The following is a 56,364-nucleotide window of genomic DNA, read 5'->3' as shown; positions in this document are numbered from 1 at the left end:
GCAGGATAACAAACCACGGATGGCCTATCTGATCCAACTCATCCTGCCATATCCTCATATGATCCGGCGTATGCAAATCAGGCGCCGAAAAGTAGAACGCAAAACTGGCTTTCTTGAATTCGGGGCGCGCCAAAACCATTGCAAGCCGCGCCCGCTGAGAGAGCGTAGCAGCCCGAGAAATCTGCGCGGATACGGTGAGACGCGCTATAATGAAGCCAATCGCTAATATCAGAACAAGTCCCACAAGACCGATGTGCAGAATAGACCACCATGTCAGGATCGCAACATTTGCGAGCAACAAAACCACAACAGCTGCACCAAAGCGAATGAACTGAGCCATATCGCCGGGCAGTTGAAAAGCGCTCTCTGGAAGATTGGAAATTGCTGTATTTACACGCACTTTTTGTTCAGCTCTGCGCGTCAGAACTTCAACGATCACAACCGATAGAATTGCCAAGGCACACAATAAAATCATGACATACCCGCAACAACTTGATTGGTGAGGCGTTCGGGAACCTGCTCCAATAGTTCCAAGATAGTTTCAAATTTTGCTACATCAGGCTCTTCGGCAATCGGTTGCGTAGATACGCCCTTTTCAATCATGCGTTCTGCTTGGGCAATTTTTTCTGCAAAATCATGCATATCCGGCCGCACTGACAACACGGTCGATGCGATATCAGACATGCCGTCACCCAACCACAAAACAGGCTTTGCGGTCTGGCATAGCTTTGGCAGATCAGAGTGTTCCAAACAAACCAGCACCTGAGCTAAATTATATGCCAAGGTTTCATCGCCAGTTACGATGTCAATGAAATCCTCCGTTTCGATCGCCTTCACCCGCTCTGCATATGCCCTGAGCGCCCGGATCACCGAGGCAACTTGACCTGACGGCTTTGCGGCGAAAGACAGGATCAATCTTACCTGCTGCGCACCCAAGGCACGCATAGCATCAATAAGCCGTGGCACTATGATCTGATATCTCGCATTAATATGCTTATCGTCCAAAGGTGGTGCAACGTGTAAGGCAAGCGTCAACGGCTCTTCCCCCAGACGGGATGGCGGATCCGGCAATAACGCTATGGCAGACTTATCCGCCCCCCCTGTAGAGAATGCGTTTTGCCAGGCTATCCTCTGCAAACTCCATCCAGTCTTCCCTGCGTTTCACAGAAGGCGCGACAATCAGATTATACATAGAGACACTCTGCGGCAGCCTGCCGGAAGCAGCAAAACCCGGCTGCGCAAATAGAATATGGGTCAGCTCATTGAACCGCACTATATGACCGTTCTTTTCGGCGTCATTGACGTACAAAACGGCCTTTAGAGATGGCAGAACAAAACTTTCCAAAGTTGCAAGGGTCGGGGCCAGATAGACATGCGGCGTAACCTTCAAAAGCGCTGTTCTCGCCGCATTTTCCCGTGCCAGAACAAAAAGGAAATCCCTTCAGACTTCAAAGACGCCACAAGCTTTTCAACCGCTCGGTGGGTCTTGGCTGTCGGTGCGCTGTAATGGATCATCACAGTCGGAGCCAACCCAGCCAGAGATGCCTGAACCATTACAGGCCCGGCAGCGGCAAGCTGGCGCCCCAAGGCACGCTCAGTGATGTATGTCAGCCACCCGATCAATGCGACAAGCGCCAACATGAAAAGACTGACAATCAAAAGACTTAGGAAAATTTCGCCACGCCAAGACGGCGCGAATATCAACTGTATACAGAATATTAGCCCTGTCAGGACAGTGGCTATACGAAACCAATAAATTGATCTCTTGCCCAGTTGCGTAATCCGGGTCAGAGGTACCCGCTCGATCCGCGGATAGGTATTTCCAATTTTCGAGGCCGCGAAATCCAAACCACGAATAGCTGCATATGTGGACAGAATCGCAAGCGCAAATATCAGGCCAAGCCCGAAGCCGGCCAATGGTGTACCCGTCCAGGTACCAGCCCCCCCACGTCATAAACGCTAGGGCAGCCACAAGAATTTCAGGATATTTGATAATGGCAGCTGGCGCATTCGTCATATACTTGCGCAAAAGCTTGACCGACAGAAGACCCGGCGTAAGGGCAAGTGCCACGGCGACAGCAACCAGAACATCCCGCGCATCGGTCGCTTTTTCGACCAGCAATATCAGGACAATTGCGGCCAGCAAGCCAACATAGATATTCAGCTTCATGCCGCTGCCCCAGTTGACTCAGATCGGCGGCACCAGAACGGATCACGCCGCACGAAATCTTTCAGCCAAGCATGACGCGCTGCATTGTCCATTGCGGCAAGTTCAGGTGTATGCCAGCCAAAGACATGCCCATGATGCGTTTCATCAATGCCCTTATGATCACGCAAATAGTTTGACGTCTTTTCACCAAGAGGATCGCTCGGCAGCAATGCCTTATGCGCATATATGTCTTGCAGTTCAGGCATCCCGTCCATTGAGCGCATCATGACCATATGAGCAATGCCCTGTTTGAGAAACACCGCCTCCATCCCTGACACATCACAAAGACCCAGACGAATGGGAACAGGCGTGCTTTCATCCAAAATCTCGCATTTCTTCAACCAAGTGCACGCCATAAGCCGCATAGGCCCGTTGGCATCTGACAAAGCCAAGCGTACTTGCAAACCTTTGCTTAGAAGACGCCTTACACCAAGACCAAAATTACGCAAAAGTCTCGGATTAAGCAGGCCCAGATAAGGATGCGGCTTTACGATGATCTCGGCAATGCCCAGATGACGCGCAATCGTTTCCAGCTTTTCAAAGCCATCTCGATCTTTCAAAGACGTATAGTCGTCGGCACCATTGCCATAGCCTTCCCATGTTGGGCAAAAAAGCAACGCGCCTGTGTCACCGTCTTTTGGTGCTGACAGCCATGGGATGGTCTGAACAAAGCTGTCCCCCATCATCACAAGGCGCCCACGTTCGGCCTCTTCAGGGGTGAAAATGCGCGCCTGCAAATAACGGTTCCTGCCTAACGGCCCAGCCACACAAACATAGTCATAAAGACGCGCTGCCGGGCGCATGGACGACAACTTGTTGCTTTCTCCATGCAATGTCAGCACATGGGCAGCCTGCCTGTTGGTGACGGCATTCATATTGGATTGCGAGTTATAGGGATAGAATAGAAGCGCGCCGTTATTTAGCGGCAGGTGTGATATTTCCCGGGCTCGCACAGCGCGCACATCAAGCCCGGGCGGAATAGCGGACATTGCAAGCTGCGCCTTTATCATCGGCTTTGTTCTTAACAAAACCGGCGTTTGTTCTGAATCGAATATCCCATCTTCAAAGAAGGGACGAATCTGGTGCAATGCGCTCAGGACAGGGCTATCTAGATACACAGCTTCGGAGACATACCCCAAATCCTTTGCAAGTCTCACACCACGCATTGCACTGTCAGGTCCGTACAACCAGATTTTGAGAATGCAACAATTCACCCGTAGCCGACGTCATCAGATCTATCACATTCGCAACCTCTTCAGGTTGCATGATTGTGGTCGGATCTTCATCGGGGGCTAATGTCTTGCGTAAATCTGTTGCGCATCGCCCTGGCGACAAACAGACCACATCAATCCCGTAAGGTCGGAGTTCTTCGCGCAATACTTCAGACATATTTATGATAGCTGCTTTTGACGAAGAATATGTGAGCCAGCCAGCCCTTCCATTGATCCCGGCGGTAGAGGCAATATTAACGATCTTGCGCAGCGGATGGCCCCGGACAATTGCGTTCTGAACCAGTTTGAAGGGGCTGAACAGATTGACGCGAATTGTTGTCTCGAAATCGTTCAACTTGATCTCATTGATCGACGCTGGCTTCGTGAAACCTGCATTATTGATCAGCGTCGTAAGCTGCAGTCCTTTTTCATCCAACTCATCGAAAATCGCATCGCAAGCTTTCGGGTCAGACAGATCAGCGCATATCTTTATTATTGTGGCACCATCGTTGATGACGCGTAATTCTTCGACGAGCTCATCAAAATCATCTGACGCCCTTGCAACAAGGACAATAATAGCTTCACGTTTTGCCAAAAGCTGCGCTGTTGCCCGCCCAATTCCGCGTGAAGCACCAGTAAGTAATATCGTATCAGTCATGATTTCTTTCACCCATCAATTGTTCTGCAATTATAAAATCCTCTTTACTAGTCACTTTTATATTCTTGCTTTCCCCTCGTAGTGACATAACTGCAGCATTGGCATGTTTTACGCACAATACCGCATCCTCATTGAACTTCGCCTTTTTCTTTTTGGCACTTTCATGTGCCGCAAGAAGCGTTTCACGCTTGAATTTCTGCGGAAGCTGAATATCGAGCACTTTTTCCCGCGATACACCCTTAAGGATTAAGCCGGATTTGGGATCAGCTCGGCACATGGAAAAGTTTATCGGGAAACAATAGCTTGCGTTCTCGTGCTCACACTCAATTAGCGTCTTGAACATCTTCGGCCCAACAAATGGCCGCGCCGCTTCATGTAACACGACGACATCATAGCTCGCCGCTTCGACCAGTTTTCGCACACTGGATTGCCGGGTTTTGCCGCCTTCAACCACCTTGAACGGCAGAGTACCGCAATAAGATTTGAGAATTTCGCGCGTGCGATCTTCATAGCCTTTAGGGAAGTTCACAATGATCTCCGCAAACTTCTTGGAGCGCACTGCCGCAATGAGCGAATACGCAATCATCGGATGACCAGAAAGCTCGTAGAATTGTTTGGGTTCATGATGCATTGAGCGCGCACCAACACCTGCCGACAACAGCAACAATGAAACCAATTGATCTTCGTTTGACCCCATATTTTTCTTTCCTAATTTTGGAGAAAGAGCGCGTTTCACACCTAGAATACCAAAAGGTTTGGCAGAAGGTGGTTAATGAATGATTACAAAAGGCCACGAATTAATATCGCAGATGAAAATGCGTTTCAAAGCGCCAATAATCCAAGTTGATCTGTTCTATCTACGCCCACCAAGACTTTCATCTGAACTAACGTGCATATCTATGTAATTGTAACATCAATGTAAAATGATTTCTGAAGGTGATCAATGCAAAGCGCTCGAAGACACTGTTTCCTTGAGCGCTACAAAGTGCCATTTTCTCAATAAGCTATTGAAGCTAATTCATATTTTATGAAATACCACTCTTCAGAGCATCGCCATAAGGCGTGCTTTCTCTCCCATATCGTCGCGTTGACCAAGGGCATCAACCAAGGCTTCCAAAGATACGATATTATGCCCAGACCGGAAACTGTCCACATGGGGCAACATAGCAGCTATACCCTTGGCCTTTGGCGCAAACTCATCCCAGCGTAACAGCGGATTCAACCATATGATGCGTTTGGCACTCAGATGCAGGCGGCGCATTTCATGTGACAACATATCCGGATCGTCACGGTCGAGCCCATCCGTAATCAAAAGCACGACGGCACCTTGCCCCAGTACTCTACGCGACCAGTCACGATTAAATGCGTGTAGACATGCCCCAATCCTGGTGCCGCCCTCCCAATCCTGCGCCTCATGACCTGCCGCAGCCAGTGCTGCATCCACATCACGCTGCTTCAGATGGCGCGTAATATTGGTAAGCCTTGTTCCAAAGGTAAACGCGTAGACCTGCGCCCAGCCTGCGCCCTTTTCATTGCTGACCGCATGCAGAAAATGCAAAACCGCGCGTGAATACTGGCTCATGGAACCCGAAATATCGCAAATCGCCACTAGATTGGGCCACCGAACCCCATGATTTTTAGCAGAAAAATCGCGCATCTCCCCACCGTAACGCATGGATTTACGAAGCGTGTTCCGCCAATCAACCAGCTTACCAACCGAGCTTGGCTGTGCCCGACGGGACCGCAACGGCTTGATCGGCAATCGTAACTTAGCAAGCATTCGCTTTGCTTCAGCCATCTCGGCATTGCTCATCTGCTCAAAATCCAGTGACCGGAGCCGCTCTTCCGCAGACATCGTTCGAGACGCATCAATCTCGATCTGAGTCGTATCCTCTGCGCTTTCCTCTTGAGAAAGTTCTCGGTCAACACCCTCCAGCAACGCCTCCGCCGCACGTTTCTCGGCCGGCTTGGCTTTTTGGTCTTCCTGAACGCCCCGGATCGCCGGAGTTAGCATCGAAATCATATGCTCCAGATACCGAGGATCGCGCCAATAAAGCCGAAAGATCTGAGCAAACACTGCCCGATGTTCCGGTCGTGAGACGAAACACGCCTGAAGCGTATGGTAAAAATCTTCCCGATGCGAAAATCCGGCGACCTCTACCGCCCGTATCGCGTCAATCACCCGGCCAGGTCCTACTGGTAATCCAGCCGTGCGCAAAGCCCGTGCGAACCATGTGATATTGGTCGCAAGCTTGCCGTCTTCCGGGATATCCAAAGTAAGGTATTCAGCCATCAGTCTTTGGGAGCTCAGCCGCCAAACCTCCGGAGTTTTTATGGAGAGACGATAGGATCACGGCTCCGCCAGTTCCGCCCGGACTTCGTCCAGAAGCTTCTTGGCTTCTGAGCCCTGGATCTTCTGAATATCATCCTGATACTTCAAAATTGCCCCCAGCGTATCAGCAATCACTTCGGGGCTCATCGTCATAACATCCAGCGCCAGCAGACATTTCGCCCAATCAATCGTTTCGGCCACGCCGGGTTTCTTGAACAAATCTTCTGTCCGCAGCTTCTGTACAAAAGCAACAATCTCACGTGACAGAACCTCTTGCGCCTCAGGCACACGGGCCTGCAAGATTTCCATCTCCCGCTCGAAATTGGGGTAATCTACCCAATGATAGAGGCAGCGCCGCTTTAATGCATCGTGTACTTCCCGTGTCCTGTTTGAGGTCAGGATTACGATCGGCGGCTCTGCCGCCTTAATCGTCCCCAACTCTGGAATTGTCACCTGAAAATCGCTCAACGCCTCCAGCAAAAACGCTTCAAACGGCTCATCGGTTCGATCTAGCTCGTCTATCAACAACACTGGTGGACCGCCGTTCTGTGGCTGCATCGCTTCTAACAGCGGACGTGCAATCAGATAATCATCCGAGAACAGCTCGCGCTGCAACACTTCCTTATCCGCAGAACCATCCGCCTCTGCAGTTCTAATAGCTACCATTTGTGCTGCGAAATTCCACTCATAGACTGCGCTTGATGCATCCAAGCCCTCATAGCATTGCAATCGGATCAATCGCCTACCCAAAGCCGCTGCGATAGCTTTGGCAATCTCAGTCTTTCCAACCCCTGCCTCACCTTCAAGAAACACCGGCCGGCCCAGTTTTAAAGACAGGAACACCACCGTTGCCAACGCCCGCGAGCAAACGTAATTCTGCGCCTCCAGCAGCGCAACAGTTTCGTCAATGGATGTGGGCAGGGTGGTCATGTGAATTCCTCCAACGCCTATAGCTGCACCTACGCGCAGGCGCGTCAAGGCATCTATCCGGATTGCCACCGCCCAAGCCCCAATATAGATTAGTGCTCAAGGAGGATCCCACATGAACGTAACCGCGCCAATCAAATCCAAAGACGCACCCGATATGGCTCGTTTCGATTGGGAAGATCCCTTCCGAATGGAGACTCAGCTTAGCGAGGATGAACGCATGCTGCGCGATGCAGCACGTAGTTTCGCCGAGACCACGTTAGCACCCAAGGTCATCGCCGCCTATCGTGACGAGACCGCTGATCCGGGTCTCTTCAAGGCAATGGGCAATGCAGGTCTTTTGGGTGTTACAATTCCTGAAGAATACGGCGGATTGGGGGCCTCTTACATCACTTACGGCCTGATCGCGCGCGAAATTGAGCGGGTAGATAGTGGCTACCGCTCGATGATGTCCGTTCAGTCGAGCCTCGTGATCTACCCGATCTACGCTTACGGCTCTGAAGACCAACGTCAGAAATACCTGCCGGGATTGTGCTCGGGTGATCTGATCGGCTGCTTTGGGTTGACCGAACCTGATGCGGGCTCTGATCCCGCCGGAATGAAGACAATAGCGAAGAAGACCGATGCAGGTTATGTGTTGAACGGGTCGAAAACATGGATATCCAACGCGCCTTTCGCCGACGTATTCGTCATCTGGGCTAAGTCCGAAGCGCATAACGGCAAGATACGTGGATTTGTTCTTGATAAGGGCATGGATGGACTGTCTGCGCCGAAAATTGATGGCAAGCTCAGCCTGCGCGCCTCCACCACGGGTGAGGTTGTCATAAAAGACGTGGCAGTTTCCGAAGACGCGCTTTTGCCTGGTGTCGAGGGTCTCAAAGGTCCCTTTGGCTGTCTCAACCGCGCCCGATATGGCATCTCTTGGGGTGTTATGGGTGCCGCAGAATTCTGTATGGAGGCCGCTAGGCAATACGGCCTCGACCGCAAGCAGTTCAACAAGCCGCTGGCCCAAACACAGCTTTACCAAAAGAAGCTTGCAGATATGCTGACCGAAACGTCGCTTGGGCTTCAGGCGAGCCTGCGCGTCGGTCGCCTTATGGATCAAGGACACGCTGCGCCAGAAATGATTTCCATCGTTAAGCGCAACAATTGCGGCAAAGCCTTGGATATTGCGCGCGCGTCACGCGACATGCATGGGGGCAACGGTATACAGGAAGATTACCAGATCATGCGCCACATGCTGAATCTGGAGACCGTAAATACCTATGAAGGCACCCATGACATTCATGCCCTGATCATTGGCCGTTCGATCACTGGTTTGCAGGCATTTTTCTAAAGATGCAGTAGAAGATCATATCCTAAGCCCGGGCGGGCTTATAGATTGCAACAACGAAAGCGCGATGGACCCGCTTGAAGTCGTATTGCTTACAGATAACTCTGCGCGCAGCAGGAATTGTCTTGTCAGATCTTCACGGGCCTCGGCAGAGGCGAACTGATTGAAATCATCGCTTCCAAAAGCCGATCTGGCCCGCGTTTTCATTGTCTCAAGCTGCTTGTCGATTGGCAAAGTTGCAAAAGATGAGGGTAAACCAAATGCTCCTTCAAAGACGCTACGCAACGGTGGGGTTCCCAAAATGCTAAACCATTTCGTGTCGTTTGTTGCACTACGATCTGCAAGCTCAGTAAGGTCTCTTTCAAGACCGAGCGCGAGCCTTAGATTTGTATCCTGCTCTCCGACAGCGACTTCAAAGCTACGATCCTGATAGGCTATGATGATATTATCGGCAAAGCTGCCCAGTTTTGTCTGTGTTACCTCCCCTTCGCCAAACCCAAATGCCCGAGAAAATTCCAGATAGCGCTTATCGGCTAGGCGGTTGGCCAATGCATCCTGACTGGTTGAGCCATCTTCCAAAATTTTCTGAATGAAAAATTTGTTGTTGATGTCAGCTTCCAGCCCAAAAGCACCAAGGGCAACCTCAAGCATGGCACGATCAGACACCAGCGCTTCAGCAGATTCAATAGATCCGATCTTTTCCCTGAATTGGTCTGTGTTGCGTTTGATGAGCGCAGAATTCGACAAAGCCTCTTTCTGCGCCTCGGCGGTCCGTTCCAAAAAACGCCAACCAAGCAAGTCCGAGAATGGAAGGACGGGTTGGAAATTCATGGTTTTGCTGCCATCAACCTTTCTTCTCGCGCAAGCAAGCTACGCAAGGATTTCAAAGCAGGATAAAACCGCTCTGCCACAATATGAGATGTCGTCGTCTCAATAATCCCGCGGCTGTCCACGTCCTTAAAGACCTGACTAAGTTGTTCGAGACCGCGCAAGACCTGAAGGCGCGCTTCATCCGGGTCGGCATCACCAGACAGGATAAGCTGCATAATATAGCAAACGCGTCGAACCGGCGTCTGTACGTCCTCTGGGTGGATCGCGTCACGAAGGCGCAATATATTGGCATTTCGTGTCAGAATGTTCAGCTTGCTACGCTTGTCGCCGTTTTCAATGACAGCGCCATTGATCAACACACGTTCCTTCGGGCTTAATTTCAGAACCAGACCGCTCATGATGCTGTTCCTTTGGGTTGCAAACCACGCATCATAGACAGGTTCAAATCAACAAGCGCATCGACGGTCTCGGTTTCTGAGAGAACTTTGCTTGTATGCTGATCGCTGAATTCTGCGAGATAAAATATTTGGGCCCTCAGCATTTGCGGCAGCTTGTTTTCCGGGTCCGCAACTGAAGTTGCAAGCAAGATCCAGAGTTTACGATTGTCGTGTAAGGCCTGCACAAGCTGAGAAAAATTTCTGTTTTCACCTTGGCCAAAAGCTTTCAGTCGGCGCGTGATATCTGCAAAAGCTTCATATTCAAGACCGCGATCAGTCCGGATACTGGTGTTATGCTTGGCGTAGGCAGTCTGTGCCTGGTACGATACGTTCAAGGGTCTGCCTTTCAAATGGATGCGAGTCATATCTTCTGGTGTAAGGGCACCCCATTCAGGGTGCCCTCATTGATTTTACTACCGGAAGAGCGAAAGGATACTCTGCGGCGCCTGGTTGGCGATGGACAGGGCCTGAACGCCAAGCTGCTGCTGAACCTGAAGAGCCTGCAAACGCGCTGAGGCTTCTTCCATATCCGCGTCGACCAAAGTACCGATACCCGACTTCAGAGAGTCCGACAGTTTGCCAACAAACTCTGACTGGATTTCGATGCGACCCTGAACAGACCCAAAGGATGATGCGGCATCAATTGAATTCTGGATCAGACCTTCAACCGCGCCAAGTGCAGTTGCAGCCCCATCAGCAGTTGTCACATCAATTGTTGAAAGCCCTGCAAGGCCGCCGGAGCCACGTGTTGCACTAAGTGAGAACGCCACATCTTCATTCGTTTCATTTACAATTCGAAGTTGAGCGGCATTGGTATCAATATCGATTGTAAAGTTGGTATCAGAAATACCTGCAGATTGAAGCGCACCTTTCAGGCCGGCCACAACCGCTTCGGCAGTATCACCTTCACGTACCGTATAAGCGCCTTTAGCATTCCCCACGGCCAATGTCAGTTGATCACCAACGACAAGGCCTGTATCTACACTCGTGTCCAGACCTGCCGTGCTGGCTTTCGCTGCTGCTGTGCCAGTCGCGCCACCTGCAGCATCTAGGAATGCAAAGGTATCGACAACAATCTCGTCCGTTGTACCACCGTTACTTGCATCAATAACACCTGCTGTACCGGTGTCAGTCCCAACATTTGCAGCCCCCGCAGCAAGTGTCGTACCAGCTGTCAGAGACAGGTTCTTCGACTCTACCCCGATAGATCCTGCAGAAACACCGCCATCCGCAGATCGGTCAAGCGAGGCAAGAACATCGACGCCGACATCACCATTGCTGTTAAAGCCAGCTTGAGATCCATCCAGCAAGTTTAATCCGTTGAATTGGGCTGCGCCAACAACAGATGTGATTTGAGCCGTCAATGCTTCGATGTCTGTCTGGATCTTCGAGCGGTCGACATTGTCTTCTTGCGACGCCACAATCTTGCTTTTGATATCAGTCAGCAAATCAGTGACGGTTTCCGCACCTTGACGAGCCACTGCAACAGTTGACTGCCCCAAAGACAAGCTTTCCGAAATCGCCTGAAAACCCTGCACATCAGATTCCATTACTTTGGAGATCGCCCATAGCGCCGAATTATCCTTGGCTGACCCAACCGATTTACCAGTTGCGATTTCCGCCTGTGTTTTCGATAGATCAGAATTGATGCTTTTAAGAGTTTGCAACGCAACCATTGCGCTGTTGTTAGTCAGAATACTGGACATATTTTGATTCCTTTAAGACAAACGTCTTTGACGTTGTTTTCAGTTTTGCCCGAAAGCATATGGTCGGTCATTCTGACACTTGCGCGATCCGCTTCATCTTGGATCTTGCGCCACGCCGGTCTGCGGTGTGCCCTGTTAAAAGACCTCGTAACCCTTAAAAGAAGCCTAATCGTGCAAGGCAAAAACAGAACAAGTTTAATCAAATTCACCGTAGTCAGGCCTTGCGTTCTAAAGCACCGGTAACGGGAACTGTTTTGTATCTCTGGTAATTATTTTCATATGTTGACAGCCCGGCCTGCGCATCGGACAAAGATTTTATACGTGCCGATACTGATTTCAAACCTGCAAGAGCGGCCTCATAAATTGCCTGATTTTGTTGTGCCGTTCGCCTGATCTCAGCCAAATCCTTGGGCGCGAATAAATCTGGTCTGTGCGTGATCCGTTGAAACAGCTCTTCTTTACGCGGTAAAAGCTTATGAAGATCACCCAAAGACCCGCTCAGCAATATCTGGCGCTCTTCGGCCAATATTTTGGCAATGGCCCGATCCAGCCTTTGATAACGGCCAAACATCTCAGCGCGCCTTCAATGAATTAAAAAGCTGTTCTGCTAGACCAATACCGCCACTTTTGACAATTGCTTTCGCATGGTTTTGCAACAAAAAGGAAGAGAACTGTTCTTCTCCGACCCCGCCACCGAAGCTTTCGCGCGCTTTACCAAAACCTGCGGATTTCAGCATCTCAGCCAAAAACGTGGCCTCCAAATCTTCCGCAATATGACGTAGCTCCTGATCGTGTGTAGTATTGACCGTTGGGCCAGGGGATGAAGTGGATACCGTTTGGATCATGTTCAAACTCCTTCAAAATATATCGATTTTTTTCCGTTGGATCATGTTCGGGTAAAGAAGTGGTAACTAGTGGCCCGCATAGTCACAGTTGATGAAGGATTTATCAGACATAATTCAGCGGATTTTTCCGCAAGCGCAGGCAGCACAACATGCTATTTCGGGCGCAAGGGTTTCGGACCTTCCAATTGTCGGGCAAAAAAACTTTGACCTAATTTTTGAGGGGCAAGAGGCGGTTGCGCAACTCACAGAACCGGCAGAGGTTTCTGTAAAACCAGTAATTGTACGAAATCCCGCTACTGTAAGTGCAGTGGCGTCCACTATTTCAGATATTCTGACGCAGGCTACAGAAGCGCAGCCCCTTCAGGCGTCTCCAGATGAGACCGCGACGCTTGAGCCTGAGAAAGATCAAGAAGATCGGCCCACACCAGACACCTCTGATACTTCTGACACCATTGTATCGACTATTGATCACAGGCAGGAGCCCGTCATTCCGGTTAAAGAACTTCATATCAAGTTTGACGCGCAGGAAAATTCCCAGAAAGGCTATATCAATACTGATAGCAATCAGGCTGAAGATGTAACACCAATTGTAAAATCCCCGGTCGGACCAATTGCGCCCGAACCAATTAGGTTCATACCTGATGTCGAGGGTGTGAATGTTGATGTATTTACCCCAACCAAACCTGCTTCACCGGTAGGGAGTGTTCAGCCAGCAGACTTGCAAACGGGCTTTCAAGCAGAAGCAGCAGTTCCAACAGTTCAGCCGCCCAGCGAGCAAAGCACAACAGAAAATTTAAAAACACCACCGGTGGTCATCGCGGATAAACCCGGTCTACCTGATGTCAAATTATTGCCCGAGAAACCAACACATACCGCCGCAATCCTTCCCCCACCAACTGCACTACATACAAAACCGGAGTTGAAAGTGACTCGGTCCTTCACTCAGCCAGTAGAAGAAGCAAACACACCGCATTTTACAGAACAGACCGCGCCAAGGACGACAGACAACCAACTGGTCCTTCAGAAGCCGTCAACTCAATCCCTGCCTGAAACGCCTGATTTCAATTTGCGCGAACTAGCGCAACTAAAACGCATACCAAACCTTACTGATCAATCTCAGGCAGCGCCCAGTCATACAGTTATAGAAAAACAAACGGCGCCCAAAATCGCTCAAAATACAAATCCCGCGCCTATGATGGTGATGCCGGAGCTGCCAGTTGCACAAACTCCTGACCCGCTCATCAATACGCAGATTAACGAACCAGACCTTTTTCCCGTGATGGAGTTAGGGCGTAGTAACGTGCTGCAATCCAGTGGATCCGTAGCAACTGCAGCACCTTCGGTGCCACAGCAGGTTGCCTATCAGATTTCGCAGATGGTCCATACGTCACAAACAGGCGAGATCGATATTCGCCTAGACCCTGAGGAATTGGGAAGTGTGCGTCTGGTTCTGGCCACCCGAGATACAGGCATGATGGTCACAATTTATGCCGAGAGACCAGAAACGCTGGAACTGCTGCGCCGTAACTCGGATCAATTATCGCAGCAATTGGGCGAGTTGGGATATTCCGGCACTGATTTTGAATTCCATGATCAGAAGAAGAATTCGAACACGTGGCGTATGACGGCGTTGGATGATGGTAATTTCGAACAAATGATCGAACCACTTGAAGCCAAAACACCGGCCCGAATCACAACGGATCAAGGCATGGACCTTAGATTATGAACAGAGCGAGACCAGAATGGAAATTGCAAACAGTTTAAACACAACACCCCAGACAAGCGTCGAGTCAAAATCCGTTATTAATTCGGATTTTGAGACGTTCTTGAAAATGCTGACGGCACAAATGGAAAATCAGGACCCGTTGAACCCGTTGGATGCACAGGATTTTGCAACACAGCTTGCAACATTTTCCGGCGTCGAGCAGCAGGTTAAAACCAATGACCTTCTGGGTGCGCTCAGCAGTCAGCTTGTCACATCCAACCTTGGTGATATGGCTGCGTGGGTTGGCATGGATGCACGCCTTGCAGTGCCTGCCAATTTTGACGGAAAACCTGTAGAAATCATTCCAAATCCGCCGACATTTTCTGAAACCGTGCAACTTGTGGTGCAAGATTCGACCGGAACAGAAGTGCAGCGCTTAAATATTCCTGTCTCTGATGATCCAATACAATGGGCCGGTGTTGACGATAACGGCGACCCATTTCCAACGGGCAGTTACACGTTCTCGGTGGAAGCCTTCTCGAATGAAGAACTGATCGACGTTCACACACCAGACATCATCGCAACCGTTTCCGAGGTTCGGAATGTCAACGGAACAGCGGTTGTCGTGTTGGAAGGTGGTGCGATTTACCCATCAAATATGGTGACTGGTCTGAGGTAGGTAACTACTTCACCCTGCCTCAGTCTTTCCACGCCTGTCCCCGCGCAGGTTCGCGTAAAGGACATGATTGCGCCAGCGACCGTTGATTTGCAGATAACTTTGCGCAACGCCTTCATATTTGAAACCGGACTTCTCCAGCACACCGCGAGATGCAGCGTTTTCCGGCAGACACGCAGCCTCGATACGGCTTAAATCCAACGTGGTGAACGCGTAATGGACAATAGCCAGAATAGCCTCGCGCATATAGCCTTGGCGCGTATGCGCTTGCCCGATCCAATAGCCAAGCGTGCCAGCTTGCGACGGGCCGCGGCGGATATTGTCCAAGGTTATGGCCCCCAAAAGCCCCCCATCCGCACGACGTTCCAGAAAAACTGGTACAGCATTGCCATTGTTGAGCGACCGCTGCGCCCAATAGACCCGGTTGGTGAAACTTTTACGGGTCAAGTGGTCCGAAGCCCAGCTCGGTTCCCACGGGGTCAGAAACTCGATGCTGTCGGCACGTAACGCAGCCCATTCCCGATAATCGCTGTGCTGCGGTAGGCGCAGGGTCATCCGTTCCGTCTCGATCCGGACCTTTCGTTTGCGGGTCAGCATCAGGCGGCGAGTCTCCGTGTAACCTGATCCAGATCGCGCGCCTTGGCCACGGGTCCATAAAGCGCCATTGCAGCCTGACCATTGCTTGCCAAAGCCTGTGCATAGGCACGCACCTGCGCTACATCGACCGTATCAATCTTTTCAATCGTCTCAGACAATGCCGGAACACGGCCCCAGATACCCAATAGCCGTGCCAGACGTTCTGCACGGTTCGAGGGGCTTTCCAGCCCGATCAGCAAACCCGCCTTCATCTGTGCCCGCGCACGGGACACTTCAGCGTCACTCATATCATCAGCGGCACGCCTAAGCTCATCCACCGTAATATCTGCCAGTCCGGCAATGTCATCACCCGAAGTGCCAGCATAGATCGTCAACATGCCGGTATCTGAATAAGCGCCGATCTGCGCGAAAATCGAATAGCAGAGACCTCGCTTTTCACGCACTTCTTGGAACAGCCGCGAAGACATGCCACCGCCAAAGGCTGTGGCAAAAATTTGCGCTGTGTAAAAATCATCGTGCAAATATCCGGGGGCTTCCAGTGCCAGAGTAAAATGGGCCTGCTCAAGTTTTTTGATCTCGCGTCGCTCACCACTGGCAAACTGCGCTGCATCAGCGTGGCGCGACGTAGATGATGCCATATCCCCAAACAGATCTTCGGCCATACGAACCAATGCGTCATGATCGACAGCACCGGCAGCAGACAGGATCAACTGATCAGCGCCATAATGCTCAGAGACAAACCCTGCCAGATCATCACGCGAGAAACTGGAAACCCGCTCAGACGGACCAAGGATCGTTCGCCCAATAGGTTGACTTGGATAAGCGGCCTCTTGCAGCCAGTCGAAAACCACGTCGTCAGGGGTATCCAAGGATTGACCAATTTCCTGCAAGATCACGCCACGCTCCACCTCAATCTCGCGCGGATCAAAAACCGGATTGCGCAAAATATCGGCAATGACATCCAAACCAAGCGCGACATCATCTTTTAGCACGCGGGTGTAATAGGCCGTAACCTCGCGCGAGGTGTAGGCATTGATATAGCCGCCAACATCTTCAATCTCTTCGGCGATTTGCAAGGCGCTGCGCCGCTTTGTACCCTTAAAAGCCATATGCTCAAGGAAATGGGCGATCCCATTTTGCTCCAGCCGTTCGTGCCGACCACCCGCACTGACCCATATCCCGATGGACGCGCTTTCCAGCCCCGGCATATTTTCAGTCACAATACGAAAGCCATTTGGCAGAGTGTGCAGACGTTCAGTCAAGCGGTGATCCTTTCACGGATGATATTTTGAATGGCAGCGACATCGCCCGCCACATGGGTCATGCGTTCAGGTCGGTCGAACAGATCAGCCATTCGGGTTGGTAATGCAGGGTGTTGACCAGAGGCTTTTTCTACCGCTGCGGGGAATTTTGCAGGATGTGCCGTGGCCAGCGTAATCATGGGTGTGATGCCCTGATAATCAAGGGCAACCTTCACACCAACAGCAGAATGAGGGCAGAGAAGTTCGCCCATTTCAGCCTGCGCTCGCGTGATCATAGCAGAGGTTTCTGCCTCACTCACGCGGCCAGAGGTGTAGGTTTCGCGCAAGGATTGAATGGCCCCCTGCGATATATCAAAGCTGCCCTTGGTCTTGAGATCATACATTTGTGTTGCCACCGCAGCACCGTCGCCATCATAAGCCATGAACAAGGCACGCTCGAAGTTCGAGCTGACCTGAATGTCCATCGACGGGCTGATCGATGGGAGCACGCCGTCCTTGGTATAGGCCCCGGTTTGTAATGTCCGGTGCAGGATGTCGTTTTGGTTGGTTGCGATCACCAGCTTTTCAATGGGTAAGCCCATGCTCTTGGCAATATAGCCTGCAAAGATATCGCCGAAATTCCCTGTTGGTACAGTGAAGCTGACCTTGCGATCCGGCGCACCCAACGACACGGCGGAAGAGAAGTAATACACGACCTGCGCCAAGACCCGTGCCCAGTTGATTGAATTCACACCTGCCAACCGCACACCGTCGCGGAAGTCAAAATCGTTGAACATATCCTTGAGGGTCGCCTGACAGGTGTCGAAATCCCCCTCAACCGCCAGCGCATGGACATTGCTTTCTATAGGCGTTGTCATCTGGCGCCGTTGCACATCAGATACCCGGCCGTCAGGAAACAAGATGAATACATCAACCGAGTCCAGCCCGCGGAACGCTTCGATTGCGGCAGATCCTGTATCACCGGACGTTGCGCCCACGATCGTCACCCGTTTGCCCGATCGCGCCAGCGCTTTCTGGAACAACTGACCGATCAACTGCATTGCAAAATCCTTGAAAGCGAGCGTGGGACCGTGAAACAGTTCCAGCAGAAAATGGTTTCTTCCAATTTGCACCAATGGCGCACGGGCGGCGTGACCGAAAACTGAATAGGCGTCCTCAATAATCTGGCGAAATTCTTTATCCGTGAACGTATCGCCGATAAAGGGGCGCATCACTGTGAAGGCAATATCTTCATAGGTTTTCCCCCGCATAGCGCGGATATCGTCCGGGCTGAGCGTCAGAATCGTCTCGGGTAAATACAGCCCACCATCACGGGCAAGGCCGCTTAGCATAGCCTCTTCAAAGCTCAGGGTCGGAGCTTTACCACGGGTAGAAATATAACGCATGCAAGTGTCTTCCTTCAGACGGTTCGTTGCCTGATACGCCAAAGCAAATAGACTGTCATCCCCAACCATATCGCAGCAAGCGAGAACCAGGTAATTGCGTATTGCAAATGGTCATTTGGAATACCTTCACGACCAACAGGTACGGGGCGGATAGGGGCGTCATCAAAAGATGGCTCACGCATCACCAATAATACAGGCTCAGTTTTCAGATGTGCCGCCATTCTATCGATATCGCGGGCAAACCATATGTTCTTCTCAAGATCGGGTTCCGGGGTGAAACTGTCGATCTCTTCCGGCCAATGCAGATTACCGATGACACTGACCTTTTCGGATATATCGTTCCGAGGTTGGCCATCAATCGCAACAATACCGCGATCAACCATAATAACGCGACCGCCAACATCAAACGGGCTGATGATACGGTATCCTGCGCCGATGCGTTTTTGGCTGACGAGGACTCTGATCATTTGAGGGCCCAAGAAGCCTTCGACAACAATCGGCAGGTATTTGTCACGCTGCTGATCAATTTCCGCAGGTAATGAGCCTGGAGGCGCAGAGATTTTGGCGTCTATATCGGCAAGTATCCTTTGTTTCCAGTCAAGCCGCTGCACCTGCCATGTTCCAAGAGCAATCAGAATCCCACACCCGATCACGCCAAAAAGCAAAGGCAGGATCATTCGTTGCGACATCACTTTCTCCAAGTAAAATGCGCGAGGCTCTGACCCCCCGCGCATAGTAATTCTTTGGCTCAAATACCCCGGTTAGAGGCATAGGGTCTTCAGAAAAATCTAGCCACCCCAGATATAAATAGCTGCGAAAAGGAACAACCAGACCACATCAACAAAGTGCCAGTACCAAGCGGCGGCCTCAAACCCTACATGCTTTTCAGGGGTAAAGTGACCTTTATAAACACGGATCAAACAGACAGCGAGAAAGATTGTCCCGATAATAACATGGAAACCATGGAAGCCAGTCGCCATGAAAAAGTTGGCCCCGTAGATATTGCCCGAGAAACCAAAGGCTGCATGGCTATACTCATAGGCTTGGAAAGCCGTGAAAATCACACCCAAAACGATTGCCAAGATAAGCCCGTTTTTCAGGTCTTTACGGTTGTTTTCATGAACCAGAGCATGGTGTGCCCAAGTTGCCGCCGCACCAGAGCATAGCAGGATCAAGGTGTTAATCAGTGGCAAATGCCATGGATCGAAGGTCTCGATCCCTGCGGGCGGCCACTGCCCGTCAATACCGGGGCTATCGGGGCCCATTGGGTACATGGCATGTTTGAAGAAAGACCAGAACCAGGCGACGAAGAACATCACCTCAGACATGATAAAGAAGATGAAACCATAGCGCAGGCCGATCCGCACGACAGGGGTGTGGTCGCCGACCTGGCTTTCTTCGACCATCTCGGACCACCAGCTGAACATGACATAAAGCACAAGGGCCAAGCCAATCAGAAAGCCCCATGGTCCGTTGTCATGGAACCACAAAACTGCACCGGAGAGCATGATGAAACCGCCCAGCGCGCCAAGAAGTGGGTTAATGGATGGGGGCAGAATATGGTAATCGTGGTTTTTTGCGTGCGCCATTGCGGTCCCTCGTTCGGACTTAGTTGATATCTGTATCGGACTTTACGTCCAACGCGGCCTGCGCTTCCGGCAGGTCAATTTCATAAAACGTATAGCTGAGTGTGATATTCTCAGCAAACTTCCCGTCAGGGTCATTCACAATATCGGGGTCGACATAGAAAGTCACCGGCATCTGAACCCGCTCACCCGGTTGCAGCACCTGTTCTTCGAAGCAGAAACAGGCAATTTTGACGAAGAAACCACCAGCCGTAAATGGAAAGACGTTATAACTGGCAGAACCAGCAATAGGCCGGTCGGTGGGGTTATAGGCCTCATAAAAGGCCAATCCGGTCTCACCAATACGCACTTCCATTTCGCGCTGCATTGGTTTGAATTGCCACGCCATCCCGCTGTCAAGAGAGCCATCAAAGCGGATTTTTATGGTCTGGTCGAGGATCACATCTGACTCGGCCTCGGCTTCCAGAGTCGTGCCGCCATATCCTGTCACGCGGCAGAACCAGTCATAAAGAGGAACAGAAGCAAAGGCCAATGCACCCATCGTTGTGACCATAGCAACTAACATGGCAAGCGTGCGATGCTTCGGGTCAAGATGTTTGAACATCAGTTACCCTCCCCGCTCGTCGTGATGGAAGGACGAACGCTATGATCATAGGCTTCCAAAGACGCACCGTTTGAAATTTTAACGATCGTCAAGCCGAAGACGATGGCGACAAACCCTAACAACACCAAACCAATGCCAATGTTACGGCCAAAGCGGCGTGTATGTAGTTCGTGCTCCACCTTCAAAACCATCTCTACCAAGCCCCCATGCCGGATTTGATCCAGATCGCTTGCGCCAATAGCGCACCGAAATGCAGGAACAGATAACTTAGCGACAGGCGAAAGAATTTACGCTCCGCTGCATACGTATCTCCGTCTGCGGCATCTTCATCGCGCTGCCAAAGCTGCCATGCCCCAATCAGGAATCGGGCATTCAACACAAGTGCTGCGGCCAGATAGATCCAGCCACCAATGGTGGTGAAAGCCAGTCCAATGGCGACCGGAGCAAGAAGCATTGTGTAAATCAGAATTTGTTTGCGGGTCTCTCGCCGGCCATGGGTAACAGTCAGCATTGGCACACCCGCTTTGGAGTAATCCTCGTTCATGAACAGCGCCAATGCCCAGAAATGAGGGGGGTCCACATAAAGATTAGGGCGAACATCAGCACGCTTTCAACGGACATCCCACCTGTCGCAACAGCCCAACCGATCATCGGGGAAAAGCCCCGGCAGCGCCACCAATAACGATGTTCTGCGGTGTCCAGCGTTTCAACCAGATCGTATAGATGACGGCGTAGAAGAAGATCGTGAAGGCTAAAAGCCCCGCTGCAACCCAATTTGATGCCAATCCCAGCATCATGACCGAGATGAAGGACAGCCATATCCCAATACTCAGCGCCTCGCCCGGTTGCACCTTGCCAGATGGAACAGGGCGGTTGCGCGTACGCCGCATGATCACATCAATATCGCGATCATACCACATATTCAGAGCCCCAGAGGCCCCGCCGCCAAGTGCAATGAACAAAATCGCCACGAACGCGATAAAGGGATGAACCGACACAGGTGCTACAAACACACCGACAGCCGCAGTGAACACAACCAACGACATGACACGCGGCTTTAGCAGCGCTACATAATCGCCGAACTGCGCTTCACCCGTTTCTATCTGTTGTGTTGCGTCCGTCATGATCCCCTCTCGGCAGCCGTAGCAGGCCTAAACACCCTGTCTTAGTCAGCCGAGGCCACTTTGGTTTCAAGCGGTGTGCCTGCATATTCCTCAATCGCACCTTCAAGCCAAGCGTCATATTCCGCTTGCGTGACCACTTTCACGGTAATCGGCATATAGGCATGGGCTTGACCGCAGAGCTCAGAACACTGACCGAAATATATGCCTTCTTTGCCTTCTTCAACGTTGAACCAAAGTGCCGCCAGACGACCGGGAACTGCATCCTGTTTTACACCAAAGGCAGGGATCGTCCATGAATGGATCACATCCGCACCTGTTACCTGCATAACGATATCTTTGCCGGACGGAACAACCACCGCAGTATCTGTCGCCAGTAGGAATTCATCGTCAGAATACCCAGCTTCCTGCAATTCCGCACTTACGTCAGGTGTCAGGCGGTTTTCACCTGCCCCGATCATGAAGCTGTCAAAGCCAAATTCGTGATCGACATACTCATAGCCCCAGTACCATTGATACCCTGTGACTTTGATCACGATATCCCCTTCGGGAATACGTTGCTGTTTGAACAGAATTGGCAAAGAGAACGCCGCGATGAACACAAGGATCAGGACGGGAACAATCGTCCACGCAACTTCAAGTGGAGAGTTATGGGTAAACGTCGCAGGCGTTGGGTTTGCGCGTCGGTTAAATCGCACAATCGCAGCAGCCATCAAAGCCACAACAAATAGCGTTATAACAGTGATGATAATCAGAATAAAAGCATCCAACCAATGGATATCCGCTGCCAGTTCCGTCACTGCCGGTTGAAAACCTGTCAGCTTGTCAACGGGCTTGCCTATAATTTCAAGATCACTCAAAGCGTCTTGTGCCTTGGCACCGGTCGCAGCCAGCGCCACACTTAGCCCAGCAAAAAGCGTTGAAAATCGCATGTATGTCTTCCCGTTTCTCAGGGGGTCACGGCAATTTGCGCGGAATCCCCCGTTGCGTCCTCTGCTGGAGAAACCATATTAACCTGCAAGGAGCAAGCATCAGACGCTTCTACGCGCTAGGATGCCGCAGGTTTTTTGCCAAAATGGAAGGTGCCGACCCATGATCAGAACTATATCCGATGATTTTCGCCCGTTTGACACCAAACTGGACAGGGACCAAGCACTGAAAATTTTGCAAAACGCTACAAATGGCGCCGATGATGGTGAGCTATTTTTGGAACGCAAGCGCGGTGAAATCTTCGTCTTTGATGATAGCCGCCTGAAAACCGCAAGCTACGATGCTTCGGAAGGGTTTGGGCTGCGCGCCGTCAAAGGCGAAACTGCGGGTTATGCCCATGCGACCGAGATCAGCGAGCAGGCCTTGCTGCGCGCCTCAGAAACCGCGCGGCTTGCGATTGGGGCGGGCGGTGGCACACTTGCGGCAGCTCCACAGGCCACCAACCAGAAGCTTTATTCCGATGCAGATCCGATGCAGGGCTTTACGTTCCCGGCGAAGGTTGAACTGCTGCGCGAGATTGATGCCTTTGCGCGCGATTTGGACACACGCGTTGTTCAGGTTTCGGCAACGCTGGCAGCGTCTCATCAGGAGGTTGCGATTCTGCGTCCCGATGGCACGCTGGTAACGGATGACCGCCCCATGACGCGTCTGAATGTCAGCGTGATTATTGAACAGAACGGCAAACGTGAAAGCGGCAGTGTTGGCGGTGGTGGACGGTATATGCTCGACGGTCTGATGGCCCATGAGCATTGGCAAGGACTGGTGCGCGAGGCATTGCGGATTGCTGTCGTAAACCTTGATGCCGAACCTGCACCTGCTGGCGTGATGGATGTGGTGCTTGGCCCCGGATGGCCCGGCATTTTGCTGCACGAAGCTATCGGCCACGGATTGGAAGGTGACTTTAACCGTAAGAAAACTTCGGCCTTTGCCGGGCTTATGGATCAACAGATCGCAGCTAAGGGCGTGACGGTGCTGGATGACGGGACCATCCCGGATCGCCGAGGCTCGATCACTGTCGATGATGAAGGTACGCCCAGCGCAAAAAATGTGCTGATAGAAGACGGAGTATTGGTCGGCTACATGCAGGACCGGCAAAATGCCCGGTTGATGGGTGTGAAACCAACCGGCAATGGACGGCGTCAAAGCTATGCCCACACGCCGATGCCGCGCATGACCAACACCTATATGCTTGGCGGCAACGCTGAACCCGAGGCTATTGTGAATGACCTCAAAGACGGCATTTATGCCGTTGGCTTTGGTGGCGGTCAGGTGGACATCACGAATGGCAAATTCGTGTTTTCCTGTACCGAAGCCTACCGGGTCAAAGACGGTGTGGTTGGCGCTCCGGTCAAGGGGGCCACGCTGATTGGCGACGGCGCCACGGCGCTGAAACAAATCCGCGCGATCGGCAATGACATGGCACTGGATCCTGGCATGGGCAATTGCGGCAAACAGGGTCAATGGGTGCCAGTGGGTGTGGGCCAACCCACCCTAATGATCGGTGGCCTGACCGTAGGGGGATCAGCCGCATGACCACTATTCGGCAAGCCTCGCCCGAGGAACTGCCTGCATTGACTGATCTTTGGTATCAGGGCTGGACTGAAGCGCATGCGGCCCATGTTCCAAAGGAATTACTGGCCTTACGCTCCCGCGACAGCTTTCTGCCGCGCCTTCAGAAAATGGAGGATCGCTTGCGGGTCTCAGGTCCGGCAGGCCAGCCAGTTGGCTTATGCGCTATCAAAGAAGGTGAGTTGGATCAGCTTTTCGTCGACCCAGCCGCGCGCGGTACAGGCCTTGCCCAAAAGCTATTAGCGGATGGCGAAGCGCGACTGGCGGCCTCTGGCATATCAAAAGCGCGCTTACTTTGCTTGCCGCAGAATCAACGCGCCGCGCAGTTCTATGAGAAATGCGGCTGGGTTGCCAAAGGTGTAGAGGTGGACAAGGTTGATACTGTGGATGGCCCATTTCCACTGGAAGTAATCATTTTCGAAAAAATTTTGTAAGACGCTGTATTTTCAGCTGCTCTTCACCTTCCCTTAACCCCTGATAGGCCAATGTCGCTCTCAATGATTGGACGGAGCAACGATGGCCAGCGACCTGCTGTCTACCCCACCCCCCTCGCACCCCCAAAGACTCAGGGCGAGATGGCGTCGTGGCTTCGTCTGATCAGATCACGCCGGGTCGGTGTATCCACATTCTTTCGCCTGATGACAGAATACGGGTCTGCCGATAAGGCCCTTGAAGCTTTGCCAGAAATCGCCTCGGCCGCAGGTGTCAGCAAATACACGTGCTGCCCGCTGCATATCGCAGAACAGGAAATCACGACAGGCCAACGCGCAGATGCGCGGATGCTGTTTTATGGTGCGCCAGATTATCCAAAAGCGTTGTATGACCTGCACGATCCGCCACCGATTCTTTGGGCTTTGGGGGATGCCGACCTGCTTACCCGCCCCGCTGTCGCGCTTGTCGGTGCACGTAATGCGTCATCGCTTGGAACACGTATGTCCAAGGCCTTGGCTTCCGGATTGGGGGAGGCCGGGTTTGTCACAGTGTCAGGTCTGGCCCGCGGCATTGATACTGCGGCTCATATCGCCGCTTTGCCCCACGGCACCATCGCTGTTCAGGCTGGCGGTGTGGATGTGATCTATCCGACAGAGAACCTGCAACTTCACGACAATATAAAGGCAAGTGGTTTGCGCCTGTCGGAACAACCGATCGGCTTGCAACCCCAGGCGCGCGACTTTCCGCGACGCAATCGGATCATCTCGGGGCTTGCCCGTGCGGTTGTTGTGATCGAAGCGGCGGCAAAATCCGGCAGTCTGATCACCGCCCGCAATGCACTGGATCAAGGCCGCGACGTTCTGGTCGTACCGGGGCACCCGCTGGATGGACGCTCTGCGGGGTGCAACATGTTGATCCGCGACGGGGCCAGTCTGATCCGATCTGTCGACGATATTCGTGAAGCCATTGAGGCCCCTGATCTCACCACACAACCCACTATGTCAAAGCCTGAACCGCCCCAACAAGCTCAACCTGTGCCTGCGGGACAAGTCGATACGAAAATCCTGAATTTGCTTGGTCCAACACCCGTTGCCGAGGATCAACTGATCCGCGATCTGGCCCTGCCGACACATATGGTTGTGCCGCAACTGACCACGCTTGAGCTGCAAGGCAAGATCACAAGGCAGCCGGGCGGGCTGCTGAGCCTCGCCCGCTGATTGCGCAGATCTAGCGGCGCAAGGACAACCCCACACCGCCCAGAACCAACACGCTTGCAATAACGAAACGAAGTGACAGTGCTTCTTCCAGAAACACGATGCCGCCCAGCAAAGCGATCACCGGCACGGCTAGCTGAGCCGTTGCGGCCACTGTTGTCTCTAGCTTTGGTAGAATGTTGTACCACAGCGCGTAACCCAGCGCTGACGTAATTGCCCCGGATACAATCGCAGCGAACAGACCAATCCAGCTCGCCTCTGGCATCCCAAGAAACACCTGCACACCGGCCAAAACGACAGCGGCGGCTACAAAATTTGCAGCTGTCACAGCCAGCGGATCTTCTGCCCCACGCCCGGCAAGTGTATAAACACCCCATCCAATACCAGCAGCAGCCATTAACGCGCCACCAATCAGGTCAGGCGCAACGTCACCCGCAGGCCAAAGTAGATAGATCAGCCCGCCAAAAGCCGTTGCCGCACCTGCCCAACGCATGAAAGGTATTGCATCGCCGCCGCGCAGTGCGGTGCCGAACATTGTCATCTGCACGACGCCGAACAAGATCAGCGCCCCGACACCTGCATCAAGCGTAATGTAGGCCATTGAGAACCCGATCAGATACACAACCAACGATCCGGTTCCGACCAGATTGAACTTCAAGCGCGTTAAACGCCCCCAGTCCCGCGCAACGACCAAAATAGCCAGCATTGCCGCGCCTGCACAGACCCTTATCACCGCAAAGCCGAAGGGCTGCATCCCTCCGTCGGACACTCCAAGCTTGTTCAGTACCGAATTGGCCGCGAAGGCCACCATAGTCAGAGCTGTGAGTAAGAAAATACGCATAGGTCTTTAGACAAGCCCTTTTTCAGACTTGCAAGACAGCACTGGCAAGCGGGCTCTCACCTTATAGCGAGGTGAAGTTTATCAAACCTCATCAAAAGCCGCTGGATAAATCAGCGTCTTCTCGGGCGCATCATCGCCGGCGCCTGCCAGCAATGTATTTTCAATTGGATAAGGCGATATCAGCTTGGATGCCCGTTCGCATGAAAATCCGCATTCTTCATAAAAATCGACGTCTCCCAAAACGACCAATACCCTGTCCTGATCCAAAGCATGCTGCACCATGGCTGAAACCAGCTCATGACCGACGCCCTGTCCTTGCCAATGCGGGCTTACGGCAACCGGGGCCAGACATAACCATCCGTCGGGGGCGTCCAGTTCGCTGACAGCAGCATAGGCAATCAGTTGACCGCCTGCCACGGTGACACATTCTGATACCACACGGTTTGCATGACGCAGCTCTTTGACAAGCCGTATCTCATCCAATCCTTTGAAGGCATGGAACAACAAAGTGTCCACATCCACCATCTCTTCTGGCTTCAGATCGCGCATTTCCCGTGTGAAATCATTCATAATGTGCCTTTCAGAAGAAAAAGGGCCCGACCAATGGCCAAGCCCCTTCCCGATAACCATAAAGCAGTGTGATGACTGCGTTTCCGAAGCTTTGCAAGCCTCGGAAATCGCTTACATCATGCCGCCCATACCGCCCATGTCAGGCATTCCGCCACCAGGTGCGGCACCTTCTTTAGAAGGCTTGTCAGCAACCATGGCTTCTGTTGTGATCAACAGGCCAGCAATGGAAGCGGCATCCTGCAGAGCTGTGCGAACAACTTTGGCTGGGTCAATCACACCGAATTTGAACATGTCGCCATATTCTTCGGTTTGCGCGTTGAAGCCGAATGTTGCGTCGTCGCTCTCGCGAATTTTGCCAGCAACAACCGAGCCGTCAACGCCGGAGTTTTCAGCAATCTGACGCAGCGGGGATTCCAGCGCTTTACGCACGATGGTAATACCGATGTTCTGGTCAGAATTCGCGCCTTCCAGTTTGGCCAGCGCTTTCGCCGCCTGAACCAGAGCAACACCGCCGCCCACAACGATACCTTCCTGCACGGCCGCACGGGTCGCGTTCAGGGCATCGTCAACGCGGTCTTTGCGTTCTTTGACTTCAACTTCGGTCATGCCGCCAACGCGGATAACAGCAACACCGCCTGCCAGTTTGGCAACACGCTCTTGCAGCTTTTCACGGTCGTAGTCAGACGTGGTTTCTTCGATTTGCTGACGGATCTGCGAAACGCGAGCTTCGATTTCCGCCTTCTCGCCTGCACCGTCGATCACGGTCGTCTCGTCTTTGGTGATTGTGACGCGCTTGGCTGTGCCCAGCATGTCCATCGTCACCGACTCAAGCTTCATGCCCAGATCGTCCGAGATCACCTGACCGCCGGTCAGAATGGCTATGTCCTGCAACATGGCTTTGCGGCGATCGCCAAAACCAGGTGCTTTGACAGCTGCGATTTTCAGGCCGCCGCGCAGTTTGTTGACAACCAGCGTTGCCAGGGCTTCACCCTCGACATCTTCAGCAATGATCATCAACGGTTTGCCAGACTGAATAACGGCTTCAAGAAGCGGAACCATTGGTTGCAGCGAAGACAGTTTCTTCTCGTGCAGAAGGATCAGCGCATCGTCCAGCTCAGTCGTCATCTTGTCAGGGTTGGTGACAAAGTAAGGCGACAGGTAGCCACGGTCGAACTGCATGCCTTCAACAACATCGGTTTCTGTTTCCAGACCTTTGTTCTCTTCAACAGTGATGACGCCTTCGTTGCCAACCTTCTGCATGGCACCAGCGATTTGCGCGCCGATTTCGTCTTCGCCATTGGCAGAGATCGTACCAACCTGCGCGACTTCGTCGCTGTCTTTGACTTCACGAGCAGCAGCTTTGATAGATTCGACAACGGTGTTTGTTGCCAGATCGATGCCGCGCTTCAGGTCCATCGGGTTCATGCCAGCAGCAACCGATTTCATACCTTCGCGAACGATGGCCTGGGCCAGAACGGTCGCAGTCGTGGTGCCGTCACCAGCTTCGTCATTGGTACGCGAGGCCACTTCTTTGACCATTTGTGCGCCCATGTTTTCGAACTTGTCTTCAAGTTCGATCTCTTTAGCAACCGATACACCGTCTTTGGTGATGCGTGGTGCGCCGAAAGATTTGTCCAGAACCACGTTGCGGCCTTTTGGGCCTAGCGTGACTTTGACGGCGTCAGCCAGAATGTTGACACCGCGCAGCATTTTGTTGCGGGCGTCGGTATCGAATTTGACGTCTTTAGCAGCCATTTTCATGTGCTCCTTAGAATTTGGTTATGTCGTTGAGAACAATCTGTAGAGCGGGTCAGACCCACGCTTCTATCAGGAAAGAATACCCAGAATGTCGCTCTCTTTCATCATCAACAGCTCTTCGCCATCAACCGTGACTTCTGTGCCGGACCATTTACCAAACAGAATTTTGTCACCGTCTTTGACAGCCATCTCGATCAGCTCACCACTGTCTTTACGTGCGCCGTCGCCACATGCAACAACAACGCCTTCGGCGGGTTTTTCTTTTGCTGTATCGGGTATAATCAACCCGCCAGCGGTTTTCTCATCGCTTTCCGTGCGGCGAACCAGCACGCGGTCATGAAGCGGTTTCAATGCCATCCTTAAAGCTCCTTGGCTTAAAGTTACTCCCAAGCCTGACCTGAACTGATCCGATCAGACTGTTAGCACTCAGCTTAGTTGAGTGCTAACGCGGTTTAGCTAAGGAGTCCCCTACTGACTGTCAACAGCTTGACCGGCAGAAAAGTGACTATTCCTGAGGTCAGGTTTCCATTGCTTGAGACAGTGACAGGAATCGGTTACGTGACGTCCAATCGTCACGGCCTTGGAGGGCTGATTATGAAACAATTCATGCGAGCGGAAGCGCTACTTTCAAAAGGCTGAATAGCCCCTGACAGCACTTTGGCTGACACGTCAGCCATTCCTCCACCATAGACGAGTATCATGACATGTTTTCCCAGATACGGGCGATTGCTGTCTTATTGTGCAGCAAACTGTCCTTTGAAATTATCAAGGCATCTGACAGGCCACCTTTGTCCCACGGCTACCCGCCCATCACATTTGGGCCGCGTCCACCCCCGTTGCATGCCCTTCCCAAAGTGCAACAGGGCGCGGGCGAATGATCCACGTCTTTTATGTCTTTTCCAACGCACCCTGATAGGCACAAAGCGCGTCATGGCCTTTGGGTGTCAGAGTGTAGATGCCTGTCTCGACCCGCTCGAACCAGCCGTAGTGGTCTGCGGCCATGATCCGTGTCGCAACGACAACTTCTGTTGCTTTGGCGACAACAGCACCTTTGCTGGCCCCATGCGCCGACAAATATTGCGCACAGCGCAGTGCATCTTGGCGATACGCTGTAATCAACCCGACACGTGTCGCGCCACCTGTATTCGGATCACCAACCCGCCGCGCGAATTCCCGCAACAGACGACCTTTTCGCTGCTTTGATTGACGCGGCTTGTACGGTGCCGGGTCCAGATGCACTTCAACAAGACTATCCCGCAATCTTACCGTGATCAGACCAAGGCCCAGGCGTCGACACAATGCCTTGTTGTCTTTCAATGCTTTCAAAAAGCGCTTCCCGGGGATCCGTGGCACAGCGATATAGACGTCATCCGAAATGCTTTGCCGGGCGATGCCTTGATGAAACAAGCTTAGCGAAAAGCTTGTTTTAAGCTCCACAATTACAGGATCTTCGTCGCCTCGGCAGGCGAGCACATCACAGGCCACGATCTCAGCCTTTACCTCATATCCTTGACCCTCAAGGAAGGATTTGACGGGTGCGTATAGCTCCGTTTCACGCATAGGCTTGCCTGTCTTTTCCCCCAAGCATGAGCAATACCGCGCGATGATCAAGTCCCCGCTGCACAAATATGCGCAGCGGGGTGCGCTGTCACCGTCCTCCGGTTCGGCCAGGGAACAGCTTGGGCCTGCCACCTTTACACGCTAGATTGGCGCGCGAACCCTGTGGCAGGCGACTGGATTGCGGATCAAAGCCCGGTTTGGCGGCTTTGCCCGTTAGGGTGGGTTTGGGCAAAGCGCTATTGGTCCCGCTCTTGCGGGGTGTTTTCTTGTTCTTGGGCATGGGGTGCCCTTTCATCTTGAAGAATGGATAGAGCCGTGCCAACAGGCACGGCACGTGCGGACCCCGAGTAGGGGGTTAGCCGAGATAGTCCATTGTCAGGATGCTCCTGTGAAAAAGGGATGCGCTTATGCGCAAATGCTGGCGACTGTGGTTAGACTGTCTTGTCCATTGTCAGGGCGCTCCTTTTTCAGATTATGCATCTATATAACGGATGGCTGGCAAGATCAAACCCAACCGCACCTGTAGGTGGGTGACAAGGTCAGACACCCTGCCTATAAGGACGGCAAAATCTGACCCATTAGGATAGACAACATGACCACGCTGATCTTTGGCCATAAATCCCCTGACACTGACAGCACCGGCTCTCCGCTGATCTGGGAATGGTTTGTGAACCATCAAGGAGGTGACGCCAAAGCGGTGCTTCTGGGCACACCTAACACCGAGGCTGCTTTCATGTTGAAGCGCTGGAACCTCACCCAGCCCGAGATCATCTCGGATGTGACGGTTGGACAACCCTGCATTGTCGTTGACACCAACAATCCGGCCGAGCTTCCCGATGCGATCAACAGCGCTGATATCCGTGCCATCATCGACCATCACAAGCTGGTAGGTGGTCTGGAAACGGCTGGTCCGATTGACATCACGATCCGCCCGCTCGCCTGTACGGCCACAATCATGCATGATCTGATGGGCGATCATGCAGACCATATGCCGGACCAGATCAAAGGTGCGATGCTGTCCTGCATTCTGTCCGATACGCTGGAATTCCGGTCGCCAACCACAACACCAGTCGACAAAGCGCTGGCTGAAAGTCTTGCAAAAGATCTGGGGATCAACATCCCCGACTATGCAGCCGAGATGTTTGCCGCGAAATCCGATGTCTCCGCCTTTTCTGACGCCGAACTGCTGCGTATGGACAGCAAAGAATATGCCGTAGGCGACACCAAGTTCCGCGTCTCGGTGCTGGAGACCACTGCCCCCAAAACCGTGCTGGACCGCAAGGAAAGCCTGATGGCATCCATGGCTCAGGTGGCGCAGGAAGATGGTGTGGATCAGGTCCTGTTGTTCATCGTTGATATCCTGAATGAAGAAGCCACGATGCTGATCCCGAATGACCTTAGCAAAACCGTCGCCGAAAAGTCCTTTGATACGGCAGTCTCAGGCAATAGCGTGGTTCTGCCCGGTATCATGAGCCGCAAGAAACAGATCATCCCAAACCTGAAAGTCTGATATGCTTCTTGACACACCCCTATGCGATTTCGGTTGGCAAGCGCCCGATTTCACTTTGCAAGACCCGGATGGCCAATCCTTTACAATGTCCGAACATCTGGGGCAGCATGGCCTGCTGGTGGCATTTCTGTGCAACCACTGCCCTTATGTGCAGGCCATCGCAGAGCGTTTTGCGCAAGACACTGATACGCTTATGGCCGAAGGCGTCAATGTGCTGGGCGTGATGTCCAATGACTACCACTTAGTGGCGTCTGACAGCCCACCTGAGATGAAGCGGTTTGCTCAAAGATCAGGTTGGCAGTTTCCCTATCTGGTGGACGAGGATCAATCGGTCGGCAAGGCTTATGGTGCCGTGTGCACCCCGGACTTCTTTGGCTTCAACAAGGATGGCGCTTTACAATATCGCGGCCGTCTTGATGATGCGCGCATGGGTGACGCCGCAGGGCGCACGCCCGAGCTTCTGAATGCCATGCGCCAGATCGCTCAAACTGGTGAAGGCCCGCGCCAGCAAAACCCGTCTATGGGCTGCTCAATCAAATGGAATTAATCGAATAATCCTGTGCAAACAGGAAAATATCTACCGATACCGTCAACGGGTGCAAAAGGCTAACAGCACCACATTCACGCCCAGCCACACTCACCTCTTGCGGAGCCAAAATGACCCAGATCATCACCCATCTATCCGAGATCTCTGAACGTTACGACGCGCTGTTCGTCGATCTCTGGGGCTGCATACATAATGGGCTGGACCCTTTCCCCAGCGCCGTGAAAGCTATGCAGGATTATCGCGCCAAGGGGGGTGCGGTCATTTTCGTTACGAATGCGCCGCGGCATCGGGCAAGTGTCGAGGTGCAACTTGGTAAGATCGGCGTGGCCAAAGATAGCTGGGACGACATCGCAACCTCTGGCGATAGTGCGCGATTTGCCATGTATCAGGGTGTTGCCGGCGAAAAAGTCTATTTCATTGGCCAGCCCCATGACCAGAACTTCTTTGACCCGCTGCATATCGTTGAAAACCCTGCACCGATTCAGCAAGTCCCGCTTGATCAAGCCGAAGGTATTGTGTGCTGCGGCCCATTTGACCCGCTGGCTGATCCCGAGATCAATCGTGCCGATTTCTTGTATGCCAAGCAAAAGGGTTTGAAGCTGCTCTGTGCAAATCCCGACATTGTCGTCGACCGCGGCGAAAGCCGCGAATGGTGCGCGGGCGCGCTGGCGAAGCTTTATACTGAAATGGGCGGTGAGAGCCTCTATTTCGGCAAGCCTCATCCTCCTATTTATGATCTTGCCCGCCGTAGATTGGCAGCTTTGGGTAAAGATATATCGGACGCGCGGATTCTGGCGATAGGGGACGGCGTGCTGACTGATATTCGTGGCGCAATGGGTGAGGATATCGATTCTCTGTTCATCTCGGGTGGCCTTGCAGCGCAAGAGACGAAAACAATCGATCAGCCGGACCCTGCGCTACTAAGCGCTTATTTGGAAAAGGAAATGGTTAATCCAACCTATACGATTGGCAGGCTGCGATAGGCTGTATTGCTCTTGATTTTTCTGCGCATGCAAAGTAATTAAGTTACAAATACACGGCCAATCAGGTCCGAAAGTTACTTAATGGGTGATCATATGCTCGATAATTTACCACGTGGTACGATCTGTATCGAGGATATTGAGATCGGTATGAAACGGCATTTGCGCAAGCAGGTCACTGATCGCGACATCGAGCTGTTTGCCGAAGTCTCAACCGACCATAACCCAGTACATCTGGACGACAGCTATGCACAGGATACGATCTTTGAGGGTCGTATTGCCCATGGCATGCTGACAGCCGGGCTGATCTCGGCCGTGATCGGTGAGCAGCTTCCAGGCCATGGCACCGTTTACCTTGGGCAATCCCTTAAATTTCTGGCCCCTGTGCGCCCTGGGGATATGGTTATGGCAGAGGTTGAGGTGACTGAAATCGACCACGCCAAACGCCGCGTCACCATGCACACCCGCTGCGAAGTGGACGGCAAGAACGTGCTAAAAGGTGAGGCTGTGGTCCTGGCGCCAAGCCGCAAATTCGACTGAGACTTGCACCCGCTTGACCGGACGGTTACGCAATCCCCATGCGGATCATTCGGGATTACCAATTCGTAAGGCCAGAAGATCGCGGCGCTACTGCCGCGATTGGTAATTTTGACGGGCTACATATCGGCCATCAAGCCGTGATCAACATTGCCCGCGATGCCGCCCCAGACGCCCCCCTTGGGGTCGTTACGTTTGAGCCGCACCCGCGCGAATTCTTCACCTCTGACGCCCCGCCCTTTCGCCTGATGAATGCCGAAACCAAAGCCAACCGTTTAGAAAAACTGGGGGTTGAACGCCTTTATGAGCTGAATTTCAATGCCAGTCTGGCCAGTCTGACCGCTGAAGAATTCGCCCGCGATATAATTGCCAAGGGGCTCGGCCTGACGCATGTCGTCGTGGGCGCGGATTTCTGCTTTGGCAAGGGCCGCGCAGGGAATGCCAAACTGCTGCAAGAGTTCGGTGAAACCTATGGCTTTGGCGTCACGATAGCTCAACTTGTAGCTGGGGATCGTGGGCAAGTGTCTTCAACCAATATCCGTCAGGCGCTTAGCGATGGTCGCCCCGAGGATGCGTTTCGTATGCTGGGCCATTGGCACCGCATTGATGGCGAGGTTATCCGCGGCGAACAACGCGGTCGTGAGCTGGGCTATCCAACTGCAAACATGTCAATCGAAGGTCTACACCCGGCCAAATTCGGGGTCTATGCTGTGCTTGTCGATGTGCTGACCGGCCCACACAAGGGCAGCTATCATGGCGCGGCTTCCATTGGCGTGCGTCCGATGTTTGGTGAAAATCGTCCCAATTGCGAAACCTTCCTGTTTGATTTCAAAGGCGATCTTTATGGCGAACATCTCTCGGTTGCTTTGGTCGAATACCTGCGCGGGGAAGAGAAATTCGACGCCCTCAATGCACTGATTGCCCAGATGCAAGCAGATTGCACCCGCGCCCGCGATATACTGGCCCGCACATGACCGATCCGATCAATCGCAAGGGCTTACGCCCGAAATTCTGGGAAAACATCTCGCTCAGGAATCTGACGAGCGATGAATGGGAAGCACTATGCGATGGATGCGGCAAGTGCTGCCTGAACAAGCTGGAAGATGAAGACACGCAGGATGTTGCCTTCACCAGCATCGCGTGCCGCTTGCTGAACTGTGACACCTGTCGCTGCGCGCAATATGATATCCGCAAGCAATTCGTACCGGAATGCGTTGTCCTGACACCGGAAACCATCGGCGATGTCGCCTATTGGATGCCCGAAACTTGCGCATATCGGCTGCTTTATGAGGGCAAATCGCTTTATGACTGGCACCCGCTGATCTCGGGCACGGCGGAAACCGTGCATCAGGCCGGGGTGTCAGTCAAAGGCTGGACTACCCCCGAATTTGAGATCCCCGAAGATGAATGGGAAAATTACGTTATTGAGGAACCCGGCACATGAATTTCGCCTCTGACAATGCTGGCCCCATGCACCCGAAAGTGCTGGAGGCCCTGATTGCCGCAAATGACGGCACCCAGATGCCGTATGGAAATGATACGATCATGCAGGACGCGCGAGCGCACTTGCGCGATGTGTTCGAAGCGCCAGAGGCCGGGGTTTACATGGTCTCTACCGGCACAGCCGCCAACGCGCTTGCCCTCGCCACCTATGCCAAGCCTTGGGATGCCATTTTTTGCCACCGCACCGCGCATATTGAAGAAGATGAATGCGGCGCGCCTGAATTCTTTACCAATGGCGCGAAGCTTACCCTTGTGGACGGCGCAGATGGCAAAATGTCACCCGAAGCGCTGCGTGATAGCATCCTTGCAACGGGCGATAAGGGCGTTCATGGGGTGCAGCGTGGCCCGATCTCGCTGACGCAGGCGACCGAGCTTGGTACGGTTTATACGCTCAATGAATTGAAAGCGCTGACAGACATCGCAAAAGAATTCGGTCTCGCCACCCATCTGGACGGCGCACGTTTCGCCAATGCGCAAGTGGCGTTGGGTTGCTCAGCCGCAGATATGACGTGGAAAGCCGGTATAGACGTGGTCAGCTTTGGCGGCACAAAGAACGGCTGTATGATGACCGAAGCGGTCGTGATTTTTGATCCTGAAAAAGCGTGGGAGTTTGAGTTGCGCCGAAAACGAGGCGCGCATCTTTTGTCAAAACATCGCTACCTGTCCACGCAATTGCAGGCTTATTTGGCGGATGATCTATGGCTGACACTGGCAGAGCAGTCCAACACCGCCTGCGCCAAACTCGCCCGAGGCCTGCGCCAAATTGAAGGCGCAAAATTGCTTCATGAACCTGACGTCAACATGATCTTCGCCGAGCTGCCCCGTGGTGCGCACAAACGCGCGATGCAGGCTGGCGCGAAATACTACCTCTCGCCTTTTGATACACCTCTGGACGGCCCGGAGGACGATCTGATCGCGTGCCGTCTGGTTTGTGATTGGTCAAAAAAGGACGAAGACATTGATCAGCTGTTAGCGCTGCTCCGTTAAGGAATGACCAAAAGCATATGGCTGGCTTTTGGTTACAGTCTTACGTCGGAGAGTGTCATCAGAGCACCAATTTCTGCATCAATGGCACGATGCCAGCTATGCGGGGGCCGCCATTCAGAAAACTTTCGCGATCAATACATCGTCTGGCGGTAGCTATTCTCCAGATCAGCATCGAGCTTTTTGATGTCTTCCGGGCTGTCCGGAACGCCCGTAGTTTGATCGAGTACAATATTTATCAATGACGGCATTTTGCTGCGGTCCTGATGCTGACTTGGATCCCACAGCTTTGAGCGTCGAAACGCCTTTGCGCAATGAATGAACACTTCCTCAATGCTCACAACGATGGCGGTCGCTGGCAATCTGCCATTTACAGCCATTGTTGCAAGCAATTCCGGGTCACGGGTTATCTTTGCTGTCCCATTCACCCGCATCGTATCGTCAAATCCGGGAACCATGAACAACAAGCCAACGGAAGGGTTGGCTAAGATATTTGCTTGCGTATCCAGCCGATTATTCCCGGGACGGTCCGGAATAATGAGCGTTTTGTCATCAAGGATCTGAACAAAACCACATGGATCACCTCTGGGGCTGACATCCGCCAGCCCTTCTGGCGATTGTGTGCCGATGCACAAGAACGGTGATCGCGCCACAAACTCCTTCGAATGTTCGTCCAGGTGATCCAGACATTTTGCAATAGCAATGGCATGGGTTTCTGGAAACAACGCTCTCAGATCTTCTTCTGTCTCGACCAGATATTCCGGCTTCAAGTGCGTTTGTGGTGCCAAATGTTGTTCCTTTCAAAGCTTCGACCGCAAGCGCGACGACATGTACGCCGCCGCGGTCTCGTGACGAATTTGTCCCTTAATGCTTCCCGCCCTTCCAGCGAAAGGGTCACACCATCAAAGATCAAAATTTTTACAGCTTGCCAGACAGATGCAGCTCGACGTCCTCAATCCGGTCCTGACCCCAGAACCGTTCATCACCGATGATATATGTTGGCGCGCCAAACACCCCGGCATTTACCGCCTCTTCCAGATTGGCAGCATATTCTTCGGCCCCGGCCAGAAGGCCGCTCTCGGCCAGTGCCGGGTCAAATCCGGCCCCCTCAAGAACATCGCGCACGACGTCATCCTCGGCAATATCGCGGTCTTCGGCCCATACCGCGCGGGTAAAGCCATGGACCAGCGCACCAAGATTGCCACCACCGGTCTGTTGCGCCGCAATTATTGCGTAAGAACTTGGCGCGGGATTCGTAGGCCAATGGGCAGGTTTCAGATTCAGCGGCAATCCCGTCTTGACCGAACTGCGACGCAGTTCTTGCAAGCGCCATTCCTGACGCGAGACGTGCCGATCTTTCGGCGGCGTCCCGCCAGTCCGCGCGAACAATCCCATAATATCGAGCGGTTTGTAGGTGATCGTCGCACTGTGCTTGGCTGCTACCTCTTCCAGACGTGTTCCAGCGAGGTACGTATAAGGGGACAACGTGGCAAAATAGTAGTCGATATGCGCCATGAACGGGCTTCCTTCAGTAATGGGTTTGCAGGACCGTAGCTGGGTGATAAGCGATGTTCAACGCTGCGGCGCGGGAGGCTGTAGTGAATTGCTGCACCTTGGGGACGACCACATGCCATCTAATTCTGAACCGAAGCTTATTTCGGGCAATGCCAACAAAGCACTCGCCACATCCATAGCCAAACGCATGTCTATGCATCGAGGCCTAACCGTTGATCTGGTCGACGCCCGTGTCGAGCGCTTCAATGATGCCGAAATCTTCGTGGAAGTTTTCGAAAACGTCCGGGGTGAGGATATGTTCATCATCCAGCCGACGTCGAATCCGGCCAATGACAATCTGATGGAACTGCTGATCATGACGGATGCGCTGCGTCGATCCTCTGCTGCGCGCATCACCGCCGTGATCCCCTATTTCGGGTACGCCCGTCAGGATCGTCGGACCAAGGCCCGAACTCCTATTTCCGCCAAGCTGGTGGCCAACCTGATCGCTGAGGCCGGGGTTGAGCGGGTTCTGACCATGGATTTGCACGCCGCCCAGATCCAGGGCTTTTTCGACCTACCCGTGGACAACTTATACGCCTCGCCGGTTTTTGCACTGGATATCAAGCATCAGTTCAAGGACATGAGCGACGTGATGGTTGTTTCCCCTGACGTAGGTGGCGTGGCCCGCGCCCGCGAACTTGCGCAACGCGTCGGTGCGCCGCTGTCCATTGTCGACAAGAGACGGGAAAAAGCAGGTGAAGTGGCCGAGATGACTGTCATCGGCGATGTCTCAAACAAACGCTGCATCATTGTGGATGACATGGTCGATACCGCAGGAACATTGTGTAAGGCTGCTGAAGTCTTAACCGCAGCCGGGGCGACCGAGGTACATTCCTACATCACCCATGGTGTTCTGAGCGGACCTGCCGTTGAGCGTATTAGCAAATCTGTGATGAAACAGCTTGTGATTACAGACTCTATCGAACCAACCGAGGCAGTAAAAACCGCCAAGAACATCCGCATTGTTCCCACAGCACCGTTATTTGCCCAAGCCATCTTGAACATATGGGGTGGCACCAGTGTGTCATCGCTGTTTGAATCGGACACGCTAAGTCCGATCTATGAGGGATGGTATCCGGGTAGCTAATAGAGTTCCCAGGTATCTTCGTGTTTCAGTTGACCAATCGCCATCCAGTTGGCGCGCACGCGGGCGATGCGCGTATCGCCCCAAGTCCTGAAGACGATGTCGAAACCTGACTCCGAGATGTCTTCGGCCTGAATGTCCGCACGTAGGTTGGTCTTCTGGTCCATATCCCACATGCTCAGCGTCACATGAACGACAGGCGGCGCTATGAAGTTATCTGAAAACGTGGCGCGGCTCCGATGTTCTCGTGGGCCAGTACCAGCCCACATCGGGCCGTCATCTTTAAAATCGGAAAATAGAATAGACGATCCTTGATCGACGCCAATCAAATGATTGCTTAACCGTTGCATTCTTTACCCTTCCGAACTGCAAAATACGCGCAGGACATAAATAAATTAACCTTAACAAATGGAAAAAGCCCCACGAAAAGTGAGGCTTTCACCCAAAAATTACCTGACAAGCAAAAAAAAAGCCAGTCGGTTTACTTTGTGCTCAACCCAATATGATCGCCCATCGCCACCATATCCGCTAACAATTTGGCAGCATCATCAACGGGCCCAGGTTCGTTCTTGGCATCTTCCTGAGCTTTTGCATGGGCTTCGCGAGCTTTAGAAACCATCTGGTCATAGATTTCCTGCGTCACATCACCTTTGTGGATCGTGTGTTCCGCAAGAACCGACACGCTGCCACCGGTGATCTCGGCAAAGCCGCCTGAGATCAGATATTCATCCGTACCCCCGTCATGCACAACACGGAGCAGGCCGGGCCTCAGAGACGTGATTGTCGGCGCGTGATTGGCCATCGCCGTCAGATCGCCCTCTGCACCGGGTATCTGAACCTCGCTCACCTGAACGGACGCTAGCCTGCGTTCAGGTGAGACCAGATCGAATTGCATCATATCAGCCATTCGGCCCCCTTATGCCGCGTCGGCGGCCATTTTCTCGGCTTTGGCAACCACTTCAGAAATACCACCAACCATGTAGAAAGCGCCTTCTGGCAAATGATCATATTCACCAGCCACAACAGCTTTGAACGATGCGATTGTATCTTCAAGCGGCACCTGAACACCGTCAGAACCAGTGAACACTTTCGCCACATCGAAAGGTTGCGACAGGAAGCGCTGAATTTTCCGGGCGCGGGCCACGGTCAATTTATCCTCTTCGCTCAATTCATCCATGCCAAGGATGGCAATGATGTCTTGCAGCGACTTATAGCGTTGCAGAATACCCTGAACATCGCGGGCGACCTGATAGTGCTCTTCGCCCACAACCTGCGGATCAAGGATCCGGGAAGTACTGTCCAGCGGGTCCACAGCAGGGTAAATCCCCAGCTCTGAAATGGCACGGGACAAAACAGTCGTCGCATCAAGGTGCGCAAACGATGTCGCAGGTGCCGGGTCAGTCAAGTCATCCGCAGGCACGTAAATCGCCTGAACGGATGTAATGGACCCGGCTTTGGTTGACGTAATCCGTTCCTGCATTTGTCCCATGTCAGTCGCCAGCGTTGGCTGATAACCAACAGCAGACGGGATACGACCCAAAAGCGCCGACACCTCAGACCCAGCCTGAGTAAAGCGGAAAATGTTATCGACAAAGAACAAAACATCTGTGCCGGACTGATCGCGGAACTGTTCGGCCATGGTCAGGCCAGACAGCGCAACCCGCATCCGCGCGCCGGGCGGTTCATTCATCTGGCCATACACCAGCGCCACTTTGGATTTGGTCAGGTCTTCCGCGTCGATAACACCTGAATCAATAAATTCATAATACAGGTCGTTCCCTTCACGGGTCCGCTCACCAACACCGGCAAAGACCGAAAACCCTGAGTGCACTTTGGCGATGTTATTGATCAGCTCCTGAATCAGAACTGTTTTACCCACACCGGCACCGCCAAACAGACCAATCTTGCCGCCCTTCGAGTACGGGGCCAGCAGATCAATCACTTTGATACCCGTCACCAGAATATCGGATGAAGTCGCTTGTGCTTCAAAAGCAGGGGCTTCGGCATGGATCGACCGGCGTTCAGAAGCCTCAACAGGCCCCTTTTCGTCCACAGGTGCACCCACAACATTCATGATCCGCCCAAGGGTCGCCTCACCCACTGGAACTGTGATCGGGCCACCTGTATCTGTCACAACCTGACCGCGAACCAAACCTTCGGTGGCGTCCATCGCAATCGCACGTACCGTATTTTCACCAAGGTGCTGAGCGACTTCCAACACCAGCTCTTTGCCATTGTTGTCGGTTGTCAGCGCGTTCAGAATTTCGGGCAGATGATCTTCGAACTTCACATCGACGACCGCGCCAATGATCTGTTCGATTTTGCCAACAGCGGCTTTCGCTTTTGCCATTTTGTTTCTCCGTTGTCTCAGAGCGCCTCAGCGCCCGAAATGATTTCGATAAGCTCGTTGGTAATGACAGCCTGACGCGAGCGGTTGAATTGAATGGTCAATTTGTCGATCATGTCGCCCGCATTTCGCGTGGCGTTATCCATTGCCGACATCCGCGCACCTTGCTCAGATGCGCCGTTTTCCAGAAGCGCACTAAAGATTTGCGTAGCCACAGCGCGCGGTAGAAGATCAGCAAGAATGCCTTCTTCGCTTGGCTCGTAGTCGTATAGTGTGGATTCTTCAGCGCTCTCTTCAAACGAAGCAGGAATAATCTGCTGCTCGGTCGGGGTCTGAGAAATCACTGACTGAAACTTGGAGTAGTAAATCTTCGCTACATCAAACTCACCAGCGTCGAACCTTGCCAGAATATCCTTGGCAATATCGGCCGCATTCTCATAACCGACGCGTTTAACATGACTCAGATCGACATGACCGATAAGGTGGTCGCCCAGATCCCGTTTAAGGGATTCACGCCCTTTCTTACCGACAGTCAGAATTTTGACGGTCTTGCCAGCCTCAAGCAGCTTTGCGGCCTCCTGTTTCGCAAGTTTCGCGATGTTGGAGTTGAAGCCGCCACACAAGCCACGTTCTGCTGTCATGACAACAAGCAAATGAACCTTATCCGCGCCCGTGCCCGACAAAAGCTTCGGCGCAGAGTCCGATCCTCCCACCGATTGCGCAAGCCCGGCCATCACCGCATTGAAGCGTTCTGAATAGGGCCGCCCAGCCTCCGCCGCCTCTTGCGCGCGGCGCAGTTTTGCAGCGGCGACCATTTGCATCGCTTTGGTGATCTTGCGGGTCGATTTGACCGACTCGATCCTGTTTTTAAGGTCCTTAAGACTTGGCATCTGCCCGGCCCCTTATGCGAAGTCTGCGGCGAATGCGTCCAGTGCGGCTTTGATCTTATCTTCAGCCTCGCCCTTGATCTTAGGATCTTCCGTTGTGAGATATGTCAGCAAGTCAGCGTGTTTGCTGCGCAGATGCGCCAGCAAGCCAGCCTCGAAGCGACCCACATCTTTCACGTCAATCTTGTCGAGATATCCGTTCGTACCCGCATAGATCACACAAACGATCTCGGCATTGGTCAGCGGCGAATATTGCGGCTGCTTCATCAGCTCGGTCAGACGGGCACCACGGTTCAGCAATTGCTGAGTCGCCGCATCCAGATCAGAGCCGAATTGAGCAAACGCAGCCATCTCGCGGTACTGCGCCAATTCCAGCTTCACTGGGCCGGCAACGGATTTCATCGCGTTGGTTTGCGCAGATGACCCAACACGTGACACAGACAGACCTGTATTCACCGCAGGACGGATACCCTGATAGAAAAGCTCTGTCTCAAGGAAAATCTGACCGTCCGTGATCGAGATCACATTGGTTGGAATAAAGGCCGACACATCGCCGCCTTGGGTTTCAATGATCGGCAGGGCGGTCAACGACCCGGCCCCGAAATCTTCGTTCAGCTTGGCCGAACGTTCCAGCAGGCGTGAGTGCAGATAGAAAACGTCACCGGGGTATGCTTCGCGGCCGGGTGGACGGCGCAGAAGCAACGACATCTGACGATACGCCACAGCTTGTTTGGAAAGGTCATCGTAAACGATCAAGGCGTGCTTGCCATTGTCACGGAAATATTCCGCCATGGCCGTTGCCGCATATGGTGCAAGAAACTGCATCGGGGCAGGTTCTGACGCTGTTGCGGCTACGATGATCGAATATTCAATCGCACCAGTCTCTTCCAGCTTTTTCACCAGCTGCGCCACGGTCGAGCGTTTCTGCCCAACAGCGACATAGACACAATACAGCTTTTTCGATTCGTCATCGCCGGCTGCATCATTATAGGATTTCTGGTTCAGGATCGTATCCAGCGCCACAGCGGTTTTACCGGTTTGGCGGTCGCCAATGATCAGCTCGCGCTGACCACGACCAATCGGGATCATGGCATCTACCGATTTCAGACCCGTTGCCATCGGCTCGTGAACCGACTTACGTGGAATGATACCCGGTGCCTTAACATCCGCAACCGAGCGGGTCTTGGTCTTGATAGGGCCCTTGCCATCCAGCGGATTGCCAAGCGCATCAACAACACGGCCAAGCAGCGCTTCGCCAGTCGGTACATCCACGATGGAATTCGTGCGCTTTACCGTGTCGCCTTCTTTGATGTCCCGGTCAGAGCCGAAAATAACGACGCCGACATTGTCGCTTTCCAGGTTCAGCGCCATTCCCATGATGCCGCCCGGAAATTCGACCATCTCACCGGCTTGTACATTGTCCAGACCGTAAACGCGGGCAATACCATCACCAACACTCAGCACGCGACCAACCTCGGCCACTTCAGTCTCTTTGCCAAAGTTCTTGATCTGGTCCTTCAGGATCGCAGAGATTTCTGCAGCTTCGATCGCCATTATCCGACCTCTTTCATGGAATTCTGGAGGGATTCGAGTTTCGAACGGATCGATGTGTCGATCATCTTCGAACCCACTTTTACAACAAGACCGCCAATGAGGCTCTCATCGACGGCCATATTAATTTTCACATCTTTGCCGACAGTCGCTTTTAGCGTCTCAGCAAGTTTTGTTTGTTGTGCTTTCGTCAGGGCCGTCGCGGCAGTCACTTCGGCAGTGACTTCACCCTTCTCGTCGGCAATCAGCTTACGAAGCTCCGACACAAGTTGCGGCAAAACGAAAAGACGTCGTTTGGCGGCCATCAGGCTTAACGTGTTTGTCACGATGGGCGATAGCTTCATCTTGGCAGCAATTGCCGAAACTGCTTTCGCCTGATCATCCCCGGAATAAATCGGAGACGAAATCAAAGATTTGAAATCAGCACTGTTGGAAAGGGTCACATCAAGCGCATCAACATCTGTTTCAAGCGCTTTCAGCTTTTTGCCTTCCTTGGCCAATTCGAAGACAGCAGTCGCATAGCGAGATGCGATGCCAGTGGAGATCGAGATTGGTTCGGACACGTCCACCCTTCCGATGACTTGAGACCTGTGCCCTGACATAGCAGAGTTTCGGCCAATACAAAGGGGCACGCGAAAACGCATCCCCCGAAATCAGCGGTGATGTATCAAAGCCCTGCCGATGTCGCAACAAGGAATACGGTTCAAATCAATTGTTTTGCTTTTGATGCCGGATTTAAAATCTCAGCAGGAATAGTTTCCAAAATGGAACCATTTAGTCGACCCGATACAAACTTTGTCACAACAAGCTTTCGCGCCCCGCCGCTGGGGCCGGGTTGCCTTCAAGTGCACGCAGCGGCACGTGAACCGGAGCCCTCAAGCCCTTTTTCTTAGGGGCATAAACCTGTTTACTTGCCTCTACCAACAAGATCCCCCCTGCATATCGGGACGAAAGCTTTTGGCCAATCCGCTCCCACATTTGCGCCGAGCGTAACCAGAATCGTTTCTCGCTTGGCGGGACAAATAACGCGGCACGATGTGCTTCCGGTACAAAAGAATGCGCCGCCAATTGCGCTTCAAGCTGGCTTAAAGAGTAAGGACGACCAGAATCCAAAGGGCGTGGCATCACGCCGCGACCACAATCCCGCACGGTTTGGCACAATGAACAAAGCCCGCCCCCCCGGTGCCAGAACACGCCAGCATTCTTCCAGCAGCGACGATGGATTCTCACTTGTTTCAAGCCCATGCATCACAATCAGCTTGTCCGCCTGCCCCGATTGCATTGGCCATAGTGTCTCTTCGCACAAAACCGACACATTATCCTGACCCGCAGGCCAATGCATCACACCTTGCGGACCCGGCATAAGCGCAATAACCCGCCGCGCATTGACCATATAGGGCCGCAGAAGCGGCACGGCAAAACCGAATCCTGCCAGCGTTTGCCCATCCGCGTCATTCCAGAACATTTTCACCTGATCCAGAATCGCCCGCTGCGCAACACGCCCAAGCTGGGTGCGATAGTAAAAACTCTTTAGATCAAGTACATCAAGATACATGCGGACACTGCCTTGGGCTTTCAAACATCATAGAGAAGTGACGGGAATTATCTACGCTTTCCCGGCACTTGAACCACTCAAGTACAGCATTAAATATGACTTGAAAGAAACATTAGTGGTAGTTTTCTGAACAATGCCTAATTTTCACCAGAAATCGCTCATAAGGTGAAAATATCTGCCGATCACGGTCAATGTGATCAAAAATAACTTGAAGATTTGTTTTTTAAACCGAACTGTAAGACTCAGAGGCAATGGTTGTGACCGGGTCCTCGACCCGGAAGCTGCCCTCACAAATAAGGAGCACTTGGGTGCCATCATTTTCGGACACTCTTGAACGAGCCATTCATTCAGCGCTTGCGCAAGCAAATTCGCATCGCCACGAATTGGCCACACTGGAACACCTTCTGTTCGCGTTGACGGATGAACCCGACGCGGCAAGGGTCATGAAGGCGTGCGGCGTCGATCTGGACGTTTTGCGCAACGCACTGGCAGAATTTATCGAGGAAGAGCTTTCAACGCTCGTCACAGACGTTGACGGGTCCGAGGCAGTGCCTACAGCAGCTTTCCAGCGCGTCATACAGCGCGCAGCAATTCATGTGCAATCTTCAGGTCGAACCGAAGTTACTGGCGCAAATGTGCTGGTCGCCATCTTTGCAGAACGCGAATCAAACGCTGCTTTCTTCCTGCAGGAACAGGACATGACCCGTTACGACGCGGTCAATTTCATCGCCCATGGCGTGGCAAAAGACCCCAATTTCGGTGAAGCCCGTCCGATCACAGGCGCTACAGATTTCGAAGATGACCCCTCCATCGAGACAGGCGGGGAAGACAGTGACGCCAAAGAAACTGCACTGGCGAAATACTGCGTCGATCTGAACGAGAAATCCCGTAAAGGCGACGTGGACCCGCTGATTGGCCGCGATCACGAGGTAGAGCGGTGTATTCAGGTTCTCTGCCGCCGCCGCAAGAATAACCCGCTTCTTGTGGGGGATCCGGGCGTGGGCAAAACCGCTATTGCAGAAGGCCTGGCCCATAAGATTGTTCAGGGCGAAACGCCCGAGGTTCTTGCCTCGGCCACTATCTATTCGCTTGATATGGGCGCATTGCTGGCTGGCACCCGTTACCGTGGTGATTTTGAGGAACGGCTGAAAGCAGTGATGTCGGAACTTGAAGATCACCCTGATGCGGTTCTGTTCATTGACGAAATCCACACGGTCATCGGTGCGGGCGCCACATCTGGCGGCGCAATGGATGCATCCAACCTGCTCAAGCCTGCCCTGCAAGGCGGCAAGCTGCGCTGCATGGGCTCAACCACCTATAAGGAATTCCGTCAGCATTTTGAGAAAGACCGCGCGCTGTCCCGCCGGTTCCAGAAAATCGATGTGACCGAACCATCGGTCGATGATGCTGTGAAAATCCTGAAAGGGCTGAAGCCGTATTTTGAGGACCACCACGCGATAAAATATACATCCGATGCGATCAAATCCGCAGTGGAGCTGTCTGCGCGCTATATTCACGACCGCAAATTGCCAGATAAGGCAATCGATGTGATTGATGAAGCCGGAGCGGCGCAACATCTGGTTGTCGAATCGAAGCGTCGTAAAACGATTGGCATCAAGGAAATCGAGTCGGTCGTGGCCAAGATTGCCCGCATCCCACCGAAGACTGTGTCAAAGGATGATGCTGAAACACTTAAAGATCTTGAGAAAGCCCTGAAGCGTCAGGTCTTTGGTCAGGACAAAGCGATTGAAGCTCTGGCATCTTCTATCAAACTTGCCCGTGCGGGTCTGCGTGAACCAGAAAAGCCTATCGGCAATTACCTTTTTGCGGGGCCAACCGGTGTTGGTAAAACCGAAGTTGCGAAACAGCTTGCCGATACGCTGGGTGTCGAGCTGATGCGCTTCGATATGTCCGAATATATGGAAAAACACGCCGTTTCCCGCCTCATTGGCGCACCTCCGGGCTATGTAGGCTTTGATCAAGGGGGGATGCTGACCGACGGCGTGGACCAGAACCCTCATTGCGTGCTGCTGCTGGACGAAATCGAGAAAGCGCATCCGGATGTCTACAACATCTTGTTGCAAGTGATGGACCACGGCAAGTTGACCGATCACAACGGACGGACAACGGATTTCCGCAACGTGATCCTGATCATGACATCCAATGCAGGGGCGTCAGATATGGCGAAAGCCGCCATCGGGTTTGGCCGCGACCGGCGCGAGGGCGAGGATACCGCTGCGATTGAGCGAATCTTCACGCCCGAATTCCGGAACCGTCTGGATGCTGTGATCAGCTTTGCCCCATTGTCAAAAGATGTCATCAACCGCGTGGTCGAGAAGTTTGTGCTCCAGCTTGAAGCGCAATTGATGGACCGCAACGTCACAATCGAACTGACACCAAAAGCAGCAGAATGGCTTGGTGAGAAAGGCTATGACGAACGTATGGGTGCACGCCCTCTGGGCCGGGTCATTCAGGAAGAGATCAAGAAGCCGCTGGCCGAAGAACTACTGTTTGGCAAACTCGCCAAAGGCGGCGTCGTGAAGGTCGGCATCAAGGATGGCAAGATTGATCTGAAAATTCTCGAACCCGAGAATGCGCGCATCTCATCACGCAAGAAACCACCTCTGCTAACCGCAGAGTAAAAGTATCAAAGCTGAAAAAGCCCTCGTAACTGACAGTTACGGGGGCTTTCTTATTTCTCGGTCAGTTTCAGCTCGATCCGGCGATTCTGGGCACGCGCCTCGGGCGTGTCTTCGCCATTGATAGGTTGGAATTCCCCGAACCCGTTCGCAGCTAACCGGTCCGCCGGAATACCCAGTTCTTCGGACATATAGCGCACCACTGACAAAGCGCGTGCCTGACTGAGTTCCCAATTGTCGCGGTAGCGACCGCGCCCGGTCAGAGGCAGATTATCCGTATGCCCGTCTACGCGGATCACCCAATCCAGCTCGTCCGGTATATCATTGGCCACGCTCTGCAGAATGCTGGCAACTTTGGCAATCTCGCTCTGACCGGCTGGCGACAACTCGGCGCGGGCCGTGTCGAAAAGCACCTCGGATGAAAATACAAAGCGGTCGCCTTCTATACGCACCCCTTCCTGATCCCCCAGCAACCCCCGCAAGCGACCAAAGAACTCGGAACGATAATTCTCCAACTCTCTCGCTTCTTCTTCCAGACGCTTGCGTTCGGCCTCTTCCAACGCAGCACGGCGCCTTTGTTCAGAAGCTGCCTGCGCTAATGCAGCATTCAACTGAGAGCCCAGCGCCTGTATCTCGACATCCGCCTCTTCATCGCGCGACTGCGCCGCATCCAAAAGCCCCTGCAAAGACCCAAGCTGAGAGCGCAAGGTTGCAACCTGCTGGTTCAACACTTCAACCTGACGCAGGCTGTCAGCACTTAGCGCCTTTTCCTGCGATAGTTGACTTTGCGCTGTCGCAAGAAGGGCATCGCGTTTCTGCGCTTCGGTCAGGCTGGTGATTTTCAGCTCATTCAGCTCTTCATCCAACTGACCCTTCGCCGCATTCGCGGCTGCCAGCAATGTTAGCGTATCCTCGGCATCCTGCCGTTGTTTTTCCAGCGCGAGCGTCATCGCAGTTAGTTCTGCGCCTGCATCCTTCAACTTCTCGCGCAAAGCCTCTGCCGCTGCTGCATCAGCCAGCTTGGCGGTTTCTGCATCGGATAACGCTTTGTCCTGTGCATCGCTCTTGGCCTCTAAATCCGCCACAAGCGCCTGCAAGGCATCCCGGCGCGCCGCAGCAAGCCGAGCGGTTTCTGTTGTGATGTCGATCTCGTCCCGTGCTTTGGCAAGGGCCAGTTGCGCTGCTTCCTTCTCGGAGATTTCACGGGCTAGGCCTGCCTCGATATCCTCTATACGGGCGCTCAGGGCGGTATTTTCGCTTGTTGCCGCATCACGCGCCTCAGTTAGCGTGCTCACTTGCCCCTGCAAATCAGAGCGTTCGGCCAGAAGCCCGGCCACCTGTTCTTCAAAGCTGCTGATCCGCCCTGCCTGCTGTTCGGACTGTGTTGTCAGAGACGAAATCAAAGCTTGTTGCTGCTCGATCTGGGTCAACCGCTCTTGCAAGGCACCATCCAACTGCACGATCTGGTCTTCCAGATTGGCACCTTTCTGCTGCTCCAGCCCCAAGGCACCAGCCAGGCTTTGCACCTGCGCGCTCAGCTCATCCAGTTCTGTGTCCTGGTTCGTGATAGTTTCGCGTAACATGAATTGCACGATCATAAAGATTGACAACACAAACACGAGAACCAGCAAAAGCGCCGTCATTGCATCAACAAATCCGGGCCAGATGTTGGCTTCAAACCTTTGTCCGGAGCGACGCGTCAGAGCCATAGCTTACTCCACCACAACGGTCAGTCGTTCGAATAGCTTGATCAGCTTGACCAGATCATCATGCACAACGGTGAGGCTTTCCTTATGCCCCGATGCCATATCTTCCTGTATCCTGGTCAGCTGCGTATCGATTGAACGCAGGCGCATGCGGCTTTCAGGATCAACGCCATCATCTTCCTGAACCCGTGCCAAATGCTCGATCAAAAGCTCCTGACCATCCGCAACCCGGTTCAATGCTTGGGTCGTCTCTACCGTCGTCTCAAGCCGGGCCGTCAAACTACCAAGCGTGCTTGTCAGAATGTCCAGTTTTTCTTCTGTGGCCTTACGACCTGCCTCTGATCCGGTAAACAAAAGCTGCAGGCTGTCGATCTGTTCGACCATATGATCCAGAACTGTTGCCACAGCGGTCTGATCGAAGCCTCCACCATCCGCTTCACTGGACAGAAAGCCAACGCGCGTAATAGTGCTCAGCCATTCTTCCAGCTCACGGTAGAAACGGTTCTGACCATGACCCGCGAACAGTTCCAGCAAACCAACCACCAACGAACCGGCCAACCCCAAAAGGGATGATGCAAACGCAGTCCCCATGCCTGCAAGCTGCCCTTCAAGACCGTTCATCAGCTTGCCAAAGACCTCAACACCGCTTTCCCCTTCCTGCGGATTCAGCGACCGGATTGTGTCGACCACACCGGGGATTGTCGTTGCCAAGCCATAGAATGTCCCTAGAAGGCCCAGGAAAATCAAAAGGTTGATGATATATCGCGTGATATCACGCGCCTCATCCATACGGGTGCCGACTGAATCTAGGATGGTTCTGGACGAGGATGCACCGATCTGGCGCAGCGCCCCGCGTGAGCTGAGCAAAGCCGCCAGAGACGCCATCAACTGGGGTGGATGCAGCCCAAGCTGTTGCGCGTCCTCTTTCGCAAAAGCCTCGATCCACGACACCGAAGATGTCAGTTGGAACACCTGCCAGAAACACGCGATCACGCCAACCACGAACACCGCTAGAATGACACCGTTCAGATAGGGGTTTGCCAAGAAGACCGGGGCAACACTTGGGTAAATCAGATAGCTGCCAGCAGCAACCAGCCCAAGTATGACAAACATCAAAACAATCTGCCGAACTGGCTGGCTAAACTTCGGCCTGTCGCCCCGTAATGGGAATTCCATGAACTTGCCCTTGTGACGCTCGTTATTTCTTTTTCAGAACAATACGTGTGGCTTAGTATTTTTCCAAGCCTAATGTCAGAACCGGCTTTCGCTAAGGCTACGCACACGGGCAACAAGCCAATCCAGATCGGAATCTCCGATACCGATCTCGGCCAGATGCGACGTCGTATTGAACAGGTACTCGGTATTCGGACCACGCCCACCCACCGCATTGGCAATAACCTGCGCCTGATGTTCCAGAGACAACCCACCACAATACTGCACGTGGTTAGGATCAATGACATATGTTACGGCTTTGACCTGCCGCCCATCCCGCAGGCGCAGCGGGCATACCTGCTCCAGATAAGCTGACGAAATCAGCTCTCGTTCGCGCAGATAAGCCAGTGTATCGGCGCGCTGATCATCTGGCACCCGCAAGGCGACACCGTCGCAATACGCCCCCTCTGCCGCATCAAGCGCCAGAACCAGCCCCGGATCGTCCTGCGTACCTCGGTGATGAATAGACCACATGCAAAATGATCGGTGGTAGTCATGCAACCGCGCAATCTGCTGCTCGGCCACATCAAACCCCGGATCCCAGACCAGCGATCCGTATCCAAAAACCCATAGCGGCATTTCATTCATCAGTCTGGCCCTCAGTTCACACACTCTGTAGACAGGAACAGCCAGACGGTTGAAAGAGGAAAAACAACGATGCGGTGGCTTCTGAGAATTGTCCTGACGGCAGCAGTGCTCTGGTCGGGCTACTGGTTCATCGGCGCCGGCACGACCGAGACCGCTGCGACCAAATGGATGGAAGATCGCCGTGCCGAGGGCTGGCAGGTGGAATATGCCGATCTGGGTGTCGCTGGCTTTCCGAACCGCTTCGATACAACCATCACCGAGGTACAACTGACTGATCCCGATACCGGCATTTCGTGGGTCGCCCCATTTTTTCAGGTCTTTCTGCTCAGCTACCAACCAAATCACATGATTGCCGTGTGGCCCAGTTCTCAGGTGTTTGCGACACCCTATCAGAAGGTCACAATCGAAACCGAAGAGATGACGGCCAGCCTGACGGTCAAACCCAAAACCTCGCTTGAGCTTAATCAGGCCAATCTGGTGATGGACACCGCCAGTTTCGTCTCGGATACGGGCTGGGAAGCCGGATTTGAAAACCTGCGCGCCGCAATACGCGGGACCGAAGGTAAGCCGCTGACCTATGACATAGGGCTTGAGGCAAACGCGCTGATCCCCGGTGATGAGCTGCGCGCGATCCTTGACCAAAGCGGCAAACTGCCCGACGTGATCGAAGGCGTCCGTTTCGATGCTGAGGTGGGCTTCGACAAACCCATAGACCGCTTTGTCATCGAAGATGCCCGGCCGGGCATCACGTCCTTGTCGATAAACGAAGCCCGCGGCACATGGGGGAGCTTGAACTGCGCGCCAAAGGCACAATGACAGTCGACAGCGCGGGCCTGCCCGAAGGTAACCTTGCGGTCAACGCCCGCAATTGGCGTGAAATGCTGAAGCTGGCCGTTGATGCGGGTGCGCTGAATGCGGACATGGCCAATGCAGTCGAAAAAGGTCTAAGCTTCGTCGCGCAGGCATCAGGCAACACCAAAAGCATCGACATCCCGCTGAGCTTTGCCAATGGCTCAACCTATATCGGCCCTATTCCGATTGGTCCCGCGCCTGTCATTGCACTACGTTAACGACAATAGCTTCCGGACCTGTAGCGCGCGGTATCAAAGTGAAAATGGTCTTGGTGAAACCTATCAGAGTTCGGCCCAAGCACCGTCCCAAATGGGCCGCACGCGCTTTTATGCATCTGTCGCAATAACTTGCCCTGAGAAGAATTGCGCCATCCCCGCAGTACTGTAATCTCCTGACCATTATTAAGGTTGATGGCCGAGATATCTATGGCCCGCCCTTTTCCATGCTCTGAAATACGCGTGCCCTTCTGGTTGTTACGCGTCCGGCACGCATAATGCGCCGCAACACGCAGGGATTTAACCCCACCGCCCAGATTTCCAATTGTCGGTTTCAGCCCATTTTGAACCCAGCTTTTCAGGGCTTTCGCAGTCGTACAATCCAGACTAGCGGCTTGTGTCAGGCCAACCCCGTCTATTTCTGTAATGCGCACCGGGTTTGCGATACCACAGCCGGATCGTCCGCGAATTGCTGGAATGACCTTACCGCGAATGCTCGGATCGCCACAGACAGACCCTGCCACCGAGCGTGATACTTTTGGCGCTGTCCTCGCCTGCCGCGCCGCCCGACGCTCTGCCCTGCGGATTGCCCGTGCTGCCCGACGTTCCAGCGCGCGGGTGCGTTTCGTCGGACGTAAAGATTGCGCAACAGCCAACGGCGAAACCGGATTGACCCGTTGCTGCACAGGCTCCGCCTGCTGTGGCTCAGCGATCTTTTGCGGCGCTACCTTGGACGGGCGTTCAACAGGTTTGATGGCAGGTGTTGGCGAATTTTCCTGAGCAACAGGCCGCGGCGTTGGTGTCTGCGCATAGCCGGACACAGGCAGTAGCAACATTAGTAGCGGAAAGAATAGTCTACCCATTTCAACCATGCCCACGTCCGAAGTCCGGCGCGTCTGTATCCTGACCCGCTTCGATGATCCCGCGCCGGATTGCACGCGTGCGGGTAAAATAGTCATGTAAATGGTCCCCATCCCCTGTGCGTATTGCACGTTGTAGGGCGAACAGCTCTTCGGTAAAGCGACCAAGGATTTCCAGCGTCGCATCTTTATTGCTCAGGAACACATCACGCCACATGGTCGGGTCCGAGGCGGCAATCCGCGTGAAATCCCGAAACCCTGCCGCCGAGTATTGCACCACCTCGCTATCAGTCACGCGCCCCAGATCATCCGCCACACCAACCATTGTGTACGCGATCAAGTGCGGCGCATGGGATGTAACAGCCAACACCAGATCATGGTGATCCGGGTCCATCTCATCAACATTCGAGCCCAGCGCGCGCCAGAATGCGACCAGCTTGTCCTTCGCCGCCTCATCTGTACCCGGCAAGGGCGTGAGCAGGCACCAACGATTGTCAAACAACTCGGCAAAGCCCGCACGAGGCCCAGATTGTTCCGTCCCGGCAAGCGGATGCGCCGGGATGAAATGCACATGTTCCGACAAATGGGGTCGCACCGCCTCGATCACTGCCCGTTTGGTAGACCCCACATCCGACAAGGTCGCCCCTTGCGCCAAGTGCGGTGCGATTTCGGCAGCCAGCTGTCCCATAGCCCCTATCGGCACACAAAGTATCACCAGATCAGCGCCGCTTACCGCATCAACAAGGGTCTCGGCAATCTGGTCACAAAAACCAATCTCACGCGCAGTCTCGCGCGTTGCCTCAGAGCGCGCGTATCCCACGACCTCACCCACCTGTTCGCTGCGCCGAATGGCATGCGCTATCGAAGAGGCGATCAACCCAAGCCCAATCAGCGCAACGCGTTTGTAAAGTAGGCTCATGACAAATCACCTATGAATGCTGCAATCGCATTGACGACACGCTTGCACGCAGTCTCGTCGCCCATTGTAATGCGCAGACAATGGGGCAAGCCATAGCTTGCCACGGGTCTCACAATCAGGCCTTTGCTTTTCAAATAAGCATCACAGGCCGTTGCCTGCGCCGTATCGGCAAGGCGCACCAATATGAAATTGGCGGACGATGTATCAGACGGCAGACCCAGTTCTGCCAGCTTATGTGCCAGCCATGCGCGCATTCTCGCGTTCTCGGATCGGCATTTATCTGTATATGCCACATCCCGCATTGCCGCCTCGGCCGCCTTCAGTGCAGGGCCAGACAAATTGAATGGCCCGCGTATGCGGTTCAGCGTATCGATGATATGTTGCGGCCCATACCCCCATCCCACGCGCAAACCGCCCAGACCATAAATCTTGGAAAACGTCCGTGTCATGAAGACGTTGTCGCGCGCATCAATCAGGGCCTTACCCGCATCGTAGCCATCCACATATTCTGCATAGGCCCCATCCAGCACCAGCATAGCCTGTTCCGGCAAACCATCCGCCAGCCGGGCCAACTCGGCGTTAGAAATCATTGTACCGGTAGGGTTGTTCGGATTCGCAATGAACACCAGCCGCGTGCGGTCTGTACACGCCGCCAGCAACGCATCCACATCCGTGACGCGATCCCGCTCGGGTGCGGCAACAGGTGTCGCCCCGGCAGCCAGGGCCGAAATGCGGTACATCGCAAACCCGTGTTCCGTATGCAGAACCTCATCCCCCGGCCCGGCATAGGCGTAACACAGGAACGAGATGATCTCGTCCGACCCGGCGCCACAAATCACGCGAGCCGGGTCCACCCCCTGAATCTCGCCAATCGCAGTACGCAGGCTTTCATGGGATGTGGACGGATAGACATGCAACTGCCCAGCAGCTTGGCGAAACGCGTCCAGCGCATGCGGGCTTGGGCCAAACGGATTCTCGTTCGAAGATAGCTTCACCACATCTGCCACGCCCGGCACATGCGCAGCGCCCCCCTGATAGAGTGCAATATCCATAATGCCCGGTTGCGGCGTGAGTGTCATAACAGCAATCCTGTTCCCCAAGTTCCATGGGTTTTAGCTTTCGCTCGCGTCCTTGGGAAGACATCACAGCTTGTCTTGAGAAAAATACTCAAATCCATTCCATCAGTAAAAGCTCTGCGGATCGATATCTATGGCCAGCCGTAAATCACCTTTGAGCTTCACCCCCTTCACCCATTGCGTCAAAGCAGCCTGCAACGGCACCCCTTTCGGGGCTTTCACCAGCAAGCGGACCCGGTGCCGCCCGCGGACACGCGCAATGGGCGCCGGTGCTGGGCCATAGACCTGCGCGCCAAGCTTGCGCAAAGGTGCATCATTGCGCGCCAGATGATTGCCCAGATCAAACACCGGACCGACCTCTGGTCCCGACAAGACGATCCCGGCCATTCGGCCATAGGGTGGCATCCCCGTCTGTTCCCGCTCAGCCGCTTCGGCGGCCCAAAATCCTTCTTCATCACCACTCAGGATAGCCCGGATCACCGGATGTTCGGGCTGAAATGTCTGAAGCAGGGCCAACCCCTTTTTCTCGGCCCGCCCGGCACGACCCGCAACCTGTCGCATAAGTTGAAACGTCCGTTCCGCAGCACGCAGGTCAGACCCTTGAAGTCCAAGGTCCGCATCGATGACACCCACCAACGTCAATAAGGGAAAGTTATGCCCCTTTGCCACCAGTTGGGTTCCAATGATGATATCTGCATCCCCCGCCGCAATCGCCTCAATCTGCGCCTTTAGCTGACGCGCCGTGCCATACAAATCTGACGACAGAACTGCCACGCGCGCCTCTGGGAACAGCGCAGAGACCTCCTCGCCCATCCGTTCAACGCCTGGCCCAACTGGGGCCAATCGGTCTTCGGCACCGCAAGAGGGACAGATCGTCGGCATCGGTTTCGTCTCAC

58 protein-coding genes and 3 pseudogenes (2 of these 61 running past the window's edge) are annotated in these 56,364 nt (G+C 53.4%); 16 read left to right on the top strand and 45 right to left on the bottom strand.

The annotated features are described in order from the left end of the window. The 9 genes from ACZ1HF_RS14875 to ACZ1HF_RS14835 form a co-directional block, all read right to left on the bottom strand. Positions 1-475, bottom strand: partial view of a CDP-glycerol glycerophosphotransferase family protein gene (locus tag ACZ1HF_RS14875; RefSeq protein WP_472658247.1) — the 5' end (the start) only. Its footprint begins 989 nt before the window's first position; 475 of the gene's 1,464 nt are visible here — the first part of the coding sequence; its start codon is at positions 473-475; the stop codon falls past the left edge of the window. Continuing rightward, positions 472-966 carry a hypothetical protein gene (locus tag ACZ1HF_RS14870; RefSeq protein ID WP_472658246.1) on the bottom strand — a complete coding sequence of 165 codons (495 nt, stop codon included), beginning with the start codon at positions 964-966 and terminating at the stop codon, positions 472-474. Before ACZ1HF_RS14870 ends, ACZ1HF_RS14875 begins: the two co-directional genes overlap by 4 nt. A gap of 121 nt (positions 967-1,087) precedes the next feature. Beyond that, on the bottom strand, positions 1,088-1,390 hold the full coding sequence (locus ACZ1HF_RS14865; protein ID WP_472658245.1) for a hypothetical protein: 303 nt from the start codon (positions 1,388-1,390) through the stop codon (positions 1,088-1,090). Further along, the gene (locus ACZ1HF_RS14860) at positions 1,387-1,917 is read right to left on the bottom strand and encodes a hypothetical protein (protein ID WP_472658244.1); all 531 of its coding nucleotides are present in this window, start codon (positions 1,915-1,917) and stop codon (positions 1,387-1,389) included. The genes ACZ1HF_RS14865 and ACZ1HF_RS14860 overlap by 4 nt, the downstream gene beginning before the upstream one ends. A gap of 249 nt (positions 1,918-2,166) precedes the next feature. After that, entirely contained in the window at positions 2,167-3,375 is a 1,209-nt protein-coding gene (locus ACZ1HF_RS14855) for a hypothetical protein (protein WP_472658243.1), read from the bottom strand. 7 nt (positions 3,376-3,382) lie between these two features. Next, a complete protein-coding gene (locus tag ACZ1HF_RS14850) occupies positions 3,383-4,078 on the bottom strand; it encodes an SDR family NAD(P)-dependent oxidoreductase (RefSeq protein WP_472658242.1) in 696 nt (231 codons plus the stop codon). Beyond that, complete coding sequence (locus ACZ1HF_RS14845; RefSeq protein WP_472658241.1) at positions 4,071-4,814, bottom strand: IspD/TarI family cytidylyltransferase; 744 nt, start codon at positions 4,812-4,814, stop codon at positions 4,071-4,073. The genes ACZ1HF_RS14850 and ACZ1HF_RS14845 overlap by 8 nt, the downstream gene beginning before the upstream one ends. A gap of 306 nt (positions 4,815-5,120) precedes the next feature. Next, a complete protein-coding gene (locus ACZ1HF_RS14840) occupies positions 5,121-6,371 on the bottom strand; it encodes a vWA domain-containing protein (RefSeq protein WP_472658240.1) in 1,251 nt (416 codons plus the stop codon). A 57-nt stretch (positions 6,372-6,428) separates the two neighbouring features. Beyond that, positions 6,429-7,340 carry an AAA family ATPase gene (locus ACZ1HF_RS14835; RefSeq protein ID WP_472658239.1) on the bottom strand — a complete coding sequence of 304 codons (912 nt, stop codon included), beginning with the start codon at positions 7,338-7,340 and terminating at the stop codon, positions 6,429-6,431. A gap of 112 nt (positions 7,341-7,452) precedes the next feature. On the opposite strand from ACZ1HF_RS14835, the gene ACZ1HF_RS14830 reads away from it, so the two are divergent. Beyond that, positions 7,453-8,673: an acyl-CoA dehydrogenase gene (locus ACZ1HF_RS14830; protein WP_472658238.1), complete on the top strand. Its 1,221-nt coding sequence runs from the start codon at positions 7,453-7,455 to the stop codon at positions 8,671-8,673. A 15-nt stretch (positions 8,674-8,688) separates the two neighbouring features. Here the strand turns inward: ACZ1HF_RS14830 and ACZ1HF_RS14825 are convergent, their stop codons facing one another. From ACZ1HF_RS14825 to ACZ1HF_RS14800, 6 genes are all read right to left on the bottom strand, one after another. Further along, positions 8,689-9,501: a DUF1217 domain-containing protein gene (locus ACZ1HF_RS14825; protein WP_472658237.1), complete on the bottom strand. Its 813-nt coding sequence runs from the start codon at positions 9,499-9,501 to the stop codon at positions 8,689-8,691. Then, positions 9,498-9,899: a flagellar biosynthesis repressor FlbT gene (gene flbT, locus ACZ1HF_RS14820; protein WP_472658236.1), complete on the bottom strand. Its 402-nt coding sequence runs from the start codon at positions 9,897-9,899 to the stop codon at positions 9,498-9,500. The genes ACZ1HF_RS14825 and flbT overlap by 4 nt, the downstream gene beginning before the upstream one ends. Then, the gene (flaF, locus tag ACZ1HF_RS14815; RefSeq protein ID WP_472658235.1) at positions 9,896-10,273 is read right to left on the bottom strand and encodes a flagellar biosynthesis regulator FlaF; all 378 of its coding nucleotides are present in this window, start codon (positions 10,271-10,273) and stop codon (positions 9,896-9,898) included. Before flaF ends, flbT begins: the two co-directional genes overlap by 4 nt. A gap of 78 nt (positions 10,274-10,351) precedes the next feature. After that, entirely contained in the window at positions 10,352-11,644 is a 1,293-nt protein-coding gene (locus tag ACZ1HF_RS14810) for a flagellin N-terminal helical domain-containing protein (protein ID WP_472658234.1), read from the bottom strand. 214 nt (positions 11,645-11,858) lie between these two features. Next, complete coding sequence (locus ACZ1HF_RS14805; protein WP_472658233.1) at positions 11,859-12,215, bottom strand: hypothetical protein; 357 nt, start codon at positions 12,213-12,215, stop codon at positions 11,859-11,861. Between the two features lies 1 nt (position 12,216). Further along, complete coding sequence (locus tag ACZ1HF_RS14800; protein WP_472658232.1) at positions 12,217-12,489, bottom strand: rod-binding protein; 273 nt, start codon at positions 12,487-12,489, stop codon at positions 12,217-12,219. Between the two features lie 91 nt (positions 12,490-12,580). On the opposite strand from ACZ1HF_RS14800, the gene ACZ1HF_RS14795 reads away from it, so the two are divergent. Both ACZ1HF_RS14795 and ACZ1HF_RS14790 read left to right on the top strand, forming a co-directional pair. Continuing rightward, positions 12,581-14,215, top strand: coding sequence for a flagellar hook-length control protein FliK (locus ACZ1HF_RS14795; protein WP_472659059.1), 1,635 nt, complete (start codon positions 12,581-12,583; stop codon positions 14,213-14,215). Between the two features lie 16 nt (positions 14,216-14,231). Beyond that, complete coding sequence (locus tag ACZ1HF_RS14790) at positions 14,232-14,873, top strand: flagellar hook capping FlgD N-terminal domain-containing protein (RefSeq protein WP_472658231.1); 642 nt, start codon at positions 14,232-14,234, stop codon at positions 14,871-14,873. 9 nt (positions 14,874-14,882) lie between these two features. Here ACZ1HF_RS14790 and ACZ1HF_RS14785 read toward each other — a convergent pair whose 3' ends face one another. The 8 genes and pseudogenes from ACZ1HF_RS14785 to coxB form a co-directional block, all read right to left on the bottom strand. Then, positions 14,883-15,467 (bottom strand): GNAT family N-acetyltransferase, encoded by a 585-nt coding sequence (locus ACZ1HF_RS14785; RefSeq protein WP_472658230.1) that lies wholly within the window; start codon positions 15,465-15,467, stop codon positions 14,883-14,885. Continuing rightward, positions 15,467-16,729: a M16 family metallopeptidase gene (locus ACZ1HF_RS14780; protein WP_472658229.1), complete on the bottom strand. Its 1,263-nt coding sequence runs from the start codon at positions 16,727-16,729 to the stop codon at positions 15,467-15,469. The genes ACZ1HF_RS14785 and ACZ1HF_RS14780 overlap by 1 nt, the downstream gene beginning before the upstream one ends. Next, positions 16,726-18,114: a threonine synthase gene (gene thrC, locus ACZ1HF_RS14775; protein WP_472658228.1), complete on the bottom strand. Its 1,389-nt coding sequence runs from the start codon at positions 18,112-18,114 to the stop codon at positions 16,726-16,728. Before thrC ends, ACZ1HF_RS14780 begins: the two co-directional genes overlap by 4 nt. A gap of 14 nt (positions 18,115-18,128) precedes the next feature. After that, on the bottom strand, positions 18,129-18,803 hold the full coding sequence (locus ACZ1HF_RS14770; protein WP_472658227.1) for an SURF1 family protein: 675 nt from the start codon (positions 18,801-18,803) through the stop codon (positions 18,129-18,131). Positions 18,804-18,902: 99 nt separating this feature from the next. Further along, positions 18,903-19,703 (bottom strand): cytochrome c oxidase subunit 3, encoded by an 801-nt coding sequence (locus tag ACZ1HF_RS14765; protein ID WP_472658226.1) that lies wholly within the window; start codon positions 19,701-19,703, stop codon positions 18,903-18,905. A 19-nt stretch (positions 19,704-19,722) separates the two neighbouring features. Beyond that, a complete protein-coding gene (locus tag ACZ1HF_RS14760; RefSeq protein WP_472658225.1) occupies positions 19,723-20,304 on the bottom strand; it encodes a cytochrome c oxidase assembly protein in 582 nt (193 codons plus the stop codon). A 193-nt stretch (positions 20,305-20,497) separates the two neighbouring features. Then, positions 20,498-21,428, bottom strand: a pseudogene (cyoE, locus tag ACZ1HF_RS14755) (heme o synthase). Positions 21,429-21,469: 41 nt separating this feature from the next. Continuing rightward, positions 21,470-22,357, bottom strand: coding sequence for a cytochrome c oxidase subunit II (gene coxB / locus ACZ1HF_RS14750; protein WP_472658224.1), 888 nt, complete (start codon positions 22,355-22,357; stop codon positions 21,470-21,472). 160 nt (positions 22,358-22,517) lie between these two features. Between coxB and tldD the strand changes: the two genes are divergently transcribed. The 3 genes from tldD to dprA all read left to right on the top strand — a co-directional run bounded on the left by tldD (position 22,518) and on the right by dprA (position 25,633). Then, positions 22,518-23,948 (top strand): metalloprotease TldD, encoded by a 1,431-nt coding sequence (tldD, locus tag ACZ1HF_RS14745; RefSeq protein ID WP_472658223.1) that lies wholly within the window; start codon positions 22,518-22,520, stop codon positions 23,946-23,948. Further along, positions 23,945-24,418, top strand: coding sequence for a GNAT family N-acetyltransferase (locus ACZ1HF_RS14740; protein WP_472658222.1), 474 nt, complete (start codon positions 23,945-23,947; stop codon positions 24,416-24,418). The genes tldD and ACZ1HF_RS14740 overlap by 4 nt, the downstream gene beginning before the upstream one ends. A gap of 141 nt (positions 24,419-24,559) precedes the next feature. Beyond that, the gene (dprA, locus tag ACZ1HF_RS14735; protein WP_472658221.1) at positions 24,560-25,633 is read left to right on the top strand and encodes a DNA-processing protein DprA; all 1,074 of its coding nucleotides are present in this window, start codon (positions 24,560-24,562) and stop codon (positions 25,631-25,633) included. Positions 25,634-25,643: 10 nt separating this feature from the next. Here dprA and ACZ1HF_RS14730 read toward each other — a convergent pair whose 3' ends face one another. The 6 genes from ACZ1HF_RS14730 to ACZ1HF_RS14705 all read right to left on the bottom strand — a co-directional run bounded on the left by ACZ1HF_RS14730 (position 25,644) and on the right by ACZ1HF_RS14705 (position 30,639). After that, positions 25,644-26,471 (bottom strand): DMT family transporter, encoded by an 828-nt coding sequence (locus ACZ1HF_RS14730; protein ID WP_472658220.1) that lies wholly within the window; start codon positions 26,469-26,471, stop codon positions 25,644-25,646. A gap of 81 nt (positions 26,472-26,552) precedes the next feature. After that, positions 26,553-27,041, bottom strand: a complete 489-nt coding sequence (locus ACZ1HF_RS14725; protein WP_472658219.1) for a GNAT family N-acetyltransferase — start codon at positions 27,039-27,041, stop codon at positions 26,553-26,555. 111 nt (positions 27,042-27,152) lie between these two features. Further along, positions 27,153-28,796 (bottom strand): chaperonin GroEL, encoded by a 1,644-nt coding sequence (gene groL / locus ACZ1HF_RS14720; RefSeq protein ID WP_472658218.1) that lies wholly within the window; start codon positions 28,794-28,796, stop codon positions 27,153-27,155. A 72-nt stretch (positions 28,797-28,868) separates the two neighbouring features. Beyond that, on the bottom strand, positions 28,869-29,156 hold the full coding sequence (locus ACZ1HF_RS14715; protein WP_472658217.1) for a co-chaperone GroES: 288 nt from the start codon (positions 29,154-29,156) through the stop codon (positions 28,869-28,871). Between the two features lie 531 nt (positions 29,157-29,687). Further along, a complete protein-coding gene (locus ACZ1HF_RS14710) occupies positions 29,688-30,359 on the bottom strand; it encodes a DUF2161 domain-containing phosphodiesterase (RefSeq protein ID WP_472658216.1) in 672 nt (223 codons plus the stop codon). A gap of 88 nt (positions 30,360-30,447) precedes the next feature. After that, entirely contained in the window at positions 30,448-30,639 is a 192-nt protein-coding gene (locus ACZ1HF_RS14705) for a hypothetical protein (protein WP_472658215.1), read from the bottom strand. 312 nt (positions 30,640-30,951) lie between these two features. Here ACZ1HF_RS14705 and ACZ1HF_RS14700 point away from each other — a divergent pair, with 312 nt between their 5' ends. The 7 genes from ACZ1HF_RS14700 to ACZ1HF_RS14670 all read left to right on the top strand — a co-directional run bounded on the left by ACZ1HF_RS14700 (position 30,952) and on the right by ACZ1HF_RS14670 (position 36,423). Further along, the gene (locus ACZ1HF_RS14700) at positions 30,952-31,869 is read left to right on the top strand and encodes a manganese-dependent inorganic pyrophosphatase (protein WP_472658214.1); all 918 of its coding nucleotides are present in this window, start codon (positions 30,952-30,954) and stop codon (positions 31,867-31,869) included. A gap of 1 nt (position 31,870) precedes the next feature. After that, the gene (locus tag ACZ1HF_RS14695) at positions 31,871-32,416 is read left to right on the top strand and encodes a thioredoxin family protein (protein ID WP_472658213.1); all 546 of its coding nucleotides are present in this window, start codon (positions 31,871-31,873) and stop codon (positions 32,414-32,416) included. A gap of 110 nt (positions 32,417-32,526) precedes the next feature. Next, positions 32,527-33,399 carry a TIGR01459 family HAD-type hydrolase gene (locus ACZ1HF_RS14690; RefSeq protein WP_472658212.1) on the top strand — a complete coding sequence of 291 codons (873 nt, stop codon included), beginning with the start codon at positions 32,527-32,529 and terminating at the stop codon, positions 33,397-33,399. Between the two features lie 93 nt (positions 33,400-33,492). Further along, positions 33,493-33,936 carry a MaoC family dehydratase gene (locus tag ACZ1HF_RS14685; protein WP_472658211.1) on the top strand — a complete coding sequence of 148 codons (444 nt, stop codon included), beginning with the start codon at positions 33,493-33,495 and terminating at the stop codon, positions 33,934-33,936. Positions 33,937-33,974: 38 nt separating this feature from the next. Beyond that, positions 33,975-34,907: a bifunctional riboflavin kinase/FAD synthetase gene (locus ACZ1HF_RS14680; RefSeq protein ID WP_472658210.1), complete on the top strand. Its 933-nt coding sequence runs from the start codon at positions 33,975-33,977 to the stop codon at positions 34,905-34,907. Next, positions 34,904-35,377: a YcgN family cysteine cluster protein gene (locus ACZ1HF_RS14675; protein ID WP_472658209.1), complete on the top strand. Its 474-nt coding sequence runs from the start codon at positions 34,904-34,906 to the stop codon at positions 35,375-35,377. Before ACZ1HF_RS14680 ends, ACZ1HF_RS14675 begins: the two co-directional genes overlap by 4 nt. Then, entirely contained in the window at positions 35,374-36,423 is a 1,050-nt protein-coding gene (locus tag ACZ1HF_RS14670; protein ID WP_472658208.1) for a threonine aldolase family protein, read from the top strand. The genes ACZ1HF_RS14675 and ACZ1HF_RS14670 overlap by 4 nt, the downstream gene beginning before the upstream one ends. A 131-nt stretch (positions 36,424-36,554) precedes the next feature. Here the strand turns inward: ACZ1HF_RS14670 and ACZ1HF_RS14665 are convergent, their stop codons facing one another. Both ACZ1HF_RS14665 and ACZ1HF_RS14660 read right to left on the bottom strand, forming a co-directional pair. Continuing rightward, positions 36,555-37,208 (bottom strand): pyridoxamine 5'-phosphate oxidase family protein, encoded by a 654-nt coding sequence (locus tag ACZ1HF_RS14665; protein WP_472658207.1) that lies wholly within the window; start codon positions 37,206-37,208, stop codon positions 36,555-36,557. Positions 37,209-37,338: 130 nt separating this feature from the next. Next, positions 37,339-37,935, bottom strand: coding sequence for a DsbA family protein (locus ACZ1HF_RS14660; RefSeq protein ID WP_472658206.1), 597 nt, complete (start codon positions 37,933-37,935; stop codon positions 37,339-37,341). 112 nt (positions 37,936-38,047) lie between these two features. Between ACZ1HF_RS14660 and ACZ1HF_RS14655 the strand changes: the two genes are divergently transcribed. Further along, the gene (locus ACZ1HF_RS14655; protein WP_472658205.1) at positions 38,048-39,064 is read left to right on the top strand and encodes a ribose-phosphate pyrophosphokinase; all 1,017 of its coding nucleotides are present in this window, start codon (positions 38,048-38,050) and stop codon (positions 39,062-39,064) included. Here ACZ1HF_RS14655 and ACZ1HF_RS14650 read toward each other — a convergent pair. From ACZ1HF_RS14650 to ACZ1HF_RS14620, 7 genes and pseudogenes are all read right to left on the bottom strand, one after another. Beyond that, entirely contained in the window at positions 39,061-39,411 is a 351-nt protein-coding gene (locus tag ACZ1HF_RS14650; protein ID WP_472658204.1) for an H-type lectin domain-containing protein, read from the bottom strand. The genes ACZ1HF_RS14655 and ACZ1HF_RS14650 overlap by 4 nt on opposite strands. A 131-nt stretch (positions 39,412-39,542) precedes the next feature. Continuing rightward, positions 39,543-39,968, bottom strand: a complete 426-nt coding sequence (locus ACZ1HF_RS14645) for a F0F1 ATP synthase subunit epsilon (RefSeq protein WP_472658203.1) — start codon at positions 39,966-39,968, stop codon at positions 39,543-39,545. Between the two features lie 9 nt (positions 39,969-39,977). Beyond that, positions 39,978-41,411 (bottom strand): F0F1 ATP synthase subunit beta, encoded by a 1,434-nt coding sequence (gene atpD / locus ACZ1HF_RS14640; protein WP_472658202.1) that lies wholly within the window; start codon positions 41,409-41,411, stop codon positions 39,978-39,980. Positions 41,412-41,428: 17 nt separating this feature from the next. Then, a complete protein-coding gene (locus tag ACZ1HF_RS14635) occupies positions 41,429-42,298 on the bottom strand; it encodes a F0F1 ATP synthase subunit gamma (protein WP_472658201.1) in 870 nt (289 codons plus the stop codon). Positions 42,299-42,310: 12 nt separating this feature from the next. Further along, positions 42,311-43,849 (bottom strand): F0F1 ATP synthase subunit alpha, encoded by a 1,539-nt coding sequence (gene atpA / locus ACZ1HF_RS14630; RefSeq protein WP_472658200.1) that lies wholly within the window; start codon positions 43,847-43,849, stop codon positions 42,311-42,313. Next, positions 43,849-44,409, bottom strand: coding sequence for a F0F1 ATP synthase subunit delta (locus ACZ1HF_RS14625; protein ID WP_472658199.1), 561 nt, complete (start codon positions 44,407-44,409; stop codon positions 43,849-43,851). Before ACZ1HF_RS14625 ends, atpA begins: the two co-directional genes overlap by 1 nt. A 235-nt stretch (positions 44,410-44,644) precedes the next feature. Then, positions 44,645-45,401, bottom strand: a pseudogene (locus ACZ1HF_RS14620) (methyltransferase domain-containing protein). 308 nt (positions 45,402-45,709) lie between these two features. Here ACZ1HF_RS14620 and clpA point away from each other — a divergent pair. Further along, on the top strand, positions 45,710-48,043 hold the full coding sequence (gene clpA, locus ACZ1HF_RS14615) for an ATP-dependent Clp protease ATP-binding subunit ClpA (protein WP_472658198.1): 2,334 nt from the start codon (positions 45,710-45,712) through the stop codon (positions 48,041-48,043). Between the two features lie 50 nt (positions 48,044-48,093). Here the strand turns inward: clpA and ACZ1HF_RS14610 are convergent, their stop codons facing one another. The 3 genes from ACZ1HF_RS14610 to ACZ1HF_RS14600 form a co-directional block, all read right to left on the bottom strand. Beyond that, positions 48,094-49,749, bottom strand: a complete 1,656-nt coding sequence (locus ACZ1HF_RS14610; RefSeq protein WP_472658197.1) for a peptidoglycan -binding protein — start codon at positions 49,747-49,749, stop codon at positions 48,094-48,096. A gap of 3 nt (positions 49,750-49,752) precedes the next feature. Continuing rightward, positions 49,753-50,922, bottom strand: coding sequence for a biopolymer transporter ExbB (locus ACZ1HF_RS14605; RefSeq protein ID WP_472658196.1), 1,170 nt, complete (start codon positions 50,920-50,922; stop codon positions 49,753-49,755). 75 nt (positions 50,923-50,997) lie between these two features. After that, positions 50,998-51,537 (bottom strand): gamma-glutamylcyclotransferase, encoded by a 540-nt coding sequence (locus ACZ1HF_RS14600; protein ID WP_472659058.1) that lies wholly within the window; start codon positions 51,535-51,537, stop codon positions 50,998-51,000. A gap of 78 nt (positions 51,538-51,615) precedes the next feature. On the opposite strand from ACZ1HF_RS14600, the pseudogene ACZ1HF_RS14595 reads away from it, so the two are divergent. Then, positions 51,616-52,616, top strand: a pseudogene (locus tag ACZ1HF_RS14595) (DUF2125 domain-containing protein). On the opposite strand, the gene ACZ1HF_RS14590 reads toward ACZ1HF_RS14595, so the two are convergent. From ACZ1HF_RS14590 to ACZ1HF_RS14575, 4 genes are all read right to left on the bottom strand, one after another. Next, on the bottom strand, positions 52,613-53,476 hold the full coding sequence (locus ACZ1HF_RS14590) for an extensin-like domain-containing protein (RefSeq protein ID WP_472658195.1): 864 nt from the start codon (positions 53,474-53,476) through the stop codon (positions 52,613-52,615). The pseudogene ACZ1HF_RS14595 and the gene ACZ1HF_RS14590 sit on opposite strands and share 4 nt — an antisense overlap. Before the next feature lies 1 nt (position 53,477). Then, on the bottom strand, positions 53,478-54,392 hold the full coding sequence (locus ACZ1HF_RS14585) for a prephenate/arogenate dehydrogenase family protein (RefSeq protein WP_472658194.1): 915 nt from the start codon (positions 54,390-54,392) through the stop codon (positions 53,478-53,480). Then, complete coding sequence (gene hisC, locus ACZ1HF_RS14580) at positions 54,389-55,471, bottom strand: histidinol-phosphate transaminase (RefSeq protein WP_472658193.1); 1,083 nt, start codon at positions 55,469-55,471, stop codon at positions 54,389-54,391. The genes ACZ1HF_RS14585 and hisC overlap by 4 nt, the downstream gene beginning before the upstream one ends. Positions 55,472-55,573: 102 nt before the next feature. Continuing rightward, positions 55,574-56,364 carry the 3' end of a primosomal protein N' gene (locus ACZ1HF_RS14575; RefSeq protein WP_472658192.1) on the bottom strand. Its footprint extends 1,414 nt past the window's final position, so 791 of the gene's 2,205 nt are visible here — the last part of the coding sequence; the start codon falls outside the window, past its right edge — the gene reads right to left on this strand; the stop codon is at positions 55,574-55,576.

Source organism: Litoreibacter sp. GN1-5, assembly GCF_055693805.1.
The sequence above is the reverse complement of the archived record's forward strand: the minus strand, read 5'-3'. Positions and strand labels throughout refer to the sequence as shown.

What these genes read in the sequence shown, in the direction of transcription:
- ACZ1HF_RS14855 (WP_472658243.1), bottom strand. Translation starts at nt 3,375, where the DNA reads ATGCGTGGTGTGAGACTTGCAAAGGATTTGGGGTATGTCTCCGAAGCT.
- ACZ1HF_RS14850 (WP_472658242.1), bottom strand. Translation starts at nt 4,078, where the DNA reads ATGACTGATACGATATTACTTACTGGTGCTTCACGCGGAATTGGGCGG.
- ACZ1HF_RS14840 (WP_472658240.1), bottom strand. Translation starts at nt 6,371, where the DNA reads ATGGCTGAATACCTTACTTTGGATATCCCGGAAGACGGCAAGCTTGCG.
- ACZ1HF_RS14835 (WP_472658239.1), bottom strand. Translation starts at nt 7,340, where the DNA reads ATGACCACCCTGCCCACATCCATTGACGAAACTGTTGCGCTGCTGGAG.
- ACZ1HF_RS14830 (WP_472658238.1), top strand. Translation starts at nt 7,453, where the DNA reads ATGAACGTAACCGCGCCAATCAAATCCAAAGACGCACCCGATATGGCT.
- ACZ1HF_RS14825 (WP_472658237.1), bottom strand. Translation starts at nt 9,501, where the DNA reads ATGAATTTCCAACCCGTCCTTCCATTCTCGGACTTGCTTGGTTGGCGT.
- flbT (WP_472658236.1), bottom strand. Translation starts at nt 9,899, where the DNA reads ATGAGCGGTCTGGTTCTGAAATTAAGCCCGAAGGAACGTGTGTTGATC.
- ACZ1HF_RS14810 (WP_472658234.1), bottom strand. Translation starts at nt 11,644, where the DNA reads ATGTCCAGTATTCTGACTAACAACAGCGCAATGGTTGCGTTGCAAACT.
- ACZ1HF_RS14805 (WP_472658233.1), bottom strand. Translation starts at nt 12,215, where the DNA reads ATGTTTGGCCGTTATCAAAGGCTGGATCGGGCCATTGCCAAAATATTG.
- ACZ1HF_RS14800 (WP_472658232.1), bottom strand. Translation starts at nt 12,489, where the DNA reads ATGATCCAAACGGTATCCACTTCATCCCCTGGCCCAACGGTCAATACT.
- ACZ1HF_RS14795 (WP_472659059.1), top strand. Translation starts at nt 12,581, where the DNA reads ATGAAGGATTTATCAGACATAATTCAGCGGATTTTTCCGCAAGCGCAG.
- ACZ1HF_RS14790 (WP_472658231.1), top strand. Translation starts at nt 14,232, where the DNA reads ATGGAAATTGCAAACAGTTTAAACACAACACCCCAGACAAGCGTCGAG.
- ACZ1HF_RS14785 (WP_472658230.1), bottom strand. Translation starts at nt 15,467, where the DNA reads ATGCTGACCCGCAAACGAAAGGTCCGGATCGAGACGGAACGGATGACC.
- thrC (WP_472658228.1), bottom strand. Translation starts at nt 18,114, where the DNA reads ATGCGTTATATTTCTACCCGTGGTAAAGCTCCGACCCTGAGCTTTGAA.
- ACZ1HF_RS14770 (WP_472658227.1), bottom strand. Translation starts at nt 18,803, where the DNA reads ATGTCGCAACGAATGATCCTGCCTTTGCTTTTTGGCGTGATCGGGTGT.
- ACZ1HF_RS14765 (WP_472658226.1), bottom strand. Translation starts at nt 19,703, where the DNA reads ATGGCGCACGCAAAAAACCACGATTACCATATTCTGCCCCCATCCATT.
- ACZ1HF_RS14760 (WP_472658225.1), bottom strand. Translation starts at nt 20,304, where the DNA reads ATGTTCAAACATCTTGACCCGAAGCATCGCACGCTTGCCATGTTAGTT.
- coxB (WP_472658224.1), bottom strand. Translation starts at nt 22,357, where the DNA reads ATGCGATTTTCAACGCTTTTTGCTGGGCTAAGTGTGGCGCTGGCTGCG.
- tldD (WP_472658223.1), top strand. Translation starts at nt 22,518, where the DNA reads ATGATCAGAACTATATCCGATGATTTTCGCCCGTTTGACACCAAACTG.
- ACZ1HF_RS14740 (WP_472658222.1), top strand. Translation starts at nt 23,945, where the DNA reads ATGACCACTATTCGGCAAGCCTCGCCCGAGGAACTGCCTGCATTGACT.
- dprA (WP_472658221.1), top strand. Translation starts at nt 24,560, where the DNA reads ATGGCGTCGTGGCTTCGTCTGATCAGATCACGCCGGGTCGGTGTATCC.
- ACZ1HF_RS14730 (WP_472658220.1), bottom strand. Translation starts at nt 26,471, where the DNA reads ATGCGTATTTTCTTACTCACAGCTCTGACTATGGTGGCCTTCGCGGCC.
- ACZ1HF_RS14725 (WP_472658219.1), bottom strand. Translation starts at nt 27,041, where the DNA reads ATGAATGATTTCACACGGGAAATGCGCGATCTGAAGCCAGAAGAGATG.
- groL (WP_472658218.1), bottom strand. Translation starts at nt 28,796, where the DNA reads ATGGCTGCTAAAGACGTCAAATTCGATACCGACGCCCGCAACAAAATG.
- ACZ1HF_RS14715 (WP_472658217.1), bottom strand. Translation starts at nt 29,156, where the DNA reads ATGGCATTGAAACCGCTTCATGACCGCGTGCTGGTTCGCCGCACGGAA.
- ACZ1HF_RS14710 (WP_472658216.1), bottom strand. Translation starts at nt 30,359, where the DNA reads ATGCGTGAAACGGAGCTATACGCACCCGTCAAATCCTTCCTTGAGGGT.
- ACZ1HF_RS14705 (WP_472658215.1), bottom strand. Translation starts at nt 30,639, where the DNA reads ATGCCCAAGAACAAGAAAACACCCCGCAAGAGCGGGACCAATAGCGCT.
- ACZ1HF_RS14700 (WP_472658214.1), top strand. Translation starts at nt 30,952, where the DNA reads ATGACCACGCTGATCTTTGGCCATAAATCCCCTGACACTGACAGCACC.
- ACZ1HF_RS14695 (WP_472658213.1), top strand. Translation starts at nt 31,871, where the DNA reads ATGCTTCTTGACACACCCCTATGCGATTTCGGTTGGCAAGCGCCCGAT.
- ACZ1HF_RS14690 (WP_472658212.1), top strand. Translation starts at nt 32,527, where the DNA reads ATGACCCAGATCATCACCCATCTATCCGAGATCTCTGAACGTTACGAC.
- ACZ1HF_RS14685 (WP_472658211.1), top strand. Translation starts at nt 33,493, where the DNA reads ATGCTCGATAATTTACCACGTGGTACGATCTGTATCGAGGATATTGAG.
- ACZ1HF_RS14680 (WP_472658210.1), top strand. Translation starts at nt 33,975, where the DNA reads ATGCGGATCATTCGGGATTACCAATTCGTAAGGCCAGAAGATCGCGGC.
- ACZ1HF_RS14675 (WP_472658209.1), top strand. Translation starts at nt 34,904, where the DNA reads ATGACCGATCCGATCAATCGCAAGGGCTTACGCCCGAAATTCTGGGAA.
- ACZ1HF_RS14670 (WP_472658208.1), top strand. Translation starts at nt 35,374, where the DNA reads ATGAATTTCGCCTCTGACAATGCTGGCCCCATGCACCCGAAAGTGCTG.
- ACZ1HF_RS14660 (WP_472658206.1), bottom strand. Translation starts at nt 37,935, where the DNA reads ATGGCGCATATCGACTACTATTTTGCCACGTTGTCCCCTTATACGTAC.
- ACZ1HF_RS14655 (WP_472658205.1), top strand. Translation starts at nt 38,048, where the DNA reads ATGCCATCTAATTCTGAACCGAAGCTTATTTCGGGCAATGCCAACAAA.
- ACZ1HF_RS14650 (WP_472658204.1), bottom strand. Translation starts at nt 39,411, where the DNA reads ATGCAACGGTTAAGCAATCATTTGATTGGCGTCGATCAAGGATCGTCT.
- ACZ1HF_RS14645 (WP_472658203.1), bottom strand. Translation starts at nt 39,968, where the DNA reads ATGGCTGATATGATGCAATTCGATCTGGTCTCACCTGAACGCAGGCTA.
- atpD (WP_472658202.1), bottom strand. Translation starts at nt 41,411, where the DNA reads ATGGCAAAAGCGAAAGCCGCTGTTGGCAAAATCGAACAGATCATTGGC.
- ACZ1HF_RS14635 (WP_472658201.1), bottom strand. Translation starts at nt 42,298, where the DNA reads ATGCCAAGTCTTAAGGACCTTAAAAACAGGATCGAGTCGGTCAAATCG.
- atpA (WP_472658200.1), bottom strand. Translation starts at nt 43,849, where the DNA reads ATGGCGATCGAAGCTGCAGAAATCTCTGCGATCCTGAAGGACCAGATC.
- ACZ1HF_RS14610 (WP_472658197.1), bottom strand. Translation starts at nt 49,749, where the DNA reads ATGGCTCTGACGCGTCGCTCCGGACAAAGGTTTGAAGCCAACATCTGG.
- ACZ1HF_RS14605 (WP_472658196.1), bottom strand. Translation starts at nt 50,922, where the DNA reads ATGGAATTCCCATTACGGGGCGACAGGCCGAAGTTTAGCCAGCCAGTT.
- ACZ1HF_RS14600 (WP_472659058.1), bottom strand. Translation starts at nt 51,537, where the DNA reads ATGCCGCTATGGGTTTTTGGATACGGATCGCTGGTCTGGGATCCGGGG.
- ACZ1HF_RS14590 (WP_472658195.1), bottom strand. Translation starts at nt 53,476, where the DNA reads ATGGGTAGACTATTCTTTCCGCTACTAATGTTGCTACTGCCTGTGTCC.
- ACZ1HF_RS14585 (WP_472658194.1), bottom strand. Translation starts at nt 54,392, where the DNA reads ATGAGCCTACTTTACAAACGCGTTGCGCTGATTGGGCTTGGGTTGATC.
- hisC (WP_472658193.1), bottom strand. Translation starts at nt 55,471, where the DNA reads ATGACACTCACGCCGCAACCGGGCATTATGGATATTGCACTCTATCAG.